Origin of the sequence: Staphylococcus hominis subsp. hominis, assembly GCF_002901845.1 — a bacterium.
GTDB classification, from domain to species: Bacteria; Bacillota; Bacilli; order Staphylococcales; family Staphylococcaceae; genus Staphylococcus; species Staphylococcus hominis.
The window spans coordinates 115343-156385 of sequence record NZ_PPQE01000030.1 but is presented as its reverse complement, the minus strand read 5'-3'; the positions used below and the strand labels follow the sequence as shown (position 1 = coordinate 156385).

Here is a 41043-nt window from a genome sequence, read left to right as displayed (position 1 = left end):
TCTAACTTCTTTACGTACATATAGAGTTTTTACTCTATCTCAACTACAATGGGGTTAACCTTAATTGGTTAGGTTCTTTTTTTGCGTAAAAAAGCACTCTCAACTTAGCTCATGACGGACTAAGTGAGAGTGTAGATGAAAAGTAAGGAGTGAAACGTTTTTATTACTTTATTGCATACAAATTAATAATTTTTATTATAATAGTGTGGCTAAATAAAAATTAGTGTGTAATAATAACAATTGAGATTGTCTAACTGGCGACTTTTCCTTTCCATTAAGTATTTCTTCTCCATCGAAAATACTGTATGTTTAGGCAATCTCGACACTTTAAAAGCTTTCATAAATAGCATAACTCTTAGGGGCGTAAAGCCCCTTTTTGTATGCGAAAAAGCCTCACTAGTACACGACTAGTAAGACTAAGTTTCAATGAAAGTAATGTTAACTACGAATTATTTTAACATACCTCTACTTTATTTAATAGACATATACTTTATGTAACCTTTCGTGAGAGGAACTGCATGAAAAATTCATTTAGTTAGTGGAGAAACATGACGCTAATTGATCTAATGACAGATATGGAAATAGAGATATGTAATAGTTGTTATATAATAAAAAACTAAATTGATATACTACTTTTTAAAATAATGTTAAAAAAAACACAAAAAAACCTTGACACAATATGTAGTGTTTTTTGTGTTTTTTAGGGCTTAAAACGCTATAAAATTGTTTTAAAACACAATATATAGTGTTTTGTAATGGAAATATTATATATATATATATATGGTATTATATATAAAGAATGATCTTTTGGGCTAATGAGTTAATTTATTTAACTCACAGGGCCCCTTTTTTTTAAGGTTTTTAGTGGATGGTGGAGTTTTGTTATGAGCGAAAAGGTATATAAATCACTAGAAGAGCGAATTGAAGTTCTAAAACAGCGTAACATGGATATAAAAGCACATGCTACAAAAGAAAGAGCTATTATTGAACAAAATAATTATTATAATTTGATAAATGGTTATAAACACTTGTTTCTTGATAAAATTGAAATGGGAAAAACGGAAAATTTAAATAATAGAGAAGATATTTATCTTAATGGAACTAAGCCTAGCGAGTTATTAGCTATTATGAACTTTGATGATGCAATGAGAAGTATATTTTTAAAATATTTACTTGCTATAGAAGAAAATATTAAGCATGCTATAGTGCAGTCTTTCTATGAAAATTTTTCTAATAATGACTTACATAAGGAATTTGAATATACTAAAGAAAAATATTACAATACTAACTTGACGTATTTTGTTCAAGAAACTAATAAAAAATTATTTCAAAGCTTTACCAAGGCTAGTAAGAAAAATGGTATACCTGTACGTTCTCAAGATATTCACCAATCTGAGTATAGAAAAATAGATAGAAAAGCAATGTATAAAGATTATTGTGATGTAGTTACAAATGCTATAACTGATCAAAAAGATAAAAAGGAATCAATTAAATCTTATAAAAATAAGCATGGTTATGTACCAATGTGGATATTGACAAATATATTAACAATGGGAAATATAAGTCATCTATTCATAATTCTAACAGATGATGTAGCATTTTTATCAATGGATAAATTGGGTATTGTGCATAATAATGATGAAGTAGATATATATAATATGTATCGTTGTTTAGGTGTTATAAGTTTATTTAGGAATATATGTGCTCATAATGACCGTTTTATCTGCACAACACACTCTTTTAAAATTGATGATTATTTTATGAATTATGGTAAAGCATTAGTTAATTATAAAGAAAAGAAAAATCATAATACGAAATTAAGATATAATCAAAGAGAAACTAGAAAATACGCACATAAACATATTTTCCCATTATTATTCAGTATTATGATATTTTTAAAAAATGAGGACAGAAAGAAATTTACTAAAAAAATTAATAGAGAATTTAAAAAACTTGATAAGAAATTGAATACAATAAATGTTAAAAAAGTGAAAGAAGATATAGGATTAAATATTGATATTGAAAAACAAATTTCAGAAATAACGCAAAACACTAAAAATTGAAAAATAATATTAAGTTAGTTTAATTACAATATATTATAGTAACACTCAAATAATATATGAAATATTTAAAAACGCCAATCTTTATAAGGTTAGCGTTTATTTTTTATACAAAATTAGTACTAGGTATTATAACTCAAATGATGAGAGAAGTATTATATTGCAGTGAGAAAAATAAATGAATACAATTGGCAATCAGAAAATATATAAAAACACACCTCAATTTATTTTTGAGATGTGTTTTGTATTTAGTTATTGTTTTCTGAAAATTGCATTGTGACCTTCTCCGCCATCTAATTTAATAGTTTCACCATTTTCTTCAACTTTATAATGTAAACTTTCCTTATCATCACCATCAAAAAATATCATTTTTCCATCTTTTACAGTACCATTTATTGTTTCACCTTCATATTTTAATTTAACTTTATCAGCATTATCTTTTGGAACTTCCATAACCATGTCAACATTCAAATAATCGATACCACTACTCTGTGCAAATTTATATGTTCCTTCTTTTAAACCATTGTTCCCACATGCTGCAAGTAGTAAAACTAAACCAATAATAGAGATAAAATAAAATAATTTACGTTTCATATTAAGAACTCCTCAAATAATTATATTTATAAATTATGTAAAAACTTAGAGGATAATACATATCCTCTAAGAAAAAAATTATGTTACTAATTATTTAGATTTAGAAACACGTCTAAATGCTAATAATGAACCAGCAGCTAATAATACAGATGCAATAACTGTAATTAAACCAGAACTAGATTGCTCACCTGTTTCTGGTAAAACTTTAGTAGTTGCTGATGTATCATTTGGAGTTACATTATTATTTGTTAATGAAGATTTAACTGAGTCATTTTCTAATGTCTTATTTGGAGCATTATTAGTATTTTTATTCTCCATTTTTAAATTTTCATTATTATTAGTATTATCAACTTCAGATTTTTGAACTTCATCGGCCTTACTATCTACTGGTAAATTAGTGTTATTATCTGTTGCATTAACTTCATCAGGTGTGCTGCTCACAGGTTCGTTTGTTTCATTAAGGTCAGATTTTTGAACTTCATCAGGTTTACTATCTACTGATACATTATTTTCGTTATTATTTGATGGTTTTTGAACTTCGCCTGTTTTATCATCTACAGGTACATTTGAATTATCTTTAGGTTGTGTATTTTTGGGTAAATTAGAAACATCACCATTATCCATAAAAAACTTTGCTTGATCATAGATGTCTCCATTATCTTTATCAATATAGATTGTGTTATTTCCATATATCTTTTCTTTAAAGTCAATTCTATAATGATTGTCTAAATAATCATCATTCAAATTATCTGACACTTTGTAATCAGTATTGTCTTCAGGAACGAATAAAGAACCACCAGTAATGTAATTTTTCGCCATTTCTCTAGCTTGGTCTGGTGAAATTGTAGCTGCATGTGCTTGATGACTTGCCCCAACTCCTGTAAATAATAATGTTCCTGCTAATGCAGTTGTAGCTAATACTCTAGATTTTTTCATTAATATTTCCTCCCTGTTCGTAATTAATAACTACCTTTTATGTAAGTAGTACACAATATACATTATCAAATAGAAAGGACATATTATGTCCCTAGGAAAGTTTTTTTAATACTCTTATATTATAAAAAATCAGGGGCATAAAAAGGGCATGTCCTTGAAATAAAGGGCAAGTATATGAATATAAAAATTAACCTAATAAATCTATAATAGTTGATTTAATAGTATTTTGAATGAGTTAGAAATATAATGATTTATTATGGTGTTTTCGAAGGTAAGAAACCAGCGAGCGTGACTGCATACAATAATGAAATGACTAAAATTCATGATGAACTGGAAGCAGCAAAAACAGAAGCAGATAGAGTGATTCATGATGACAATGCGACACCAGCACAAGTAACAGCGGCTATCGCAAAAATAGATGCAGTACAACCTAAGTTAGACAATGCTATTAGTTTACTTCACGACAAAGAAAATAATAGTGAATTAATTGAAGCAAAACGTCAACTTGATGAAGCAACGGCAGAACAAGATCCAACACCAGGAATGACAGAAGTAACTGCGAATAATTATAAAGCTAAGAAAGTAGAGGCAGAACAAGTAAGCAGAGATGCACAAAAAGTGATTGAAAATGACGATGCAACATCTGGGGAAATTGCGCAAGCAATAGCTAAAGTAAATGAAGCTACAGTTGCATTAAAACAAGCTAAACATGATTTAGTTCCAGACAAAACTTTATTGAATAATGCTAAAAACAATTTAGAAACAAGCATTAATCAGGTGCCTGAAACTAAAAATATGACTAGTGATTCTGTTGAAAATTATAGAAATAAATTAAGCCAAGCAAAAGATACATTAGCTAATGCACAAAAAGTTATTGATAACCCAACTTCAACAGTTGATGAAATTAATAAAACTATCGAAAATGTGAAACGTGCTAAAGATGAACTTGAACAAGCTAAACATGACTTAATATTAGATTATGATGCTATTATTAAAAAAATTAAACAACAAACTGATTTAACAGATGCTCAAAAGGATAAATTAATAGAAAAGACAAAAGCTTCTACAACTTCTGATGAATTAGAAAATATTAAACATAATACTGATTTATTAAATGATGCGATGAAACAATTAAAAGAAAACATCGCTGAAAAAGATAAAGTCAAAGCAAGTATTAATTATACTGATGGAGATAAAGATAAAAAAGATACCTATGATGATGCTCTAAAAGAAGCTGAAAAACTAATTAATGATGCAAAAAATCCTATTATTGATCCTAGCGTGATAAATCAACTTAAAGATAAGATAATTGATGCTAAAAATAATTTAAATGGTGTAGAAAAATTACAAAATGCTAGAAATAATGTTAAACACATATTGGAAAGCTTAAAACATTTGAACAATGCGCAAAAAGATGCGTTTAACAATAAGATAGATAATGAAAATTCACGTGATAATTTAGATATAATTATTAATAAAGCTAAAGAAGTGGATAAAGCTATGAAACATTTAATTGATGAAATGGCTGATAATTTAGATATCAAGCATTCTGTTAATTATTCAGAAGCTTCACCAGATAAAAAATCCGCTTATGATGAACTTATTAAAAAAGCTGAAGACTTAATAAATAAAGGTATTGGCACAAATGCATCACTTGAAAAAATTAATAAATTAATTCAAGATATTAAAAAAGCAAAATATGATTTAGATGGAAAACATCAAGTTGAATTAGCTAAACAAAAAGCTTTAGAAGAGTTAGAAAATGAAGTTAACCGATTGAAAGATGAAATTGACAACAATCCTAACCTTTCTAAAGAAGATAAAGAAAAACTTAAATCTAAATTAGAGCGTCTTCTTGAAAATGCAAAAGGTCAGATTAATAATGCAACTACATTAACAGACCTTAATAAGATTAAAGATAATACTCAAAAAGAAATCGATAAATTAAAAGCATTAATTGATGCTAAAACTTTGGCTAAACAAGAAATTATTGATTTTGCTAATAAAAAACATCAAGAAATTCTAAATAATTCTAACTTAACTGATGCTCAGAAACAAAAAGTGGTAGCTGAAATAGATAAAACTTTACAAAAAGTGCTTGAAAACATTGATAACGCCAATGACATCAATGAAATTAACCGTAAACTTAAAGAGGGCAAAGATAATATAGCGAAAATTGTTGCAAAAGAAATTACTAATGCGTTAATAGATAATAAAATTAAAGAAATTAAAGCACGCAAAGATTTAACAGATGAACAAAAAGCTAAATTAATTGATTATCTTGAAAAACTTAGACGTGATACGTTAAAAGAAATTGATAAATCACATATTGATGATATCGGTTCAATTATCCAACAATTAATGGACAAATTGAATATGCTTGATATTGATAAAATTGAAAACATCTTAAGTCATAACAATAAAGACAATAATCAAAATCAATCAAATATTGACGGTATTCAATCTAATAACAGTCATTTATCTAAATCACATAGATTACCTGATACTGGTTCAGAAAGTACATCTATTCAATTAGAGATTGAATTAATGACACTATTAGTTGGTCTAGGATTAGTATTAAAAAATCGTAGAAAAAAACAAAAAAATAACAAGAATAAAAGATAAAAAAGATATAACTTAGTATCTTTAAAAATAAAGAGCAGGAAACCACTATAAACTGGGTTTCTTGCTCTTTTTTATTAAATAAATATGAACTATGCTTCAAAATCTATAATAATTCTTCCAGCGTTCTCATGATTAAGTACTGTCTCAATAGAATGTTTTAAATCTTTAAAAGCAATTGTATTTTTAATTTCATGTAATTTATTAGATTTTAAATCAGTTGCTAATCTTCTCCATACACGTTGACGTAATTTCATTGGTGTCATAACTGAATCAAGTCCAACGACGCTTACACCACGAAGAATAAATGGAAATACTGAAGTTTCAAAGTGGTTACCTCCAGTCATACCAATTAATGCAACACCACCACCATTTGTTAGATGCTTTGCTATATAAGGTGTTCCAGGACCACCGCAAGGATCAATAGCAGCTTGCCAAGTTCTTTTTCCTAATATTTCATTACTATCTTCAGAAATACGATCGATAACTTCTCTTGCTCCTAATTCTTTTAATTTATTCGTAGCTTTTTTATTTCCAGTACTTGCTACAACTTTATAACCAAGTTCATTTAACATCATTACAGCTAAAGACCCAACACCACCAGAAGCGCCACGTACAAGTACTTTATCGCCTTCAAGTGTCATAAAGTTAGCTTTTTCTAATTTTTCTATTGCTAAACCAGCTGTGTAACCAGCAGTCCCATAAATCATCGCTTCTTCAAGTGTTAGATTTTCAGGACATTTAACAATCCAATCTGATTTAACACGGGCATACTCACTAAATCCCCCGTAATGATTGACACCTAAATCATAGCCAGTAATAATAACTTCTTCACCTTTTTCGATTGTAGGATCATCAGATTCTACAACTGTACCTGCTAAATCAATTCCAGGAACCATTGGATATGATTTAAGTACACCGCTATCTTTAACAGTGGCTAAGGCATCTTTATAATTAATACCAGAATATTGAACTTTTATTAAAACTTCACCTTCAGGTAAATCATTGATTGATAAATCTTTGAAATCACTTGTGACAGTGCCATCATTATCTTTTTCAACCATAAACGCTTTGAAATTTACACTCATAAAATCGTACTCCTTAAAAATAAAAAATTAGATGTTAATTGCATATCCTAAATAACCATACCACATTTTAAACGAGTCATTAAGTTAAAAAGTTTATATAAATTAAATATAAAATAGTCTATATTTTGATAAAAAAATAATTATATTGACAGTAAAACAGCATAAATATATAATTTTACTGATAATGATTATCACTTGATAATAATCATGTTGATAGAGATACAAAACTGTAATTTTAAAATTTAGATGTAGAGAATATACATTTTAAAATATTTAACATCAAAAGATAATCACTAAATTTTAATGAGGTGAATTTATTATGAAGAAATTACCAACTATTTTACTAACATCATCACTACTATTAACAGCTTGTGGTCATAATAATCACGATAATGCTAATGAGAAAACTTCAAAAAAATCTACAAATGAGAATAAAGTAGCATTACAGAAAGCAGCTAAAGAATATAGAAAATATACAAATGAACAGTTAGATCAGTTTTTAAAAGGAACTGAAGAATTTGTATCTGCAATAAAAGCAGATGATATTGAAAAAGCAAAATCTTTGTATCCTAAAGTACGCATGTATTATGAACGTTCTGAACCCGTAGCTGAAGCATTTGGCGATTTAGATCCTAAAATCGATGCCCGCCTAGCTGATATGAAAGAAGAGAAAAAAGAAGATAAGTGGACAGGGTATCATAAAATTGAAAAATCTCTTTATCAAGAAAATAAAATAGATGAAATGACTAAGAAGGATGCTGATCAATTACTAAAAGATGCTAAAGAATTAGATGCTAAAGTAGATACATTAGATATTACACCTAAGTTAATGCTACAAGGATCAGTGGATTTATTAAATGAAGTATCTACATCAAAAATTACTGGAGAAGAAGAGATATACTCTCACACCGATTTATATGATTTTAAAGCAAATATCGAAGGTGCTCAAAAAATTTATGAATTATTTAAATCTGAATTAGAAAAGAAAGACAAAAAATTGAGTTCTACAATTATGGATAATTTTAATAAAGTGAATCAATTACTTGATAAATATAAAAATAATGATGGTTATAAAGATTATAGTGCAGTAACTAAAGAAGATAGAAAAGCGTTATCAGATGCAGTTAACTCACTAGGAGAACCATTAAGTAAAATGGCTGTGGTTACAGAATGAGTAATATAAATCATAAAAATCACCCTCAAATGACTAGACGTTCATTTTTAAAGTTACTAGGTATAGGAAGTGCTGGTGCTGTTATTGGAGCAAGTAGTGTAGGCAGTATCTTTTCGTTTAAATCTATGTTTGATACTCCTGAAAGTGAAGAAAACGATTCATATGAATTTTATGGACATATTCAAGCTGGTATTACTACACCAACTCAAAAAAATTGTAATTTCATTGCATTAGATTTAAAGTCCAAAGATCAAACATTAATTAAAGATATGTTTAAAAAATGGACTCAAATGTCTGTTAGTATGACTGACGGTGCTATTATTGGGGAAAATAGTAACAATACACTATTACCACCTGTAGATACTGGTGAATCAATAGGATTAGATGCTAGCAAACTCACTTTAACATATGGCGTGAGTAAGTCTTTTTTGAAAAAAATAGGATTATCATCTAAAATTCCATTTGATTTTAGAGATATACCTCATTTTCCTAATGATCAATTAGATGAAGAGTATAGTGATGGAGATATTATGATTCAAGCTTGTTCAAATGATCCTCAAGTTACTTTTCATGCCATACATAACTTAATACGACCTTTTAGAGACATCATTAAAATTCGCTGGTCACAACATGGTTTTATTTCTACTAAAAAAAATGAAACACCGAGAAATTTGATGGCATTTAAAGATGGTACAGTTAATCCACGAAACAATAACGACTTGAAAAAATATGTATTCATTGATAATGGATGGGCAGAAAATGGGACGTATTGCGTTATAAGACGAATCCAAATTCATATTGAGACATGGGATCGTACTGCATTAGAAGAGCAAGAAGCAACATTTGGTCGTAAACGTTCTACAGGTGCCCCTCTAACAGGTAAGAAAGAATTCGATAATATTGATTTAAAGGCAAAAAATAATAAGGGTAAGTATGTTATCGATGAGAATGCGCATACGCGTTTAGCTCGTGAAGTAAAAACTTCTATTAAACGTAGAGCATATAATTATAATGATGGTACAAATGCTAAAACAGGTGACTTAGATACTGGACTCATGTTTATTTGTTTCCAAAAATCTATTCAACAGTTTATCGATATTCAAAATAATTTAGGACACAATGATAAATTAAACGAATATATCACACATCGAGGTTCTGCATCATTTCTTGTATTACCAGGGATACAAAAGGGAGGCTATATCGGTGAAACACTATTTAGTTAAGATATCGATAGTTACTCTCTTAATCATTATTACACGTTTGTTTTCATTGACTTCAGTTAGTGTTGCAAATGATAGTCAATTAAATGATGCATATGTAGCTATCTCTGATGCGAAATCGACATTAGAGCACAAACAATTAAATTATAACGAAAAACAAAACGTGTTGAATGAAGTAAAACATAAAATAATGTCGTTAAATATTAAAGGAAATAAAAAAGGAAAAGATGTTAAATCGAAACTTCATATGATTGATCAAGCAACGACTACAAATAAACAAATCGACTCGTTATCGGAGTTAACAAAATCTCTCATCGTTTACGAAAGTTCTGTATCGACTGATGATATTGATAAAGATATTAGAAATTTAAAAAAACAAATTAACGCAAAAGATAATATCATGCAAGAAGCTGTAAAAAATAAAGATAGATCAAAATTACAGTCTATTAATAATATGTTAAATCAAATTTGGAAAAAACATGAAACGACCATCAGAAATTATGATGAAAATAAATATGGACAAATAGAAGTGTACTTGATGCAGTTACGTGTAGCTATTCAAAAAGAACCATTAGACATAAAAAAAGTAGATAATGCTTGGAAGACATTTAAAACAAGTATTGATACTGTTGATAAAAAGCAATCCAATACTGAAAAAAATCAATATAAAGTTACCCAACTTAATATTGAATTAGAGAAAGCAATCAAAGGTATCGAGAGTCATCAGTTAAAACAATCAGATGAGGCACTGACTAAATTTATACAAATATGGCCTTATGTTGAAGGCAAAATTCAAACTAAAAACAGTAGTTTATATACAAAAATTGAAGATAAAATTCCATATTATCAAAGTATTTTAGATAGTAGTAATAAAGATCGTATTAAAGAAAGTTTAATAAAAATAAATTCTGAAATTAAAGATACTGTAAGTGAAGACGCATATTCATCCATAGATGTAATGATTATATTTTTACGTGAAGGATTAGAAGTATTATTAATCATATTGACATTAACAACTATGACCAGAAAGGTTAGAGACACTAAAGGGACAACAAGTGTCATTGGTGGCGCTATATTAGGTTTGATTTTAAGTCTCGCATTAGCATTTATCTTTATTCAAGTACTAGGAAATAATGGATTATTACGTGAAGGTATGGAAGCAGCGCTAGGAATAATAGCAGTTGTTTTAATGTATATTGTGGGTATATGGATGCATAGACGTTCAAGTGCTAAGCGATGGAATGATATGATTCAACAAATGTATCACCATGCAATAAGTAATCGAAACTTAGCATTATTAGGTACAATTGGATTAATATCCGTTTTGAGAGAAGGCGTTGAAGTCATTATCTTTTATATGGGAATGATGGGAAGTATAAAAACTTTAGATTTTGTTATAGGAATTATACTAGCCATTGTTATATTAATCATATTTACATTGTTATTCAAAACAGTTATACGATTGATACCTATATATTTTATTTTTAGAGTACTTTCTATTTTAATATTTATTATGGCATTTAAAATGTTAGGAATTAGTATTCAAAAATTACAATTACTTGGAATGATAACACAACATAGTATTGAGCATATTCCAACACTTAATATCATTGGTTTTTATCCAAGTATTGAAACGATGAGTGCACAATTAATTTATATACTATTAATTGCTTATTTCACTTTAAAACATACTAAAACAAAGCATCATATCTAAATTGAAAATAAAGTCTCAAACGAGTAGATTAATTTACTCGTTTGAGACTTTTGCATTTGATTCGAATTCATTAATGTCGAGTAGTTATTTTAGTTAAAAGAATGCTTATTTCAAATAAAATAATGAGTGGTAAAGTCAAAAATAGATTCAAAGTGATATCTGGTGGTGCAAGAATACTAGCAATAATGAAACAAGTAAAATAAATATATTTGCGATATTGGTGTAATTGTTTAATATCTATTACATCCATTTTAACTAGTCCCATACAAAACATAGGTAATTGAAAGACGACACCAAATATAAATAACCACCTTATTAATTCATGTAAATAAGCATTAAAACCAATCACTGGTTGAATATACATTGTTTTCGATAATGTTAATGAAAATTTTATAATTAATGGAAATCCGATAGTATAGGCGAAACCGACACCAATGATAAATAACGCAGTACATAATAAACTATATTTATAAATAAAAAAACGTTCACGTTGATGAAGCCCTGGTGATATAAATGCCCATAATTGATAGAAAATAATAGGAAGAACTAAGCACAAAGTTACAAAACTAATGATTAGTATATAGATTTGAATCATTTCAGTGAATGAAAAAGTATGTAAAACAACTTGAGTGCGTTTAATATGGTAAACAAAAGTTGTGATCCACCATTTAGATGATATGTATACTAACGGCAAAGTAATTAAAAATGAAATAAGTATATTAATTAAACGTCGCCTTAATTCTTCAAAGTGTTCGAGTAAGGTCGAACTAGTTTGATTTGTCTCGCTGTTGTTTAGAATGTTTACTGGGTGTTTCCTCCACCTCATCTGAATCAATGTGTTCAGCTGCAGACTTAAATTCTCTTAAAGTACTGCCAATCGCTTTACCAAATTGTGGTAATTTTTTAGGACCAAAAATAATTAATGCAACAATACTAATAATGACTAAACTGGTAGGTCCAGCCATGCCTAATATAAATAACTCATGAAACATCTTAAACACCTCACTTTAATATAGTCTATCTTTACTTTATACTTATTGATAATTATTATCAATACATATTTTAATTTATAAAAAAATAATTTAATATAGTGTTTGAAATGTGTTTGATAAGGAATAAGATATTATCTGGTTTTGAGAAAAATAAGTACAATAAAAAGAGGGGAAATATGAAAGGAGAAATTGAAGAAATTAAAAAAGATAATGTAAGTGAGTTAAGAAAAATTGCAGAAAAAACGTTTTATGATACTTTTAAAGGTAGTTATACTGATGAAAACTTTAAAAAATTTTTTAAAGAAAACTATAATGAAACGAAGTTATTATCAGAAATCGAACATCACCAATCATTTCACTATTTCTATAAGGTAGATGATGAGATTGCTGGTTATTTAAAATTAAATATTAATGAAACACAAACTGAACCAAAAGGTGATCAATATTTAGAAATTCAACGCATTTATTTTGATAAGGATTACCAAGGTGGAGGAAGAGGAAGTCAATTTATTCAATTAGCTATTGATAAAGCAAGGGAGTATAATAAATCAAAAATATGGTTAGGTGTTTGGGAAAATAATCCTTCTGCCATTGACTTTTATAAAAAGCAAGGATTTGAAATTACAGGACACCATGACTTTATTAATGGTAATGTAATAGACATGGATTTAATTATGGAAAAAGAAATTTAAAATAACACAATAAAGCACTAAGAGGACAGAAAAGTTCTGTCCTCTTAGTGCTTTATTATTTATCTAAAATATCTCTCATAAGTTGAGTTAGTTTTTTTAGAGATTGATTATTACGATTTATAAGTGCATGTCGGTGAATGGTAGGAATCGTATCATGTATTAAATGATTTAGTAACACTTCTTCGTCTGTGTACCAAACTTTTGCTAGACTGTTCAGCACATCAATATAGACGCCACGTTCTTCTTTATATTCTTTGTGATTAGGAGTATATAAACAAACTTTTTTATCAATAGTTAAGGCATCAAAAATGATAGAAGAATAATCAGTAAGTACAATGTCTGATATTAAGATTAAGTCTTGTGTTTCGATATCTATAGGAGCCTCAATGACACCTTCTGGAATAGCATCATCACCTTCAATATGCCCCTTATATATCACATAGTATTTTTCTAGTAACTCTGGTGTCATCGTTAAAGGTGTAAATGATTCTGTATTTTTATGCCATGTTGGCGCATATAATAAAACAGGTTTTGTATGATTAAGTTTTAATTTTTCACGTATTTTTCTTTGCTGATTTTGATTATCTTTATAGTTTAGTAAATAACTTACTCTTGGATAACCAAAAGGAAGAAATTGAACCGTTTCATTAGGAAAAGCAGTCTCAAATAAACCTTCTGAAGCTTTTGAATCTAATAAGACATATGATTGGTGTTTCCATTTATTATATTTTCTTGCTCTGTAATTATAAATATTTTGATTTTGATAGGGTTCTTTACTATCTAAAAATAATTCTTTAATAGGCGTACCATGCCATAATTGAATGACTGTACCATTAGGTTGATACGCTTCAGGCATATAACTTTCAATGACTACAATTTTTGCAGTTTCAATAAGTTCTTTATTATGTTCTGCATCAATGGGAAGGAAATATGGTCCATGTCTATCGTCTGTAATGTAATAAGCTTCTGTTGTTGGATTTCGTTTTACAAAGTAATTAAAAAGGTATTTAGAGTTACCTCTATAGCCATAATCGAATCCTAAAAATACGACATGATTTTTCAATTTGGATGTATCTTTAGTATAGATATAACTTAGTTTTTTATGATTTTGAATCGCACGTTGATGAATTTTATTGTACATCCATTTAGGCAATTTAAATTTTGTTGTTACAAGCCAGCTATCAGCAAAACGAAGAGTTTCGTCAGCTAATGGATGCTTATATTTAGGAAATGGAATCGAATGGCCGTGGATATAAGCTAGTTTATTTAAATCAAAGTGATTGGCAATTTTAATTTCTCTTGTATCTAACGAATTCCAAAATGAACTAGATGTCTGTAATTCCTCAATAAAATCAAAAACAACATGTCCATCTATATCAACCTCATTTTTTAAAATAGTGATGACTGCTAGGTCCATAATAGATTGAATTTGATATTTTGAGAGGTAAATCAGCGCAGTATCAATATTATAAATGATATTTGGATAATGATTAATATTATTCATCCAAGCGAGAAAACTTAATTTATCATTCCCAAAATAACGACAATCATTAAGATAAACACCATGGATTGTGTAATCAACCGCAATAGAATGTTCACCTAATGAGACAGCATTAAGCATGTCTTGATTAATTTTTATTTCGTTAGAATAGGGGATAAAATGTGAATACCCTGCAGATTTAGCTTTATTAAGTTGTATATCTAGATGTGACATATTAGATATATTTATTTGTTTAATCATTATGCATTATCCTTTAACTCCTAAATTTCATATTTTTATTTTACCATGCACTTTTAAAAAATTCATATTTACATGAATGATAATATAAAATCATATGTTTATGAAAATTCAAATAGATCTTACTACTATTGTTGACATAAATTATTTTTACAGTATTGTCAATTGTGATAAGAAATGTTATATTATTTTTGTGAAAATATTCACAAAAATAAAAAGTGTAATATACTAATTTTAACTTGATTACAATATGTTAATTTTTGTGAATACCTGTTAAAATTAGAAAAGTGAATTTTTAGTTGTTTAGCTAGATAATTCATCAATATAATAAAATATTAAGGAAAGAAGCGTTTAAACTATGTTAGTACATTCTTTTAACCCTTTTGGTAACTTAGCGTTATCTAGTTTAATTGCAGCAATTCCAATCATTTTATTCTTGTTATGTTTAACTGTGTTTAAAATGAAAGGGATTTATGCAGCAATCACTACTTTAGTAGTTACTTTACTTATTGCATTGCCATTCTTTAAATTACCTGGTGGTATTGCTACAGGTGGTGTAATAGAAGGATTCTATCAAGGTATTATCCCAATTGGTTATATCGTTATTATGGCCGTTTTATTATATAAAACGACTCAAGAATCTGGTCAATTTAGTACAATTCAAGATAGCATTATGAGCATTTCACAAGACCAACGTATTCAATTATTATTAATTGGTTTTGCTTTTAATGGCTTCTTAGAAGGTGCTGCAGGTTTCGGTGTGCCAATTGCAATTTGTGCATTATTACTTGCACAACTAGGTTTTAAACCTTTACAAGCAGCAATGTTATGTTTAATTGCCAACGCTGCTTCAGGTGCATTCGGTGCAATTGGTATTCCAGTTGGTATTGTGAATACACTTCATTTACCAGGACATGTTGAAGCAATGAGCGTGTCTCAAGTGTCTACACTTACTTTAGCAATTATTAACTTTATTATTCCATTCTTATTAATCTTTATTATTGATGGTTTTAAAGGTATTAAGGAAACATTACCACAAATTTTAGTAGCTTCAATTACTTATACAGTATTACAAGGCTTAATTACAGTATTTGTTGGTCCAGAATTAGCTGACATCATTCCACCATTAGTGACTATGGGTGTGTTAGCAGTATTCTCTAAAAAATTCCAACCTAAAAATATTTTTAGAATACAAAAAGATGTTAAACCAGAAGCAGTTACTCCACATAGTGGTAAAGAAATTTTATATGCATGGAGCCCATTCATTATCTTAACTGTAATTGTAATGATTTGGAGTGCAACATTCTTCAAAAACTTATTTGCACCAAATGGTCCTTTATCAGCATTAGTATTTAATTTCAATTTACCAGGCACATACAGTGATGTTACACACAAACCAATTATGTTAACTTTTAACTTTATTGGTCAAACTGGTACTGCCATTTTACTAACAATTATTATTACAGTTTTAATGTCTAAAAAAGTTAGCTTTGGTGATGCAGGACGTTTATTTGTTGAAGCATTCAAAGAACTATGGTTACCAATTTTAACAATTTGCTTCATCTTAGCAATTTCTAAAATCACTACATATGGTGGTTTAAGTGCTGCAATGGGTCAAGGTATCGCAAAAGCAGGCGGCGTGTTCCCAATCTTATCTCCAATCTTAGGATGGATCGGTGTGTTTATGACAGGTTCAGTAGTAAACAACAACTCATTATTTGCACCAATCCAAGCTTCTGTAGCACAACAAATTGGTACAAGTGCACCATTACTTGTTGCAGCTAATACTGTTGGTGGGGTTGCAGCTAAATTGATTTCACCACAATCTATTGCAATTGCAACAGCAGCTGTAAAACAAGTGGGTAAAGAATCAGAATTACTTAAAATGACTCTGAAATATAGTATTGGACTACTTATCTTTATCTGTATTTGGACATTTATCTTATCTATATTTATGTAGATATCATTAAAAGGATTGCAACTCGGAGAATTCCGATTGCAATCCTTTTTTATTTGAAAATAGAATAAAAATAATCGTAAATTTTATCTGGAGAATAATGTTCAAGAGTTTGATGACTCGATTTAATCATATTTTCTGAATGCGTTCTCTTTTGAATAGCAAGATTAATATATTTTGCTAATGATTGTGCATTCGCATAGTCTGCTAAATAACCATTTTTATTATGTTGAATCAGTTGTGAAGGTCCAAGTGTATCTTTAAAACTAATAACAATATTGTCTTGAGCCATTGCTTCTAATATGACCATTCCAAACCCTTCATTTCGTGAAGGAACGACAGTCATTCGGCTTTGTGCCAATTTTTCATTAAGGTGTTGAGTGGCTGGATGTATGGTTATTAAGTCATTAAGCTGGTAATGATTAATAGTTTCTTGTAAATTTTGATGTTCTTGACCTTCACCATAAATCTCGATTTTATAGTTTTTCTGTCTAAGCGTATCTTTAATGAGTTGGACACTTTCGATTAAAATATCATAACCTTTTTCATATTCTAGACGTCCGGCACTTAAAATAATATTTTTTTTAGGTAGATTTAATTTTTTAGTTCGAATAATATTAGGAACGACATATACAGGTGTTTCAATGAATGATTCATAATGGTTTTTATCAGTATGAGTTAAAGTGGTTAGCGCGTCTAGATGTTGATAAGCATCTAATATTTCTTGTCGATACGCTTTGGGATAGGCATTTAAATTCATATGTTCCATACCTATTGTCATTGCATGTCCATGATAATATTTAGAAATAAATATATTAAAACTTGCTCTTGTACCTATGAGTACATCGGTATCTATATCATTAATTGCACGTATCAGTTTATGTTCAATATACTTGGAGAATTGATTTAAACCAGGCTCATGTTTTGAAAGGTAGATAGGCTTTAATAAAGGAGTGTATTTATTCAATCGATTCATAAAGATAGAAATCACATTTTGTGGTTTTAATCTATAATCAACTAAGGACTTTATTTTAATAGAAGAATTAAGTTTGAAGTAAGGCATATCTTTAGCTCTAAAAATAGAGATAATTTCAACGTTATGACCTTTGTCCGCTAAGGTATTTGCTAGTTCAGTCATTGCTTTAACTGTGCCACCTAAGGCGTATATATTATGCATTAAAAAAGTAAATGATTTCATGATTGTACCTCGTTATTAATAATATTATAAAAATTATAGCATGTAATAAACCAACTGTATAAATATTGTAAGCTTTATAATAAAATTAAAATATTTTTGAAAATAGAGATAAAATAATGTGATAATTCGTGTAAATACTTTTTTCAAAGAGAAATTATGTATATAATTACTATAGTAATTATAATTTTATTTATGCTTTTAACGTCAAATTAATATTTATTTTTTTATCGATAAAAGAAAGCGTTTTAAATTAAAAATGGTCGTGTTTATTTCGACTGAAGATGTGATTATAAAAGGGGGACTGGGTTGTTATGAGTATAGAACATAGCAAAACAGATGTCATCTTAATCGGTGGCGGAATAATGAGCGCAACATTAGGAACATTACTAAAAGACTTATCTCCAGAAAAGGAAATTAAAATTTTCGAAAAATTGGAACAATCAGGTGAGGAGAGTTCTAATGTATGGAATAATGCTGGAACAGGACATTCAGCTCTATGTGAATTGAATTATACAAAAGAAAATAAAGATGGCAGTATTGATGTAACAAAAGCAATTAAAATTAATGAACAGTTCCAAGTATCTAAACAATTTTGGGCTTATCTAGTTAGAACGGGTCAACTAGAACATCCAGGTAATTTTATTCAATCTGTGCCACATATGAGCTTTGTTAAAGGTATTTTAAACATAGACTTTTTGAAAAAACGTGTAAAAGCTTTAAAAGAAAATATTTTATTTCAAAAAATGGAAATCACAGAAGATCGAGATAAAATTGTTGAATGGGTGCCGTTAATGGTAGAAGGTAGAACATCACCCGTTCCTATTGCATTATCTCGGGATGAAACTGGTACAGATGTAAACTTTGGAGCACTCACTAAAAAATTAATTTCTAATTTAAAAGAACATAAAGTAGATGTTACGTATCATCAAGAAGTTCAAAATATTGAAAGATTAAATAATGGTTATTGGAAAGTGACTGTCAAAGATTTGAAGTCTAATACAATTCACACGTTTGAATCTGAGTTTGTGTTCATTGGTGCTGGAGGAGCAAGTCTTCCACTTCTACAAAAAACTGGAATTAAGCAGTCTAAACATGTAGGTGGTTTCCCAGTAAGTGGTCTTTTCTTACGTTGTAAAAACAAAGACGTTATTGAACGTCATTATGCAAAAGTATATGGTAAAGCAGATGTTGGAGCACCGCCGATGTCTGTACCACATTTAGATACACGATTTGTAAATGGAGAACGATCTCTATTATTTGGACCGTTTGCAGGCTTCTCACCTAAATTTTTGAAAACAGGATCCAATTTAGATTTAATTCGTTCTGTTAAACCGAATAATATTGTGACGATGTTAACAGCAGGAGTTAAAGAGTTTAATTTAACTAAATACTTAGTTTCTCAATTAATGCTTAGTCATAAAGATCGAATGAATGATTTAAGAATCTTTTTACCGAATGCTAGAGACGAAGATTGGGAAGTTGTTATTGCTGGACAACGTGTTCAAGTGATTAAAGATACAGAAGATAGTAAAGGAAATTTACAATTTGGTACAGAGGTCATTACTTCTAATGATGGATCACTTGCAGCATTATTAGGTGCTTCTCCAGGAGCTTCAACAGCTGTCGATATCATGCTAGATGTATTAAAACGCTGTTACAAAAATGAATTTGATGCTTGGATTCCAAAAATTAAAGAGATGATTCCATCATACGGACTTAAACTTAATGAGCACGAAGAAGTTTATAACGCAGTAAATAAAGAAGTAAGAAAATATTTAAATGTGAAATAATCGAAAAAACAGGTAGTGTCATTTTTAACACTGCCTGTTTTTTCGATTAAGTTAAAATAGGATATGCGGAAATAGAATTTTAAATGTCGTGCCATTTTTAGAATCACTAGATACACATATTTTACCGTGATGTAAATCAATGATGGACTTAGTAATTGCTAGTCCTAAACCATTACTATTATCACTAGCATTGAGTTTATAAAAACGATCAAATAGATGTGGTATCGCTTGTTTAGAAATAGTTTGTCCTTCATTTGTGACCGCAAAAATAATATGATTATTTTCTTGATTCAAAGTAATATCGATAATGCCATTTATATCTGAATATTTAATAGCATTTTGAATTAGATTCGAAAATGCTTGATGTAAAAGGCGACGATTTCCCTGAAAATATATTTTATGCATATCAGATAATAACATCAATGATTTATCATCAATCGTGTATTGTTCATGTCGAATGATATCAGTAATGAGTGAAGATAATTCTAAATTATCGTCAACAGATAAGTGATTCGCATTATCTAATTCAGATAGTAATAGTAGTTCTTTTATTAAGTTACTAAGACGTGTAATTTCTAAATGAATATCATTGATTAAGCTATGACGTTCATCTTCTGAATGCGCAAATTGTAATTCAGTTAATAGTCTTTCAATATGTGTAAGAGGTGTTTTAATTTCATGTGAAACATTTTGAACAAAATGTTGACGCATGTCATCTAATTGTTTTAATGACTGACGCATGGTATCAAAACGAAACTGTAAAGTTCCAATTTCATCATGACGGGTATGAGAAATGGGTGTTTCAAAATTCCCATTCATTAATTGTTCGGTCGCCATTTTTAACTTTTTAATAGGTTTAATGATTGAGTATGTTGAAGCAATAACAAGTGAAATAGATATCAGCAATAAGAAAATAAGTAATACCAATAAAAATATTCTAAACTCGCCGAATGTTTTACCTATATCTGGTCGCATAAATACTGCTATAGGTTCATGGTCTTCATAAAATCTTATGCCCACAGTGTTATCAGTTTCATTATCAAAGAAACCTGTCACGAATAATTCAAAAGGTTTGTTTTTTATACCGTGATAATCATGACCACGCATAACTTGGTTAATAGATGATGAGGACAGTGTATCTTTTCTAAAAGGTTCACCATAAAATGTTTTTTGTCCTTGTTTATCGACGGTAACGATTTGATAATTCATTTGTCCTAAATGTTGAAAATAAGATTTTACGTATTTTGAAGGAAGTTGATGTTCATAAGTACGAGCTTCTTTTAACGTACGCATAATTTTAGTGTCATTATTTTCTTTGAGATTGAAATGATAATGTATATTTGCAATGAAAAAACTAACTAATGCACTAAAAATAATCACAGTAATAGTATAAATTGCAATGCGACTATATAGTGTTTTAAACATCTTTATTCACCTTGTATCCCTGGCCTCTTACTGTTTGAATTTCAATAGTTGCCTCTAATTTTTTTAACCGTGTTCTTAAACGCTTAATATGAACGTCTACTGTTCTTTCATCGCCTGTATAATCGAAACCCCAAATTTTTTCAATAATAGACTCTCTTGTGTAAATTTGTCTTGGATGAGTGCATAATAAAAATAGGAGTTGGAATTCTTTAGTAGGAAGATTCATTTTTTTAGATGCTACACTCACCTCCATAAATTCATCATTTAAAATGACATTTCCTATTTCAATCTTATTTTGCGTATTAATTTGATAACGACGCAAAACGGCACGAATTCTAAATAATAATTCCTTAATTTCAAAAGGTTTAGTTACATAGTCATCTGTGCCACTGACAAATGCACGTTCTTTATCACTTAATGCATCTCGTGCTGTTAGCATAATAACTGGTAATTGATAGCGATCTTTTAATAATTGACATAATTCAAATCCATCCATACCTGTCATCATAATATCTACAACTGCGATATCCACGCGATGATGATTAAGATATTTTAATGCTTGTTCTCCACTCGAATGTGTCACGGTTTTTATATGATCCGCTTCTAAATGTTTAGAAACGTAATGCAAGAGTTTTGGATCATCATCTACAATTAAACATTTTATCATTTACTTTTCGCTCCTTTTCTAATTATTATACGAATCTTTAAAATCTAAGACAATTTTCTTTGTTGTTCATATTCAGTTCATATTTACTCTCTATACTGTTTAATAAAGATAAATAGGGAGGAAAAAGAAATGAATTTAGCTTGGAAAGAAATAAAATTTTATAAGTTTCGATATATATTAATTATGCTAATCATCTTCTTACTAGGGAGTATGGTATTATTTATTAATGGTTTAGCTCAAGGTTTAGCGAGAGAAAATGTGTCATTTTTAAATAATCAAAATGCACAAACATATATTATTGAAAAAATGAAAGAACCTAAAATTGAAAAATCACAACTTGATTCAAATCAACAAAATAAGATAGAAGATATTATAAATCAACAAGCAACACATCTTGGACCACAAACATTAAAATTAAAACAACAAGATCAAGATATTCTTACGTTCTCTACTTCTAAAGAAGATCGTCCCTCTTTAAAAGAAGGTCGCTATCCTAATCATTCATATGAAGTTGCAATAAATGATAAATTAACGGGACAAGATGTAAAAAAAGGAGATATGATTAAGTTTAAAGGTCATAAAGAAGCTTATAAAGTAAGTGGTATTATTGAAGATACAATGTATTCTCATAGCTCAATGGTTATGATGAATCATTCAGATTTTAAAGCACTTAATAAAAATTATTCTACATTCTACCCAGTTAAAGAATTAAGTAAAAAAGATAAAAATAGAATTAATGATATTTCTAATGTAACAACTGTTAGTGAAAAAACATTGACTGATAACATTGCAAGTTACCAAGCAGAACAAATGCCATTGAATTTAATGATCATTAGTTTGTTCGTGATTACAGCAATTGTATTAAGTGCATTTTTTTATGTTATGACCATTCAAAAAATCTCACAAATAGGTATATTAAAAGCAGTAGGTATTAAAACGAGACATTTATTAAGCTCATTAATTATAGAGATTATTTTAACTACCATGGTTGGTGTTATTTTAGCCACAGTACTTATTTTAATATTAAGTTTAATTATGCCAGTTACGATGCCATTTTATTTAGGTTACGGTACAATTTTATTAATGATTGTTATTTTTCTTATTGTAGGATTTATCGGTGCCTTACTATCATTTATCAAAGTAGTAAAAGTGGATCCAATTGATGCTATTGGAGGTATGGAATAATGACATTAAAACTCGAACATATTAGTAAAACATTTGGAGAAGGTTCAGCGAAGACAAAAGTATTAAAAGATATTAATTTAGAAGTTCAACCAGGAGAGTTTATTATTTTAAATGGTGCATCAGGTTCAGGTAAATCGACATTATTAAATATATTAGGTGGGTTGTTAACACCTACTGATGGTAAGATATTATATGAAGGTCATGACTTATATTCAAATTATAAAAATAGTACAGAATTAAGACTTAATGATATTGGTTTTATTTTTCAAGCGTCACATCTTGTGCCTTATCTAACGGTTGAAGAACAACTCACTGTTATTGCTAAGGAAGCGGGAGTAAATAAAAAAGAAGCCGTTTCAAATGCTAAATATTTATTAACAGAAATTGGTCTCAAAGATCGTTTGAATGCATTTCCACATATGTTATCAGGAGGAGAAAAGCAACGTGTAGCAATTATGCGTGCCTTTACAAATAATCCTAAAATCATTCTTGCAGATGAACCAACAGCAAGTTTAGATGCAAGTCGTGCTACGAAAGTAGTAGAGATGATTAAGGAACGTATAAAATCTGAACAGATGGTAGGTATTATGATTACACATGACGAGCGATTATTTGACTATGCTGATCGCGTTGTAAAATTAGAAGACGGCAAAATACTTAATTAAAAGTGAATAGTATTCATACTATGGAAAAGTCTGGATCATATAAGAAAATGATCCAGACTTTTTGTATATTAAAGTAATATCCAAATTGACGCTATAAATACTCCGACTAAATACAAAGTCAAAAGTAATTTATATTGATATATAAGTGCAAGAAAATCTCGTAAGAGCGCTTTATCTAGAAAATGATAAGGCGTTGAACTTCCTAATCCTATTATTTTTATATTTAACTTTTGTGCAAAACGTAAGGCTCTTAAAATATGAAATTGACTCGTCACGCATAAAATACTAGGGACATTTTCAAACGATGTATTAATGAAAGATTTAGAATATAAAAAGTTCTCATATGTACTGCTTGATTGTGATTCCATCAATATTGAAGAAGATGATACACCACATTTAATGAGATAATTCTTCATTGCTAAGGCCTCTGAAATTGGTTCGTCAGGACCTTGACCACCACTTACCAATATATTGCAATTATGCGACTGTACTTTATAGATTTCTAAAGCTCTATCCAGTCTAGAGGCTAGCATAGGAGTGACTGTTTCATTGAATATACCTGCGCCAAGTATAAGAATCATATCATATTGTTTATGGGTTTTAGCACGTTCAAATGCAGAAGAAAAAATTAAATATATAATGAAAGCGTAACAAGCACTAAATAAAATTAAAGCAATCCATAAAAACATGCCATTTAAAATAGGTAATGGTATTGTACTAAGATATATAAATATACCAATAAATAAGACACCATTTATTAATCTACGAAACATTTTATTTAAGAAACAGGTTCCTTTTTTAATTTTGAATAGATGAGAATGTTTGACAAGCAAACCGATGGTAGAAATGATAATTAATATAAACAATCCAGTTGGTAGGGTCATGGTCATGATATTAATGAGACTAATGGTGAAACATAATATCACGCTTGTAATAAAAAAAGAAAGAGAGATAAAGTGTCTTATATTAAACAAAACACTTAGGATAATAATTAAAACAATAAATAATAAAATGATTGCTAGCATATTTGATAACCTCATATCTATTTATATATTTAAATGTAATGAAAGGGTCACAATTTAGCAACTATTATATTTTTCTATTTGTTTTCAACGTGGAAAATTATTGATATTATTTAACAGAGTATAAAAATTAACTGCACAATATATGAAATTATTTAAGTAAGGAGATTTGTAATGAGTAGAATCTCAAAAAATCATATTGAATTTATGAAACATTTCATAGATGAGACAAATACATTAACGTCTAAACTTTTAAAAGATCAACAAGTAAAATATGGTGTTTCTACTGAACAATCGAATGTACTACGATTACTCAGTCATCATCAAGCTTTATCTATAACGGAAATTACTGAAAAACAAGGGGTTAATAAAGCGGCAGTAAGTCGTCGTATAAAAAAATTAATAGAAAGTGACTTTGTTGCATTACAGAAGCCTAACAATAAAATAGATCAACGCTTAAAGTATATTGTTTTAACAGAGAAAGGGCGCCAATATACGGAAGAAAATAACGAAATTATAAGTCAAATTGTGAATGATATGGTTAAAGACTTATCTAGTAAGGATATAGAAAAAGCTCTGAGTGTGCTTTATATTATAGATGAACGTGTGAAGCATTTTAATGCTAAGGTAAAATAAACGTTAATCGGAAATTATCTCCACAAGAAAAAAGAGTTATAATATTTGTGTGAAAAATATAAATGACATTGCATCTTATGAGAGGAAGTTGATGACAAAATGAAACAATGTCCTTATTGTGGACAAGAATTAAATAAAAGTGATAGGCAATGTTCTAATTGCGGAAATATGATACCTAAAGAAAAAAATAAAGCAACATCGTCCTCTCAATCAGAACAATCTAATTTAAAATTTAAAAAGTTTATTCCTTGGGTCATTATAACTTTCATTATTATTTTAATTGGTATTGTTTTCATACTATTAAAAAATTTCAATTCTCCCGAAGCTCAAACCAAAATTCTTGTAAACGCAATTGATAACAACGATGCTCAAAAAGTAGCTACGTTAATTAGTACTAAAGATGTTCCTGTAGATGATGAAGAAGCAAGTGTTTATATTCAATATATTAAAGATGAAGTTGGAATGATGAAATTTATTCATGATGTCAAACACACAACAGATAAATTAAATAAAAGTAATCATGATTCTGCCTATATACAAACAAAAACAGATAAAAATGTATTAAAAATTAGTAAAAATGGAACGCGTTTTTTAATCTTTAATAATATGAGTTATAGACCACCTACAAAAACTGTTATTGTTAAGCCGAAAATAGATACAAAATATGAATTTAAAGCTGGTGGAAAACGTAGAGTCATTCATGCAAAGGCGAATCAAGCAACTTCTATTGGTAAATACATTCCAGGTGTTTATGCTATCGATGCTGAAAAAGACACAGAATATGGTCATTTTACAGGTCAAATGAAATTTGATTTTAGATATGCTAAAGGAAATACTGTGGAGGTTAATGAGAACTTTAACGAAGCTTCACTTAAAGTTAAATTAAAGGGTAAAAGTGACTTAGATAAAAATACATTGAAAGTAACTATTAATGATAAAGAAATGAAATATGATGCATCAAAAATATATGGTCCATATCCTCAAAATAAAGACATTAGTGTTTCAGCTACAGGTATGGTTAAAGACAAAACATTTACGTCTACAAGTAAAACAATAAAAGCAAAAGATTTAGGAAACATTAATAGTGCAATACTAGATTTTGATGAAGATAAAATTTCTGATTATGTTTCAAAGAAAACTGAAGAAGAAAACATACTTAGAGTTACGTTAGAACCATTTTTTAATCAATATACCTATGCGCTAAATTATGCTATTAATCAACAAAATTTTGAGATAATAAGTCCATTTCTAAAAAATAAGTCTGATGCATATATAGATATAAAAAATCATTTAAGTGATTCAAAGCATTTTGAATTCTCACAGTTGTTAAGTGCAACTCAAAGTGGAGATATTATTAAAGCTAAAGTACAACAAATTAATCAACGCGGAGAAATAGAATATGTCACTTATGAAATAGAAGAAGATAAAGATAATGGAATATTACAAATCATAAACATTAAATAGATTCTAAGGAGAATATTTAAATGGAACAAAGACATAACCAAGATAAGCATTCCTTGTTATTTATTATTATTCTAGGTATGTTGACTGCTATAGGACCGTTAGCGATTGATATGTTCTTACCTGGTTTACCTGAATTGAAAAATGATTTTAACACTACGACAGCTAATGCTCAATTGACACTATCGTTTTTTATGATTGGTCTTGGAATTGGTAATTTATTTGTAGGACCGATTTCCGATAGTGTGGGGCGTAAGAAACCTTTAATTATCGTTATGACCATTTTTACTCTTGCAAGTCTCGGAATCATATTTGTTCATAACATATGGCTTATGATTATCTTAAGACTTTTACAAGGTATTACCGGGGGAGGCGCGGCAGTTATTTCAAGAGCCATTGCAAGTGATTTATATAAAGGTAATGAATTAACTAAATTTCTATCTTTATTAATGTTAGTTAATGGTGTTGCACCGGTTATTGCGCCTGCGCTTGGAGGTATCATTTTAAGTGTAGCAGTTTGGAGAGTCGTATTTGTTATATTAACTATCTTCGGTATATTAATGATAATGGGAAGCCTAACAAAAATACCAGAATCTTTAAGTTTAGAGTATAGAGATAGCAGTGGTATCAAAGTGATATTTCAGAATTTTAAAAGCTTATTAGGTACACCACGATTTGTACTACCCATGCTAATACAAGGTGTTTCATTTATTTTATTGTTTAGTTATATTTCTGCTTCACCGTTTTTAGTTCAAAAAATTTATGGTGTATCCCCACTGCATTTTAGTTGGATGTTTGCTGGAATAGGAATAACATTAATCATCTCTAGTCAATTAACAGGAAAACTAGTAGATTATATTCATACGCAAACACTTTTAAGGTTATTGACATGTATCCAAATTATTGGTGTATGTATTGTTTCGTTAACGCTCATCCAACATGGACCATTCATTTTTTTAGTGATTGGTTTTATAACATTAGTAGCTCCAGTTACAGGTGTAGCTACTTTAGGGTTTTCTATTGCGATGGAGGAAAGTACCACTGGTAATGGTAGTGCTTCGAGTTTATTAGGGCTTGTGCAATTTTTATTTGGAGGTATTGTTACACCTTTGGTAAATGTAAAAGGGGAATATAACAGTACACCTTATCTAACAATCATTATTAGTGCAATTGTGATCCTTATTATTTTACACCTTATTAATTTTAAAGTGTTTAAAACAAAAAGATAAATAAATAGGGAGCAAAACAAAATTTAATTTGATTCTGTCTTGCTCTCTTCTTTATTATCTTTGTAACTTAATTGTATTGGATAATAAAGAATTTGCTACTTCTTTAGGACTTTCTTGGCAACCGCTTCTTAGCCAGTAAAGAATTACTCCAATTTGACCGCTAATTGTATAAGAAATAAAAAGCTCTCTATTTTGAATTAAAGTTTCATTTTCAGTTAAAATCTTATCGTAATATTTCTTGGTAATATCTAAGTAGTCCATAACTAAACTTCTATTTGGATTTGAGATAAAAATAGCGTGAAAAAAAGATTTCTTTCTATATATATATTTGAGAATAATATGGAAGAACTTAAATACTTTTTCAGGCTCTTTTTTTATATTGTGAAAATTATTAGAAAGTGCTTTTAATAATTTTTCATACTTATTTAAATGGTAACTTTGGATTGTAGACAATAAGTCGTATTTATCCTGAAAATTATCATAAAAGGTTGAACGATTAATTTTACATTTTGCACATATCATTTTAATTGAAATTTGTTCGAAAGGATAATCTTCTAGCAAATCGATCATACTTATTATAATTTTATATTTCGCTTTTAATTTCATGTATGTCACCTAAATTAAAAAGAATAACCGACAATTTTTTAAGTTTTGTTGGTGTTTTTTTTATTGATATGTCTTTATAATATATAAAGTGATTTTTAAAAGCAAATAGGAGGAAAGTTCAATGAAGAAAATGGTGTTAATCAATATCATTACTATCGTTGCTTTAGTTATTATCGGAGTAGTTGGATTTTATTTCTATCATAATGCAACTAGCTATGTAACAACTGATAATGCTAAAGTTGACGGTAATCAAATTAAAATTGCGAGTCCAGCATCTGGACAAATTAAATCTTTTGACGCAAAACAAGGCGATAAATTGAAAAAAGGTGACACAGTGGCAGAAGTAACTGCTCAAGGTCAAGATGGTCAAACTCAAGATCAAAAAATTAAAATGCCACAAGATGGTACAATTGCTAAAACTGATGGAATGGAAGGCTCTATCGCTCAAGCAGGTTCACCAATTGCTTATGCATATAATTTAGATGATTTATACATTACAGCTAATATCGATGAAAATGATTTAAGCAGCATTGAAAAAGGCGATAAAGTTGATGTAACAATCGACGGTCAAGATTCTAAAATCGATGGTAAAATTAAAGAAATCGGAAAAGCAACTGCAAATAGTTTCTCATTAATGCCATCATCAAACAGTGACGGTAACTATACTAAAGTTTCACAAGTGATTCCTGTGAAAATTTCTTTAGATTCACAACCATCTAAAAATGTTGTTCCTGGAATGAACGCTGAAGTTAAAATCCATAAAGACTAAGGAGGTCATAAAATGACAGTGACCTTCATTATTGGATATATCGTTGCAGCGGTCATTTTAGTTGGTTTAATTAATTTATTCGTGTTGAAATCACGTAATAAATCTAAGTTAAATCAATCAAAGGGACAACAAGTAAATGAAGAATCTAAGAGTCAAAATAATCCATCTAAATTTAAAATGAGTGACTTAGAACAAAATAACGATGCAAAGAATGCATCATCTTCTCAGATCAGTGAAGAGAAAAAACGTTACTTTAATAATGATCAATCTCATTATAAGGAAGATAACGATATCAATAATGATAAAAGAAAAAATCATTTTGAAGAAGAACAAGAGCAACAAGATTCATCTTCAGAACAAATTCATCCTGAGCAAAAGCAAACTTCATATTCCTTACACTACTCAGACGATGAACAACACAATGCTCATGCTGAAGATACAGTAAACCATAATGATAGAGATGTTAATAATCAACATCTTTCCAAAGATCCTATTTATGAACCTATTAATCCTGATTCCCAAGAAGGACGTGTGAACGAACGTATAAAAGACCAAACACAAGATTTTGTCTTCGGTGCAGGGATTACAAGAGGTAAAATTTTAGCTGCTATGTTGTTTGGTATGTTTATCGCAATTTTAAACCAAACATTACTTAATGTAGCTTTACCTAGAATTAATACAGAGTTCAATATTTCTGCTTCAACTGGGCAATGGTTGATGACAGGATTCATGTTAGTAAATGGTATTTTAATACCAATAAGTGCGTTTTTATTTAATAAGTATTCATATCGTAAGCTATTTTTAATAGCGCTTTTATTATTTACAATCGGCTCATTAGTTTGTGGTATTTCAACTAACTTCCCAATTATGATGGGAGGACGTGTTTTACAAGCAATTGGTGCAGGTATATTAATGCCATTAGGATCTAATGTAATTGTTACTATTTTCCCACCTGAAAAACGTGGTGTGGCAATGGGAACAATGGGTATTGCAATGATTCTTGCTCCAGCGATTGGACCAACATTATCTGGTTACATCGTCCAAAATTATCATTGGAATGTTATGTTCTATATGATGTTTATCTTAGGATTACTTGCTTTCTTATTTGGATTAGCATGGTTCAAAATTTATCAAAAAACAATCAATCCCAAAGCAGATTATCGTGGTATCGTATATAGTACAATTGGATTTGGTGCTTTATTATATGGCTTTAGTGAAGCTGGTAATAAAGGATGGGGTTCAACTGAAATCATTATAATGTTTATAATTGGTGTTGTGTTCATCATCTTATTTGCTATTCGTGAATTAACAATGAAAGCACCAATGCTTAATTTAGAAGTGCTAAAATCACCAACATACACGCTTACTACTATTATAAATATGGTAGTAATGATGAGTTTATTTGGAGGTATGATTTTATTACCATTATATCTTCAAAATTTACGTGGTTTCTCAGCATTAGATTCTGGTTTACTATTATTACCAGGTTCATTATTAATGGGTGTATTAGGACCTGTTGCTGGTAAATTACTTGATACTATTGGTCTTAAACCACTTGCTTTATTCGGTATTGCAGTGATGACTTACGGAACATATGAATTAACAAAACTGAATATGGATACTTCTTATCTTCATATTATGAGTATTTATGTAATACGTTCGCTAGGTATGGCATTTGTTATGATGCCGTTAATGACTGCAGCTATCAATGCTTTACCACCTCGCTTAATTTCTCATGGTAATGCGTTCTTAAATACGATGAGACAATTAGCTGGTTCAATTGGTACTGCAATTCTTGTTACTGTAATGACAACTCAATCTACAAATCATCTTAATGCATTTGCAACTGAATTAGATAAAACTAATCCAGTCATTCAAGATCATGTACGTGAAATGGCAGCGCAATATGGAGGTCAACAAGGCGCAGTACAAGTTATCTTGACTTATGTAAATAAATTAGCCTCAATTGAAGGTATCAATGATGCGTTTTGGATTGCTACAGCATTAAGTGTCTTAGCATTCATTTTAAGTTTATTCTTAAAAGGTAAAAAAGGTGCTGAAGCTGAACATGAGAGATTGATGAGTAAAGAAAGTAATAAATTTTAATAAATAAAAAAGGTATTGGACATATAAAACGTTCAATACCTTTTTTTATTTTATTAAATATAAAATGAGATTACATTTCTATTTGATTCTAGGATGACGATTTCTAAAGAAAAAGCTTATAAATAATAACGCTAAACTACTTGAAAGTAAAATCAGTGCATTGTGAATAGCATCTGCTTCAGTAATAATTTGATTTGGTGGTAAATCTAAGAAAAAGTGATGCAAGTTCTGAGAGATTTGCTTTCCTAACATTTGAATTGTATAACTAAAGGAAAAAGCAATCATTAACGCAACAGCGATAATGATGAAATTAATCACTTTTAAAATCGTTCTATTAAATACAATGGTTAAAATTGAAATAATCATGCTGCCAATACATAAAACGAAAAATATATTAAAGGCTAGAATAAATTTATCGATTACACCTTGTAAGTTAGCGACTTCACTAATATTAATATTGAGTGGTCCAATCTGAGTAGTTGTATTTTGAAAATTTTTAATCTCAGAGAAATCAATCGCTTGATTTGCAAGAACAAAATTTAGAATAGGTTGTTTATACATGCTATAACAAGTAATCCCTACAAGTATAAGAATGATGATATGTATAATTAAACTTATCCACGAATTTTTCTTTTTACCATAATAAGCTTGTTGGTTAACACGAGCATATGGGGGGCGGTTTGTTTGATATCTATTAGGGTTTTGCATTATTATTACTCCTTTGCCGTCATTCATTTGTTTTCTATAGTTGACTCATTTATACTGAATTTAATGTGTAATAGGCAATTATATGAACTAGATTGCTCATTTTTAATCATATAAATAGTATTATATCGTTTTTTTAGCTGTCTGTAATAAAGTTTGATTAATTTTACAAATTTATAAGGTAGGTAAAATGTTATGAAAACACGTATGGTAAATAGAATTGTTAATAAATATTTACTACATAATCGCTCAATTCAGTTTAAGAGTAAAGACGAGTTCGAATCGTTTATGGAGCGTAGAAAGGATATTAATAGAGCGAAACATAAGCAACCTCCCACTTTAAATGTGAAAGCAAATCTTGATAAATTATCTTTAGGAGATATGCAAGTGTTTAGATTTAATTTTCGTCACGAAACTAAAAAGAAAATTTTGTATATTCATGGTGGATACAACACATTACAACCTTCTCCATTCCATTGGAGATTAATGGACAAACTTGCACTTAACACTTTATATGAGGTCGTTTTACCGATATATCCTAAAGCACCAGAGTTTCATCTTAAAGATACATTTAAAGCAATTAATAATGTATATGAATCGTTATTAAGTGAAGTTAATAATGAAAACATTGTTATTATGGGTGATGGAACTGGTGGAGCACTTGCACTGAGTTATGTACAACAATTAGTAGAAAATGGCAAAACGTTACCATATAAAATATGTTTAATTTCTCCGATGCTTGATGCAACAATGACAAATCCTCAAATTACTGAAAATTTGGTTGAAAAAGATCGTTTTGTTAATATTCAAGGACTTCAAAATATAATGAATGTGTGGAGCGATAAAGAACCATTATCAAATCCTTTAATTTCTCCGATATATGGAATAAAACAAGGATTGCCACCAATTATAATGTTTGGTGGTGGTAAGGAAATTTATTATCCAGATATGCAACGTTTGGCATATGAATTGGAAACTTATAATCAATCTATACAATTTTTTGAGTATCCAAAAATGTTTCATGACTTTGCGTTATTCCCAATTCATGAATCTCATAAGGTGATTAAACAAATTAATAAGGCAATTCATGAATAATGATAAGGACTAAAGTAGAATTGAGTTAGATTTTACTTTAGTCCTATATTTTTTATATTGAATATTTATTGATTTGCAATAATAATTCACTAATAATATCATGCTGACCTTTACAATGATAATAAGTATCGAGAGATTGTGCCAACCTTAAGTTTTCTTCGGGTTCATAAGTTGTAGTATGTAATTCTATTACATTTAAAAGTTGTTGTTCAATGTCTTGAGAATATCTTTTTAGATTAGCTATTAAATCATTTTCATCCGTAGTCGTTTTAATTTCTCTATCTAATGTTTCTATCGCTTGTTTTTGTCCTTGGTAAAAACTGATATTAAATGTTCGTTGAATGAGCTCTTGACTTGGTCCATTCATAAATAATGAACGATTTTCATTTAATTCAATTAAATGTAGTTTAAGTGTATCACTAAGATCAAATAATGTGTTTTCTAAGATTTCAGAAATAGTCTCTGTCATTATGCCTCTCCTTTTTTTGGAATGCCGATTTGATGTCCTAATGATTTAGGCCAGCGCTGATCATATTGAGAATCATAGTATATTTGGATATTAGATTTATAGTGTGTGGGGAAAGAAGCAGGTCGGCGTGTTAAACGATTAATACCCATCATCATTATTTCGCTTGTTGCAGCTAAAGTTTCATCATTTTTAAATAATTCTAAAAAGAAGTGAACACGTTTTTCATCATAATCATAAATACGAACACGAACTGAAAACGATTCTTCGAAGTGTAATTCCTTTAAATAGGTTGTATGTTCTTCGACTGTAAACGTTGTATAATTAAGCGCTTCTCTTTCTTTTAATGATAAACCATTATAATGATTAAATTCACTAATAACTTCACTGAAAATTGAATTATATTCTGCATCGTGCATATGTTGGTTAAAATCAACTTGAGAAGATACTACGCTTTTATGAATAATAAATGGATAGTTCATAATATTTTATCCTTTCTTTGAAATTTTATAAAAATACTTTACTAACACAAAATAACACATACACAATATTTAATTCATGGTAGAATGATAACCGTATGGTTAAATAGGAGGAAACAGAAAGATGACCATGACAATTCGATATCAAACTAAGAACGAACCACTAACTCAAGTTGAACAGATCAGTGATGTGCCTAATGATGCTACTATTGTGTGGTTGGATTTTGAAGAGGCAACATCCGAAGAAAATGATTTTTTGATTGAAAACTATAATTTTAACTATTTAGAATTAGAAGATGCTATTAAAGGGGTACCACGAGTTAAATATAAATCTTATGATGATTACCAATACATGGTATTTCATAGTATGCATAAAGATAATTTTACTCCTATAGCATTGAACGTATTTCTAGACGGAAAAACATTAATTACTTATCATCAACATCATTTTGAATCGTTAATGGAAGTTGTCAAGATGAATGCTCGTAAACATGATCCAGATTTAGATTGTGCTGATATCGTTATACATATCCTTGATATGATGGTAGATAAATATTTTGATTTTGTTTATGCCATTGAAGATGAGGTATACAGCTTTGAAGATGCGCATGTAGATGATACACATAGTAAAAAAGTAATGGATAATGTCTTTCAATTACGTTCTAATCTTATAAAAATAAAACGTGTATTATTCCCAATGCAAGAACTTGTGAATACAATTAAGACTGAAGGTAACTTAATTGTAGATTATAAACATTCAATGTATATTCAACATATTGATGATCATATTATTAAACAAAATAATATTATTAGAACCTCTCAAGAAATGACAAATGAAATTCGAGAAAATTTTGAATCTTATTCTTCTTTTAGAATGAATAGTATTATGCAAGTATTGACACTCGTGTCAGTTATATTTTCTCCTTTAACATTTATAGTAGGCGTATATGGAATGAACTTTGAATATATGCCAGAGTTAAAATGGCACTATGGTTATTTTATTTGTTTAACTATAATGTTACTCATTTCAATTGCATTAATTCTCTTTTTTAAAAAGAAAAAGTGGTTTTAATATAGAACATAGTTTAAGGAAAGTAGGTTGTTACATGAGAGATATCCAAAGAGAGCAAAGAAAAAATGAACATGTAGAAATTGCAATGGCACAACAAGATGTCCCTCAATCAGATTTTGACCGTATGAGGTTTGTACATCATTCAATTCCAAATATCAATGTGAATCAAGTGGATTTAACGAGTCATACTTCAAATTTTGATATGACATTTCCCTTGTACATTAATGCAATGACAGGTGGAAGTGATTGGACTAAGACAATTAATGAAAAGTTAGCAGTCGTTGCTAGAGAAACAGGCTTAGCTATGGCTGTAGGATCTACGCATGCAGCTTTAAGAAATCCTAAGATGGCTGAATCATTCAGCATTGTACGTAAAACAAACCCTGGGGGCATTATATTTAGTAATGTAGGGGCAGATGTACCAGTAGATAAAGCTGTTAAAGCAGTTAAATTATTAGACGCACAAGCTTTACAAGTACATGTGAATGCACCACAAGAATTAGTGATGCCAGAAGGGAATAGAGAATTCTCGACATGGTTAGAAAATGTGGAGGCAATTGTTCAACGCGTAAGTGTACCTGTTATCATTAAAGAAGTAGGATTTGGCATGAGTAAAGAATTACTACAATCTTTAGTAAATATAGGCGTAACGTATGTAGATGTGAGTGGAAAGGGTGGCACTAATTTTGTCACAATAGAAAATGAGCGTCGTTCAAATAAAGACATGGATTACCTTTCAAATTGGGGCCAATCGACTGTAGAATCATTACTTGAAAGTATAAGTTATCAAAATAAACTAAATGTATTTGCAAGTGGTGGATTACGAACACCTTTAGATGCAATTAAAAGTTTAGCTTTAGGTGCAAAAGCTGTTGGCATGTCACGTCCATTTTTAAATCAAGTTGAACATGCTGGTATTACTAGTACCATTGAATATGTAGAATCATTTATAGACCATATGAAATCTATTATGACAATGCTAGATGCTAAAGATATTAATGATTTAAAACAAAGTAAAATTGTTTTTGATAGTAAGTTAATGTCTTGGATAGAGCAAAGACATTTAAAAGTTGAACGTGGATAATATTAATCGCTTTTGAAGAAGGACGACCTTTTCAAAAGCGATTTTTTATTGAATGAGGTGTTACTTCCATGTTTCTTCTGGTAATAGACAATCGGATTTTCTCATTCTAGAGACATATGGATTTCCTTTAACAGTATATCTTAAGTGTTTTTCTGTCCATTCACCTTTATTTGGGATACCTATACGTGCACTTTCTTCAATCTCTCTAGGAAATTTTCTATTCTTTACATCAATAGATAAACGACATTGATTAATTGTTGAACCATCTATTGCTCTAGGAATATTAAATGCTTTAGTCCACTTTCCCGGACCATTTGTAAGTTCGAAACCAGATTTATTTCGGTTGATTTTCATACCTTCGATACCATCATCAGGTTCAACTGCACGTATTAAGACACCTTCTGGAATACCTTCTTCACGTGTTACTAAATTAATAAGTAAATGCGTATGCATAACATGGCCATATATGGTTCCGCCACGTTCATATAAAGAAGTGACTTTAGGCGTTTGTTTCCCACCAAATCCATGTGCTGCTTTATCTTTAAAACCTAAATAAGCTTCTGTTTCGACGATATAGCCACTATAAGTTTGTGTATGATCTTGATAACTAATTTTAACGCCTAATAAAGATTTAGCCGTTTCAATTGTTGGTTTATTTACAAAGTCCAATATAAATACCTCTTTCTTTAAATGAATCATTTGGATGCTTGTTTAAACTTTTTAATAATTTTATTATAGTGGAAAATGATAGAGTTAGAAAATATTAAATGCATTGATAGAGAATCAAAAAACATCTAATAGATAACGTTTACATTTTTAAATTTATATAAAACCTATGGAATATTAATTAAAAAAGTGTAACAATAAGTATTGATGATAAAGTCAAAGTTTAAAAGTAATAGATGAAATTTAAAGCAGTTTGCTACAATGAAACTAACTTTTCAAAAGTTGGTGAATAAACAAATGATATATTCAATTTTTATTTTTGTATTATCAGGTCTCTGTGAAATTGGTGGAGGCTATCTAATTTGGTTGTGGTTAAGGGAAGGGCAATCAAGTTGGTTAGGATGTATTGGTGGACTAGTACTTGTCTTATATGGTGTGATTGCTACATTTCAAGTGTTTCCAACCTTTGGACGTGTCTATGCAGCATATGGTGGAGTGTTTATTATAATGAGTATCATATGGTCATTTGTATTTGATAAACAAATTCCAGATAAGTATGATGTCTTAGGTGCTGTTGTATGCATTATTGGCGTATTAATAATGATTTTACCAAATAGAGCCTGATCAAGCGTGTTGAGAGGGAGACGTAAGTAATGATAGTTGAAGTAGAGAATCAAAATCATGGTATAGATTTAATTAAAATAGATAATGACGATACGTATATTGTATTTACAAACTATGGAGCAAGAATTGTTTGTTGGAAATATCATGATAATAATATTGTGTTAGGTAATAAGGTAGAAGCGGATGAATTTTACCCCGAAAATCCATATAAATTTGGAGCTACTATTGGTCGATATGCAGGACGTATTGAAAATGCTTCTTTTAATTTAAACAACAAATATTATCAATTGGAAGCAAATGAAATGACTAATCAACTTCACGGTGGTAGTAATGGTTTAGACAGACGATTGTTTGATTATGAAATACAAAATAATATAACAAATATTAAAGTTATATTTAAACTTCAGATACAATCAAAAGAGGATGGTTATCCTGGAGATATGATGATTAAGGTTATACATACATATGATGTTGAACATCGCTGGACGATTGAATATAAAGCAACATCAAATGAAGATACATTATTCAATCCTACAAATCATGTGTACTTTAATCTAAATAGAGATAATAATGTCATTGATAATCACTCTATAATAAGTGAACAATTAAAAATGTATCCTATTGATCAGAATCATCTTATTTCCAGTCAACAACCTATTGATTTATTAGAACGATTTAATCATCGTCCTATTCAATTTCAAGATATTTTTAATTCTGAAGATAAACAAATTAAAGAACAAATACATTTTAATAAAGGACTCGATCATCCATTTGATATTGGTCATCATCGTCTTATCGTTGAAAATAACGAGTTTGCGTTAGATGTAGAAACAACAATGACTAATATAGTGATTTTTACTTTTAACGATACATCAGAATGGAAGAGTGAGTTTAATATTTATAAACCTCATTCAGGTGTAGCGCTAGAAACACAATACTTACCTAATGATATTAATAATGAGGGTAATAAAGCTAAATCAATTCTAAAAGCTAATGTTCCATTTTATGCGAAGACAATATATCATATTTCAGAAAAATAACTTTATTTTTATTCAGAAACATACCACTATGACATTAAGTGATAGAGGTATGTTTTTATTTATTCATTGCTTTTTCTTTTAATAATTTCAATTTTTCAATACGTTTAGGAGATAAGTAAGGATTATTAATAGCTTGATTTAAACGGTCTATATTTTCGCGGTCATTATAATAAATATCATTCAAATTTTGAACAGATAAGCGTGTAGGAGATTCGGCAGTTTTAAGGAGTAATAAATGATCTTGTTGCTGCACATAACCTTCTTTTAAAACACGCATATAAAATCCTGTTTTACCGGAGGATGACATCCGCTTAACTAAATGTTTAATACCATACTTTCTTTGAATCTTCCAGCAAGGTTCTCGTATTTCAGAAACTTCTACAATTGCCTCTCCTAATTGATATTGATTTCCAAAATACACATCATTTTCATCAAGGTCAACGAGAGTTAAATTTTCACCAAACATTGCATAATCAGGTAGTATATTAATATCATTTTTATACATTGCATAATTTTCCTTACTAAAACAACAAACAGCTTTGTGTGGACCACCATGGTCTTTATAAGCTTGTTCATCCTCACTGAACCCTGTATAAGATAACCACATTTTTCCAGAAAACATTGTTTTATTTAAAGCAGAATGCATTGGACGTTTTTGATCATAGTTTAAAGTTTCAATTTTACCAGTTGAAATAGCATATACCGGAATCATGTTATGCTCTCCTTTTTTATAATATCTGTTATTTTACTATATTTTTAAAAAGTATAAAAATTTTTTTGATAAATTAAATGAATGTAAAATAGACCTAGGTATTTTAAAAAGGCTAGTGTAAAATAATAAATGAGTATATGAAAAGGAGTTATAGTACCGATGAAGGATGCGAAAGAACTCAAATTAATGACGACAGATGATGCAGTGGCTCAAATTCAAGATAATATGATTCTTGGAATTGGAACAGGAAGTACAATTGAACTATTGATCCCTAAGATTGCAGAGCGTATTCAACAAGATAATTTAAATGTTACAGGTGTATGTACATCTAATAAAAGTGAATTTCTTGCTAAACAATATAATATTAATGTGGTTGATATTAATGATATTACTTATATAAATTTAGCTATTGATGGTGCAGATGAAATTGATTCAGATTTAAACCTTATTAAAGGAGGCGGAGGTGCCTTATTCAGAGAGAAAGTCATTGATGAAATGGCAAGAAAATTTATCGTTTTAGCAGACGAAAGTAAAATGGTAAATTACTTAGGTGAAACCTTCAAATTACCTATTGAAGTTGATAAATTTAACTGGTTACTTGTATCTAAAAAAATTGAAGCATATCATGATATCTCAGTCGAACGAAGAATGAATGAGGATATACCATTTATTACAGATAATGGAAATTATATTTTAGACTGTGAATTAAAAAGTAAGATAGATCCTTATCAATTACATGAATTTTTAATTCATCTCACAGGTGTGCTAGAAACAGGTTATTTTTTAGATATAACAACACAAGCGATTATTGGCACTCAAGAAGGAATTAAAGTAATTAATAAAAAGTAAAAAAGAGAGGAACATTTTTAAGTTCCTCTCTTTTTATTTATTAGATTTATTGATATTATTGATTTCTTCTTTTACATCATCCACTACAGATGAGCGTCTATCTTCTGCATATTTAGAAGATGATTTTAAATGATGATCACCGTCTTGGACTTCAGATTCATTAGTCTGTGTATGAGTCACATTATTTTCTTGTAACGATTGATGTAACGTTTCTTTTTTGTCCAATTCACTATTAGATGTCTTATTTGAATCATCTGTGTCATCATTTACATGGTCTAAATAATTATTAGGTTCTACTTCATCTAATGATTGGTTTGTTGTTTTATATAAGATAAAGCGAATGACTAAACTTAAAAGAATGAAAATAATACCAACAATTGTAGTACTTAAAGCAATGACTTTCATAGAGAATAAGTCACCAGTTTCTTCGCTAAATAAGAATACTTGAGCAAATGTCATTGCAGCATGGAATAGCATTGCAATATAAATCGTACGACCTTTAGTTGCTCTGATTAATTCACCCACAATCATTGAAAACATAAATGTATATAAGAAGTGATAACCTGCATATTGCATTCCATATGTCGTGTTAATAGTCCAAATAGAATACATTAAACCTACAATGATTGAAGCAAAAAATGTATTGACTTTACTTTCAACAATATTTTGTAAATATGAACGGAATCCAAATTCAGCAAAGAAAGC

General features: G+C 29.3%; 37 protein-coding genes and 1 pseudogene (1 of these 38 running past the window's edge). 21 read left to right on the top strand and 17 right to left on the bottom strand.

What is annotated here, in order from left to right; genetic code table 11:
* Window positions 1-944: 944 nt before the first annotated feature.
* Window positions 945-2063, top strand: coding sequence for an Abi family protein (locus tag CD034_RS09920; protein WP_258026851.1), 1119 nt, complete (start codon window positions 945-947; stop codon window positions 2061-2063).
* A 249-nt stretch (window positions 2064-2312) separates the two neighbouring features.
* Here the strand turns inward: CD034_RS09920 and CD034_RS09915 are convergent, their stop codons facing one another.
* Both CD034_RS09915 and CD034_RS11495 read right to left on the bottom strand, forming a co-directional pair.
* Window positions 2313-2654, bottom strand: coding sequence for a hypothetical protein (locus CD034_RS09915; protein WP_103288332.1), 342 nt, complete (start codon window positions 2652-2654; stop codon window positions 2313-2315).
* A 90-nt stretch (window positions 2655-2744) separates the two neighbouring features.
* On the bottom strand, window positions 2745-3590 hold the full coding sequence (locus tag CD034_RS11495) for an LPXTG cell wall anchor domain-containing protein (RefSeq protein WP_244927424.1): 846 nt from the start codon (window positions 3588-3590) through the stop codon (window positions 2745-2747).
* Between the two features lie 246 nt (window positions 3591-3836).
* On the opposite strand from CD034_RS11495, the gene CD034_RS09905 reads away from it, so the two are divergent.
* Window positions 3837-6215, top strand: coding sequence for a DUF1542 domain-containing protein (locus tag CD034_RS09905; protein ID WP_103288331.1), 2379 nt, complete (start codon window positions 3837-3839; stop codon window positions 6213-6215).
* 89 nt (window positions 6216-6304) lie between these two features.
* Here CD034_RS09905 and CD034_RS09900 read toward each other — a convergent pair whose 3' ends face one another.
* Window positions 6305-7300, bottom strand: a complete 996-nt coding sequence (locus CD034_RS09900) for an acrylyl-CoA reductase family protein (RefSeq protein ID WP_002448474.1) — start codon at window positions 7298-7300, stop codon at window positions 6305-6307.
* Between the two features lie 319 nt (window positions 7301-7619).
* Here CD034_RS09900 and efeO point away from each other — a divergent pair, with 319 nt between their 5' ends.
* The 3 genes from efeO to CD034_RS09885 are packed head-to-tail and all read left to right on the top strand — an operon-like array spanning window position 7620 to window position 11408.
* Window positions 7620-8474 carry an iron uptake system protein EfeO gene (gene efeO / locus CD034_RS09895; RefSeq protein WP_049334640.1) on the top strand — a complete coding sequence of 285 codons (855 nt, stop codon included), beginning with the start codon at window positions 7620-7622 and terminating at the stop codon, window positions 8472-8474.
* Window positions 8471-9697: an iron uptake transporter deferrochelatase/peroxidase subunit gene (efeB, locus tag CD034_RS09890; RefSeq protein ID WP_049432459.1), complete on the top strand. Its 1227-nt coding sequence runs from the start codon at window positions 8471-8473 to the stop codon at window positions 9695-9697. Before efeO ends, efeB begins: the two co-directional genes overlap by 4 nt.
* Complete coding sequence (locus CD034_RS09885) at window positions 9678-11408, top strand: FTR1 family protein (protein WP_103288330.1); 1731 nt, start codon at window positions 9678-9680, stop codon at window positions 11406-11408. The genes efeB and CD034_RS09885 overlap by 20 nt, the downstream gene beginning before the upstream one ends.
* Window positions 11409-11478: 70 nt before the next feature.
* Here CD034_RS09885 and tatC read toward each other — a convergent pair whose 3' ends face one another.
* Window positions 11479-12234, bottom strand: a complete 756-nt coding sequence (gene tatC, locus CD034_RS09880; protein ID WP_071859962.1) for a twin-arginine translocase subunit TatC — start codon at window positions 12232-12234, stop codon at window positions 11479-11481.
* Window positions 12176-12400, bottom strand: a complete 225-nt coding sequence (locus tag CD034_RS09875; RefSeq protein ID WP_002454954.1) for a twin-arginine translocase TatA/TatE family subunit — start codon at window positions 12398-12400, stop codon at window positions 12176-12178. Before CD034_RS09875 ends, tatC begins: the two co-directional genes overlap by 59 nt.
* A 176-nt stretch (window positions 12401-12576) precedes the next feature.
* Between CD034_RS09875 and CD034_RS09870 the strand changes: the two genes are divergently transcribed.
* A complete protein-coding gene (locus tag CD034_RS09870; protein WP_103288329.1) occupies window positions 12577-13092 on the top strand; it encodes a GNAT family N-acetyltransferase in 516 nt (171 codons plus the stop codon).
* Window positions 13093-13147: 55 nt separating this feature from the next.
* Here the strand turns inward: CD034_RS09870 and CD034_RS09865 are convergent, their stop codons facing one another.
* Window positions 13148-14833 carry a CDP-glycerol glycerophosphotransferase family protein gene (locus tag CD034_RS09865; protein ID WP_049432453.1) on the bottom strand — a complete coding sequence of 562 codons (1686 nt, stop codon included), beginning with the start codon at window positions 14831-14833 and terminating at the stop codon, window positions 13148-13150.
* A 355-nt stretch (window positions 14834-15188) separates the two neighbouring features.
* On the opposite strand from CD034_RS09865, the gene CD034_RS09860 reads away from it, so the two are divergent.
* Complete coding sequence (locus CD034_RS09860) at window positions 15189-16790, top strand: L-lactate permease (RefSeq protein WP_002454956.1); 1602 nt, start codon at window positions 15189-15191, stop codon at window positions 16788-16790.
* Between the two features lie 49 nt (window positions 16791-16839).
* Here CD034_RS09860 and CD034_RS09855 read toward each other — a convergent pair whose 3' ends face one another.
* Window positions 16840-17985: a glycosyltransferase family 4 protein gene (locus CD034_RS09855; RefSeq protein WP_002454957.1), complete on the bottom strand. Its 1146-nt coding sequence runs from the start codon at window positions 17983-17985 to the stop codon at window positions 16840-16842.
* A gap of 311 nt (window positions 17986-18296) precedes the next feature.
* Here CD034_RS09855 and mqo point away from each other — a divergent pair, with 311 nt between their 5' ends.
* A complete protein-coding gene (gene mqo, locus CD034_RS09850) occupies window positions 18297-19775 on the top strand; it encodes a malate dehydrogenase (quinone) (RefSeq protein WP_037554322.1) in 1479 nt (492 codons plus the stop codon).
* Between the two features lie 51 nt (window positions 19776-19826).
* Here the strand turns inward: mqo and CD034_RS09845 are convergent, their stop codons facing one another.
* Together CD034_RS09845 and CD034_RS09840 are read right to left on the bottom strand one after the other, a co-directional pair.
* Window positions 19827-21200, bottom strand: a complete 1374-nt coding sequence (locus CD034_RS09845; RefSeq protein WP_064206688.1) for a HAMP domain-containing sensor histidine kinase — start codon at window positions 21198-21200, stop codon at window positions 19827-19829.
* Window positions 21193-21867: a response regulator transcription factor gene (locus tag CD034_RS09840; RefSeq protein ID WP_002448578.1), complete on the bottom strand. Its 675-nt coding sequence runs from the start codon at window positions 21865-21867 to the stop codon at window positions 21193-21195. Before CD034_RS09840 ends, CD034_RS09845 begins: the two co-directional genes overlap by 8 nt.
* Window positions 21868-21996: 129 nt before the next feature.
* On the opposite strand from CD034_RS09840, the gene CD034_RS09835 reads away from it, so the two are divergent.
* Window positions 21997-23052 carry an ABC transporter permease gene (locus CD034_RS09835; RefSeq protein ID WP_002448471.1) on the top strand — a complete coding sequence of 352 codons (1056 nt, stop codon included), beginning with the start codon at window positions 21997-21999 and terminating at the stop codon, window positions 23050-23052.
* The gene (locus CD034_RS09830) at window positions 23052-23717 is read left to right on the top strand and encodes an ABC transporter ATP-binding protein (protein WP_002448319.1); all 666 of its coding nucleotides are present in this window, start codon (window positions 23052-23054) and stop codon (window positions 23715-23717) included. Before CD034_RS09835 ends, CD034_RS09830 begins: the two co-directional genes overlap by 1 nt.
* A 68-nt stretch (window positions 23718-23785) precedes the next feature.
* Here CD034_RS09830 and CD034_RS09825 read toward each other — a convergent pair whose 3' ends face one another.
* Window positions 23786-24742 carry a YdcF family protein gene (locus CD034_RS09825; RefSeq protein ID WP_002454961.1) on the bottom strand — a complete coding sequence of 319 codons (957 nt, stop codon included), beginning with the start codon at window positions 24740-24742 and terminating at the stop codon, window positions 23786-23788.
* A 171-nt stretch (window positions 24743-24913) separates the two neighbouring features.
* Here CD034_RS09825 and tcaR point away from each other — a divergent pair, with 171 nt between their 5' ends.
* The 3 genes from tcaR to tcaB all read left to right on the top strand — a co-directional run bounded on the left by tcaR (window position 24914) and on the right by tcaB (window position 28065).
* Window positions 24914-25375, top strand: a complete 462-nt coding sequence (gene tcaR / locus CD034_RS09820) for a MarR family transcriptional regulator TcaR (RefSeq protein ID WP_002448483.1) — start codon at window positions 24914-24916, stop codon at window positions 25373-25375.
* Between the two features lie 99 nt (window positions 25376-25474).
* Window positions 25475-26839, top strand: a complete 1365-nt coding sequence (tcaA, locus tag CD034_RS09815; RefSeq protein ID WP_002448446.1) for a membrane-associated protein TcaA — start codon at window positions 25475-25477, stop codon at window positions 26837-26839.
* A gap of 20 nt (window positions 26840-26859) precedes the next feature.
* The gene (tcaB, locus tag CD034_RS09810; protein ID WP_002448360.1) at window positions 26860-28065 is read left to right on the top strand and encodes a putative multidrug effflux MFS transporter TcaB; all 1206 of its coding nucleotides are present in this window, start codon (window positions 26860-26862) and stop codon (window positions 28063-28065) included.
* A gap of 54 nt (window positions 28066-28119) precedes the next feature.
* Here tcaB and CD034_RS09805 read toward each other — a convergent pair whose 3' ends face one another.
* Window positions 28120-28671 (bottom strand): TetR/AcrR family transcriptional regulator C-terminal domain-containing protein, encoded by a 552-nt coding sequence (locus CD034_RS09805; protein WP_002448470.1) that lies wholly within the window; start codon window positions 28669-28671, stop codon window positions 28120-28122.
* 121 nt (window positions 28672-28792) lie between these two features.
* On the opposite strand from CD034_RS09805, the gene CD034_RS09800 reads away from it, so the two are divergent.
* Together CD034_RS09800 and CD034_RS09795 are read left to right on the top strand one after the other, a co-directional pair.
* On the top strand, window positions 28793-29440 hold the full coding sequence (locus CD034_RS09800; RefSeq protein ID WP_002448529.1) for an HlyD family secretion protein: 648 nt from the start codon (window positions 28793-28795) through the stop codon (window positions 29438-29440).
* A gap of 12 nt (window positions 29441-29452) precedes the next feature.
* Window positions 29453-31546, top strand: coding sequence for a DHA2 family efflux MFS transporter permease subunit (locus CD034_RS09795; RefSeq protein ID WP_103288328.1), 2094 nt, complete (start codon window positions 29453-29455; stop codon window positions 31544-31546).
* Between the two features lie 78 nt (window positions 31547-31624).
* Here the strand turns inward: CD034_RS09795 and CD034_RS09790 are convergent, their stop codons facing one another.
* Entirely contained in the window at window positions 31625-32254 is a 630-nt protein-coding gene (locus CD034_RS09790; RefSeq protein ID WP_002448359.1) for a hypothetical protein, read from the bottom strand.
* A 192-nt stretch (window positions 32255-32446) separates the two neighbouring features.
* On the opposite strand from CD034_RS09790, the gene CD034_RS09785 reads away from it, so the two are divergent.
* On the top strand, window positions 32447-33346 hold the full coding sequence (locus CD034_RS09785) for an alpha/beta hydrolase fold domain-containing protein (protein ID WP_064206691.1): 900 nt from the start codon (window positions 32447-32449) through the stop codon (window positions 33344-33346).
* A 52-nt stretch (window positions 33347-33398) separates the two neighbouring features.
* Here the strand turns inward: CD034_RS09785 and CD034_RS09780 are convergent, their stop codons facing one another.
* Window positions 33399-33815 (bottom strand): hypothetical protein, encoded by a 417-nt coding sequence (locus CD034_RS09780; RefSeq protein WP_077700107.1) that lies wholly within the window; start codon window positions 33813-33815, stop codon window positions 33399-33401.
* The gene (locus tag CD034_RS09775) at window positions 33815-34294 is read right to left on the bottom strand and encodes a thioesterase family protein (protein WP_002454968.1); all 480 of its coding nucleotides are present in this window, start codon (window positions 34292-34294) and stop codon (window positions 33815-33817) included. Before CD034_RS09775 ends, CD034_RS09780 begins: the two co-directional genes overlap by 1 nt.
* A gap of 121 nt (window positions 34295-34415) precedes the next feature.
* Here CD034_RS09775 and corA point away from each other — a divergent pair, with 121 nt between their 5' ends.
* Both corA and fni read left to right on the top strand, forming a co-directional pair.
* The gene (gene corA / locus CD034_RS09770; RefSeq protein ID WP_077700106.1) at window positions 34416-35363 is read left to right on the top strand and encodes a magnesium/cobalt transporter CorA; all 948 of its coding nucleotides are present in this window, start codon (window positions 34416-34418) and stop codon (window positions 35361-35363) included.
* Between the two features lie 34 nt (window positions 35364-35397).
* Entirely contained in the window at window positions 35398-36447 is a 1050-nt protein-coding gene (gene fni / locus CD034_RS09765) for a type 2 isopentenyl-diphosphate Delta-isomerase (protein ID WP_077700105.1), read from the top strand.
* Between the two features lie 60 nt (window positions 36448-36507).
* Here the strand turns inward: fni and CD034_RS09760 are convergent, their stop codons facing one another.
* Window positions 36508-37116 (bottom strand): DNA-3-methyladenine glycosylase, encoded by a 609-nt coding sequence (locus tag CD034_RS09760; RefSeq protein WP_002454970.1) that lies wholly within the window; start codon window positions 37114-37116, stop codon window positions 36508-36510.
* A gap of 294 nt (window positions 37117-37410) precedes the next feature.
* Here CD034_RS09760 and CD034_RS09755 point away from each other — a divergent pair, with 294 nt between their 5' ends.
* Together CD034_RS09755 and CD034_RS09750 are read left to right on the top strand one after the other, a co-directional pair.
* Window positions 37411-37737, top strand: a complete 327-nt coding sequence (locus CD034_RS09755) for a YnfA family protein (protein WP_002454971.1) — start codon at window positions 37411-37413, stop codon at window positions 37735-37737.
* A 29-nt stretch (window positions 37738-37766) separates the two neighbouring features.
* Window positions 37767-38777: an aldose epimerase family protein gene (locus CD034_RS09750; RefSeq protein WP_077700104.1), complete on the top strand. Its 1011-nt coding sequence runs from the start codon at window positions 37767-37769 to the stop codon at window positions 38775-38777.
* Between the two features lie 55 nt (window positions 38778-38832).
* Here the strand turns inward: CD034_RS09750 and CD034_RS09745 are convergent, their stop codons facing one another.
* Window positions 38833-39489, bottom strand: coding sequence for an MOSC domain-containing protein (locus CD034_RS09745; protein ID WP_002454973.1), 657 nt, complete (start codon window positions 39487-39489; stop codon window positions 38833-38835).
* Between the two features lie 159 nt (window positions 39490-39648).
* On the opposite strand from CD034_RS09745, the gene CD034_RS09740 reads away from it, so the two are divergent.
* Window positions 39649-40338, top strand: coding sequence for a ribose 5-phosphate isomerase A (locus CD034_RS09740; RefSeq protein WP_077700103.1), 690 nt, complete (start codon window positions 39649-39651; stop codon window positions 40336-40338).
* 266 nt (window positions 40339-40604) lie between these two features.
* On the opposite strand, the pseudogene sdpC reads toward CD034_RS09740, so the two are convergent.
* Window positions 40605-41043 (bottom strand): annotated as a pseudogene (sdpC, locus tag CD034_RS09735) (peptidoglycan release complex CPBP-like subunit SdpC) (its annotated part continues 390 nt past the right edge of the window); the annotation flags it as partial.

Coding starts and splice junctions, on each gene's coding strand:
- CD034_RS09750 (WP_077700104.1), top strand. CDS start 37,767: ATGATAGTTGAAGTAGAGAATCAAAATCATGGTATAGATTTAATTAAA.
- CD034_RS09830 (WP_002448319.1), top strand. CDS start 23,052: ATGACATTAAAACTCGAACATATTAGTAAAACATTTGGAGAAGGTTCA.
- CD034_RS09825 (WP_002454961.1), bottom strand. CDS start 24,742: ATGCTAGCAATCATTTTATTATTTATTGTTTTAATTATTATCCTAAGT.
- tcaA (WP_002448446.1), top strand. CDS start 25,475: ATGAAACAATGTCCTTATTGTGGACAAGAATTAAATAAAAGTGATAGG.
- CD034_RS09865 (WP_049432453.1), bottom strand. CDS start 14,833: ATGATTAAACAAATAAATATATCTAATATGTCACATCTAGATATACAA.
- CD034_RS09745 (WP_002454973.1), bottom strand. CDS start 39,489: ATGATTCCGGTATATGCTATTTCAACTGGTAAAATTGAAACTTTAAAC.
- CD034_RS09795 (WP_103288328.1), top strand. CDS start 29,453: ATGACAGTGACCTTCATTATTGGATATATCGTTGCAGCGGTCATTTTA.
- fni (WP_077700105.1), top strand. CDS start 35,398: ATGAGAGATATCCAAAGAGAGCAAAGAAAAAATGAACATGTAGAAATT.
- CD034_RS09785 (WP_064206691.1), top strand. CDS start 32,447: ATGAAAACACGTATGGTAAATAGAATTGTTAATAAATATTTACTACAT.
- CD034_RS11495 (WP_244927424.1), bottom strand. CDS start 3,590: ATGAAAAAATCTAGAGTATTAGCTACAACTGCATTAGCAGGAACATTA.
- CD034_RS09855 (WP_002454957.1), bottom strand. CDS start 17,985: ATGAAATCATTTACTTTTTTAATGCATAATATATACGCCTTAGGTGGC.
- CD034_RS09755 (WP_002454971.1), top strand. CDS start 37,411: ATGATATATTCAATTTTTATTTTTGTATTATCAGGTCTCTGTGAAATT.
- CD034_RS09835 (WP_002448471.1), top strand. CDS start 21,997: ATGAATTTAGCTTGGAAAGAAATAAAATTTTATAAGTTTCGATATATA.
- mqo (WP_037554322.1), top strand. CDS start 18,297: ATGAGTATAGAACATAGCAAAACAGATGTCATCTTAATCGGTGGCGGA.
- CD034_RS09870 (WP_103288329.1), top strand. CDS start 12,577: ATGAAAGGAGAAATTGAAGAAATTAAAAAAGATAATGTAAGTGAGTTA.
- CD034_RS09875 (WP_002454954.1), bottom strand. CDS start 12,400: ATGTTTCATGAGTTATTTATATTAGGCATGGCTGGACCTACCAGTTTA.
- corA (WP_077700106.1), top strand. CDS start 34,416: ATGACCATGACAATTCGATATCAAACTAAGAACGAACCACTAACTCAA.
- CD034_RS09905 (WP_103288331.1), top strand. CDS start 3,837: ATGATTTATTATGGTGTTTTCGAAGGTAAGAAACCAGCGAGCGTGACT.
- CD034_RS09845 (WP_064206688.1), bottom strand. CDS start 21,200: ATGTTTAAAACACTATATAGTCGCATTGCAATTTATACTATTACTGTG.
- tcaR (WP_002448483.1), top strand. CDS start 24,914: ATGAGTAGAATCTCAAAAAATCATATTGAATTTATGAAACATTTCATA.
- tcaB (WP_002448360.1), top strand. CDS start 26,860: ATGGAACAAAGACATAACCAAGATAAGCATTCCTTGTTATTTATTATT.
- CD034_RS09860 (WP_002454956.1), top strand. CDS start 15,189: ATGTTAGTACATTCTTTTAACCCTTTTGGTAACTTAGCGTTATCTAGT.
- CD034_RS09805 (WP_002448470.1), bottom strand. CDS start 28,671: ATGAAATTAAAAGCGAAATATAAAATTATAATAAGTATGATCGATTTG.
- CD034_RS09790 (WP_002448359.1), bottom strand. CDS start 32,254: ATGCAAAACCCTAATAGATATCAAACAAACCGCCCCCCATATGCTCGT.
- CD034_RS09920 (WP_258026851.1), top strand. CDS start 945: ATGGATATAAAAGCACATGCTACAAAAGAAAGAGCTATTATTGAACAA.
- CD034_RS09775 (WP_002454968.1), bottom strand. CDS start 34,294: ATGAACTATCCATTTATTATTCATAAAAGCGTAGTATCTTCTCAAGTT.
- efeB (WP_049432459.1), top strand. CDS start 8,471: ATGAGTAATATAAATCATAAAAATCACCCTCAAATGACTAGACGTTCA.
- efeO (WP_049334640.1), top strand. CDS start 7,620: ATGAAGAAATTACCAACTATTTTACTAACATCATCACTACTATTAACA.
- CD034_RS09800 (WP_002448529.1), top strand. CDS start 28,793: ATGAAGAAAATGGTGTTAATCAATATCATTACTATCGTTGCTTTAGTT.
- CD034_RS09840 (WP_002448578.1), bottom strand. CDS start 21,867: ATGATAAAATGTTTAATTGTAGATGATGATCCAAAACTCTTGCATTAC.
- tatC (WP_071859962.1), bottom strand. CDS start 12,234: ATGAGGTGGAGGAAACACCCAGTAAACATTCTAAACAACAGCGAGACA.
- CD034_RS09915 (WP_103288332.1), bottom strand. CDS start 2,654: ATGAAACGTAAATTATTTTATTTTATCTCTATTATTGGTTTAGTTTTA.
- CD034_RS09900 (WP_002448474.1), bottom strand. CDS start 7,300: ATGAGTGTAAATTTCAAAGCGTTTATGGTTGAAAAAGATAATGATGGC.
- CD034_RS09740 (WP_077700103.1), top strand. CDS start 39,649: ATGAAGGATGCGAAAGAACTCAAATTAATGACGACAGATGATGCAGTG.
- CD034_RS09780 (WP_077700107.1), bottom strand. CDS start 33,815: ATGACAGAGACTATTTCTGAAATCTTAGAAAACACATTATTTGATCTT.